Annotated in this window: 55 protein-coding genes (1 of these 55 running past the window's edge); 33 read left to right on the forward strand and 22 right to left on the reverse strand. The window is 39.8% G+C overall.

The features are described from left to right. The first annotated feature begins 159 nt into the window (after positions 1–159). From PNIG_RS16560 to PNIG_RS16585, 6 genes are all read left to right on the forward strand, one after another. Positions 160–1,398 (forward strand): AAA family ATPase, encoded by a 1,239-nt coding sequence (locus PNIG_RS16560; RefSeq protein ID WP_011329644.1) that lies wholly within the window; start codon positions 160–162, stop codon positions 1,396–1,398. A 15-nt stretch (positions 1,399–1,413) separates the two neighbouring features. After that, a complete protein-coding gene (locus PNIG_RS16565) occupies positions 1,414–2,376 on the forward strand; it encodes a transcriptional regulator (RefSeq protein ID WP_011329645.1) in 963 nt (320 codons plus the stop codon). A gap of 425 nt (positions 2,377–2,801) precedes the next feature. Next, on the forward strand, positions 2,802–5,948 hold the full coding sequence (locus PNIG_RS16570; RefSeq protein WP_089369318.1) for a DEAD/DEAH box helicase: 3,147 nt from the start codon (positions 2,802–2,804) through the stop codon (positions 5,946–5,948). A gap of 328 nt (positions 5,949–6,276) precedes the next feature. Then, positions 6,277–7,245 (forward strand): IS30 family transposase, encoded by a 969-nt coding sequence (locus PNIG_RS16575; protein WP_089368737.1) that lies wholly within the window; start codon positions 6,277–6,279, stop codon positions 7,243–7,245. A gap of 640 nt (positions 7,246–7,885) precedes the next feature. Beyond that, positions 7,886–9,352, forward strand: coding sequence for a DNA recombination protein RmuC (locus PNIG_RS16580; protein WP_089368995.1), 1,467 nt, complete (start codon positions 7,886–7,888; stop codon positions 9,350–9,352). Positions 9,353–9,551: 199 nt separating this feature from the next. Then, positions 9,552–11,885 carry a S9 family peptidase gene (locus PNIG_RS16585; RefSeq protein ID WP_089368996.1) on the forward strand — a complete coding sequence of 778 codons (2,334 nt, stop codon included), beginning with the start codon at positions 9,552–9,554 and terminating at the stop codon, positions 11,883–11,885. Positions 11,886–12,009: 124 nt separating this feature from the next. Here PNIG_RS16585 and PNIG_RS16590 read toward each other — a convergent pair whose 3' ends face one another. Genes PNIG_RS16590 through PNIG_RS16615 form a run of 6 tightly spaced genes read right to left on the reverse strand, consistent with a single transcriptional unit; the run spans position 12,010 to position 17,110 of the window. Then, a complete protein-coding gene (locus PNIG_RS16590; RefSeq protein WP_089368997.1) occupies positions 12,010–12,537 on the reverse strand; it encodes a DUF411 domain-containing protein in 528 nt (175 codons plus the stop codon). 10 nt (positions 12,538–12,547) lie between these two features. Then, complete coding sequence (locus PNIG_RS16595) at positions 12,548–13,036, reverse strand: YybH family protein (RefSeq protein WP_089368998.1); 489 nt, start codon at positions 13,034–13,036, stop codon at positions 12,548–12,550. Between the two features lie 22 nt (positions 13,037–13,058). After that, positions 13,059–13,961, reverse strand: a complete 903-nt coding sequence (locus tag PNIG_RS16600; protein WP_089368999.1) for a copper resistance D family protein — start codon at positions 13,959–13,961, stop codon at positions 13,059–13,061. Positions 13,962–13,972: 11 nt separating this feature from the next. Beyond that, on the reverse strand, positions 13,973–14,377 hold the full coding sequence (locus tag PNIG_RS16605) for a copper resistance CopC family protein (RefSeq protein WP_089369000.1): 405 nt from the start codon (positions 14,375–14,377) through the stop codon (positions 13,973–13,975). A gap of 22 nt (positions 14,378–14,399) precedes the next feature. Continuing rightward, positions 14,400–15,275: a copper resistance protein B gene (locus PNIG_RS16610; protein ID WP_089369001.1), complete on the reverse strand. Its 876-nt coding sequence runs from the start codon at positions 15,273–15,275 to the stop codon at positions 14,400–14,402. Next, the gene (locus PNIG_RS16615) at positions 15,272–17,110 is read right to left on the reverse strand and encodes a copper resistance system multicopper oxidase (protein WP_089369002.1); all 1,839 of its coding nucleotides are present in this window, start codon (positions 17,108–17,110) and stop codon (positions 15,272–15,274) included. The genes PNIG_RS16610 and PNIG_RS16615 overlap by 4 nt, the downstream gene beginning before the upstream one ends. A gap of 174 nt (positions 17,111–17,284) precedes the next feature. On the opposite strand from PNIG_RS16615, the gene PNIG_RS16620 reads away from it, so the two are divergent. Continuing rightward, positions 17,285–17,971, forward strand: coding sequence for a heavy metal response regulator transcription factor (locus PNIG_RS16620; protein ID WP_011329655.1), 687 nt, complete (start codon positions 17,285–17,287; stop codon positions 17,969–17,971). Beyond that, positions 17,958–19,355, forward strand: coding sequence for a heavy metal sensor histidine kinase (locus PNIG_RS16625; RefSeq protein ID WP_089369003.1), 1,398 nt, complete (start codon positions 17,958–17,960; stop codon positions 19,353–19,355). Before PNIG_RS16620 ends, PNIG_RS16625 begins: the two co-directional genes overlap by 14 nt. Positions 19,356–19,541: 186 nt before the next feature. Here the strand turns inward: PNIG_RS16625 and PNIG_RS16635 are convergent, their stop codons facing one another. From PNIG_RS16635 to PNIG_RS20325, 4 genes are all read right to left on the reverse strand, one after another. After that, on the reverse strand, positions 19,542–20,453 hold the full coding sequence (locus tag PNIG_RS16635) for a LysR family transcriptional regulator (RefSeq protein ID WP_011329657.1): 912 nt from the start codon (positions 20,451–20,453) through the stop codon (positions 19,542–19,544). A 274-nt stretch (positions 20,454–20,727) separates the two neighbouring features. Next, positions 20,728–20,994, reverse strand: a complete 267-nt coding sequence (locus PNIG_RS20315) for a LysR substrate-binding domain-containing protein (protein WP_307724753.1) — start codon at positions 20,992–20,994, stop codon at positions 20,728–20,730. Positions 20,995–21,030: 36 nt separating this feature from the next. Then, positions 21,031–21,162: a hypothetical protein gene (locus tag PNIG_RS20320; RefSeq protein WP_307724752.1), complete on the reverse strand. Its 132-nt coding sequence runs from the start codon at positions 21,160–21,162 to the stop codon at positions 21,031–21,033. 8 nt (positions 21,163–21,170) lie between these two features. After that, positions 21,171–21,626, reverse strand: a complete 456-nt coding sequence (locus PNIG_RS20325; RefSeq protein WP_307724751.1) for a LysR family transcriptional regulator — start codon at positions 21,624–21,626, stop codon at positions 21,171–21,173. Between the two features lie 192 nt (positions 21,627–21,818). Between PNIG_RS20325 and PNIG_RS16645 the strand changes: the two genes are divergently transcribed. Then, positions 21,819–22,250 carry a PACE efflux transporter gene (locus PNIG_RS16645; protein WP_086996219.1) on the forward strand — a complete coding sequence of 144 codons (432 nt, stop codon included), beginning with the start codon at positions 21,819–21,821 and terminating at the stop codon, positions 22,248–22,250. Between the two features lie 348 nt (positions 22,251–22,598). Here the strand turns inward: PNIG_RS16645 and PNIG_RS19970 are convergent, their stop codons facing one another. Then, entirely contained in the window at positions 22,599–22,739 is a 141-nt protein-coding gene (locus PNIG_RS19970; RefSeq protein WP_157696011.1) for a hypothetical protein, read from the reverse strand. Between the two features lie 209 nt (positions 22,740–22,948). On the opposite strand from PNIG_RS19970, the gene PNIG_RS16650 reads away from it, so the two are divergent. The 6 genes from PNIG_RS16650 to tnpC all read left to right on the forward strand — a co-directional run bounded on the left by PNIG_RS16650 (position 22,949) and on the right by tnpC (position 27,920). Further along, complete coding sequence (locus PNIG_RS16650; protein WP_089369005.1) at positions 22,949–23,332, forward strand: antitoxin Xre-like helix-turn-helix domain-containing protein; 384 nt, start codon at positions 22,949–22,951, stop codon at positions 23,330–23,332. A gap of 384 nt (positions 23,333–23,716) precedes the next feature. After that, entirely contained in the window at positions 23,717–24,685 is a 969-nt protein-coding gene (locus tag PNIG_RS16655) for a calcium/sodium antiporter (protein ID WP_089369006.1), read from the forward strand. 112 nt (positions 24,686–24,797) lie between these two features. Continuing rightward, positions 24,798–25,613, forward strand: a complete 816-nt coding sequence (locus PNIG_RS16660; protein ID WP_089369007.1) for a mechanosensitive ion channel family protein — start codon at positions 24,798–24,800, stop codon at positions 25,611–25,613. A gap of 56 nt (positions 25,614–25,669) precedes the next feature. Beyond that, a complete protein-coding gene (locus PNIG_RS16665) occupies positions 25,670–26,011 on the forward strand; it encodes a hypothetical protein (protein WP_008467385.1) in 342 nt (113 codons plus the stop codon). Next, positions 26,008–26,358, forward strand: coding sequence for an IS66 family insertion sequence element accessory protein TnpB (gene tnpB / locus PNIG_RS16670; RefSeq protein ID WP_010554756.1), 351 nt, complete (start codon positions 26,008–26,010; stop codon positions 26,356–26,358). The genes PNIG_RS16665 and tnpB overlap by 4 nt, the downstream gene beginning before the upstream one ends. A gap of 80 nt (positions 26,359–26,438) precedes the next feature. Beyond that, complete coding sequence (tnpC, locus tag PNIG_RS16675; RefSeq protein WP_008467384.1) at positions 26,439–27,920, forward strand: IS66 family transposase; 1,482 nt, start codon at positions 26,439–26,441, stop codon at positions 27,918–27,920. A 630-nt stretch (positions 27,921–28,550) separates the two neighbouring features. Here the strand turns inward: tnpC and PNIG_RS16680 are convergent. Further along, a complete protein-coding gene (locus PNIG_RS16680; RefSeq protein WP_086998162.1) occupies positions 28,551–29,534 on the reverse strand; it encodes a GlxA family transcriptional regulator in 984 nt (327 codons plus the stop codon). A 150-nt stretch (positions 29,535–29,684) separates the two neighbouring features. Between PNIG_RS16680 and PNIG_RS16685 the strand changes: the two genes are divergently transcribed. Both PNIG_RS16685 and PNIG_RS16690 read left to right on the forward strand, forming a co-directional pair. Continuing rightward, positions 29,685–30,575, forward strand: a complete 891-nt coding sequence (locus PNIG_RS16685; protein ID WP_053409385.1) for an MBL fold metallo-hydrolase — start codon at positions 29,685–29,687, stop codon at positions 30,573–30,575. Between the two features lie 649 nt (positions 30,576–31,224). Continuing rightward, a complete protein-coding gene (locus PNIG_RS16690) occupies positions 31,225–32,070 on the forward strand; it encodes an abortive infection family protein (RefSeq protein WP_089369008.1) in 846 nt (281 codons plus the stop codon). 287 nt (positions 32,071–32,357) lie between these two features. Here PNIG_RS16690 and PNIG_RS16700 read toward each other — a convergent pair whose 3' ends face one another. Then, positions 32,358–33,875: a DUF3360 family protein gene (locus PNIG_RS16700; protein WP_011329666.1), complete on the reverse strand. Its 1,518-nt coding sequence runs from the start codon at positions 33,873–33,875 to the stop codon at positions 32,358–32,360. A gap of 602 nt (positions 33,876–34,477) precedes the next feature. Here PNIG_RS16700 and PNIG_RS16705 point away from each other — a divergent pair. Next, complete coding sequence (locus PNIG_RS16705) at positions 34,478–35,347, forward strand: MYG1 family protein (RefSeq protein ID WP_089369010.1); 870 nt, start codon at positions 34,478–34,480, stop codon at positions 35,345–35,347. A 114-nt stretch (positions 35,348–35,461) separates the two neighbouring features. On the opposite strand, the gene PNIG_RS16710 is transcribed toward PNIG_RS16705, so the two are convergent. Both PNIG_RS16710 and PNIG_RS16715 read right to left on the reverse strand, forming a co-directional pair. Next, positions 35,462–35,911 (reverse strand): GyrI-like domain-containing protein, encoded by a 450-nt coding sequence (locus PNIG_RS16710; RefSeq protein ID WP_011329668.1) that lies wholly within the window; start codon positions 35,909–35,911, stop codon positions 35,462–35,464. Between the two features lie 138 nt (positions 35,912–36,049). Next, positions 36,050–36,919, reverse strand: a complete 870-nt coding sequence (locus PNIG_RS16715) for a LysR family transcriptional regulator (RefSeq protein WP_086996247.1) — start codon at positions 36,917–36,919, stop codon at positions 36,050–36,052. Between the two features lie 104 nt (positions 36,920–37,023). On the opposite strand from PNIG_RS16715, the gene PNIG_RS16720 reads away from it, so the two are divergent. From PNIG_RS16720 to PNIG_RS16745, 6 genes are all read left to right on the forward strand, one after another. Then, positions 37,024–37,524 carry a lactoylglutathione lyase family protein gene (locus PNIG_RS16720; RefSeq protein WP_011329672.1) on the forward strand — a complete coding sequence of 167 codons (501 nt, stop codon included), beginning with the start codon at positions 37,024–37,026 and terminating at the stop codon, positions 37,522–37,524. A gap of 429 nt (positions 37,525–37,953) precedes the next feature. Beyond that, entirely contained in the window at positions 37,954–38,574 is a 621-nt protein-coding gene (locus PNIG_RS16725) for a fused MFS/spermidine synthase (RefSeq protein ID WP_089369011.1), read from the forward strand. A 13-nt stretch (positions 38,575–38,587) separates the two neighbouring features. Then, entirely contained in the window at positions 38,588–39,475 is an 888-nt protein-coding gene (locus PNIG_RS16730) for a spermidine synthase (protein ID WP_089369319.1), read from the forward strand. A 231-nt stretch (positions 39,476–39,706) separates the two neighbouring features. Beyond that, entirely contained in the window at positions 39,707–40,198 is a 492-nt protein-coding gene (locus tag PNIG_RS16735; protein ID WP_089369012.1) for a MarR family transcriptional regulator, read from the forward strand. Then, complete coding sequence (locus tag PNIG_RS16740; protein ID WP_089369013.1) at positions 40,188–41,255, forward strand: HlyD family secretion protein; 1,068 nt, start codon at positions 40,188–40,190, stop codon at positions 41,253–41,255. The genes PNIG_RS16735 and PNIG_RS16740 overlap by 11 nt, the downstream gene beginning before the upstream one ends. Positions 41,256–41,265: 10 nt before the next feature. Next, positions 41,266–42,315 carry a DUF2955 domain-containing protein gene (locus tag PNIG_RS16745; RefSeq protein WP_086997213.1) on the forward strand — a complete coding sequence of 350 codons (1,050 nt, stop codon included), beginning with the start codon at positions 41,266–41,268 and terminating at the stop codon, positions 42,313–42,315. A 225-nt stretch (positions 42,316–42,540) separates the two neighbouring features. Here PNIG_RS16745 and arfB read toward each other — a convergent pair whose 3' ends face one another. After that, on the reverse strand, positions 42,541–42,954 hold the full coding sequence (arfB, locus tag PNIG_RS16750; RefSeq protein ID WP_011329681.1) for an alternative ribosome rescue aminoacyl-tRNA hydrolase ArfB: 414 nt from the start codon (positions 42,952–42,954) through the stop codon (positions 42,541–42,543). 181 nt (positions 42,955–43,135) lie between these two features. On the opposite strand from arfB, the gene PNIG_RS16755 reads away from it, so the two are divergent. Then, complete coding sequence (locus tag PNIG_RS16755) at positions 43,136–47,191, forward strand: DEAD/DEAH box helicase (protein ID WP_089369014.1); 4,056 nt, start codon at positions 43,136–43,138, stop codon at positions 47,189–47,191. A 282-nt stretch (positions 47,192–47,473) separates the two neighbouring features. On the opposite strand, the gene PNIG_RS16760 is transcribed toward PNIG_RS16755, so the two are convergent. After that, positions 47,474–48,046, reverse strand: coding sequence for a uracil-DNA glycosylase family protein (locus PNIG_RS16760; RefSeq protein ID WP_226898081.1), 573 nt, complete (start codon positions 48,044–48,046; stop codon positions 47,474–47,476). A gap of 156 nt (positions 48,047–48,202) precedes the next feature. After that, positions 48,203–48,559 (reverse strand): VOC family protein, encoded by a 357-nt coding sequence (locus tag PNIG_RS16765; RefSeq protein ID WP_011329684.1) that lies wholly within the window; start codon positions 48,557–48,559, stop codon positions 48,203–48,205. Positions 48,560–48,763: 204 nt separating this feature from the next. On the opposite strand from PNIG_RS16765, the gene PNIG_RS16770 reads away from it, so the two are divergent. Genes PNIG_RS16770 through PNIG_RS16780 form a run of 3 tightly spaced genes read left to right on the forward strand, consistent with a single transcriptional unit; the run spans position 48,764 to position 51,047 of the window. Beyond that, a complete protein-coding gene (locus tag PNIG_RS16770; RefSeq protein ID WP_089369015.1) occupies positions 48,764–49,117 on the forward strand; it encodes a hypothetical protein in 354 nt (117 codons plus the stop codon). Continuing rightward, on the forward strand, positions 49,114–50,715 hold the full coding sequence (locus PNIG_RS16775) for a PepSY-associated TM helix domain-containing protein (RefSeq protein ID WP_089369016.1): 1,602 nt from the start codon (positions 49,114–49,116) through the stop codon (positions 50,713–50,715). Before PNIG_RS16770 ends, PNIG_RS16775 begins: the two co-directional genes overlap by 4 nt. After that, the gene (locus tag PNIG_RS16780; RefSeq protein WP_089369017.1) at positions 50,712–51,047 is read left to right on the forward strand and encodes a DUF3325 domain-containing protein; all 336 of its coding nucleotides are present in this window, start codon (positions 50,712–50,714) and stop codon (positions 51,045–51,047) included. Before PNIG_RS16775 ends, PNIG_RS16780 begins: the two co-directional genes overlap by 4 nt. 164 nt (positions 51,048–51,211) lie before the next feature. Here PNIG_RS16780 and PNIG_RS16785 read toward each other — a convergent pair whose 3' ends face one another. Beyond that, positions 51,212–51,736, reverse strand: a complete 525-nt coding sequence (locus tag PNIG_RS16785) for a lipocalin family protein (protein ID WP_089369018.1) — start codon at positions 51,734–51,736, stop codon at positions 51,212–51,214. A 119-nt stretch (positions 51,737–51,855) separates the two neighbouring features. Here PNIG_RS16785 and PNIG_RS16790 point away from each other — a divergent pair, with 119 nt between their 5' ends. The 4 genes from PNIG_RS16790 (at position 51,856) to PNIG_RS16805 (ending at position 54,727) form a co-directional block, all read left to right on the forward strand. Further along, a complete protein-coding gene (locus PNIG_RS16790; protein WP_011329688.1) occupies positions 51,856–52,311 on the forward strand; it encodes a YaiI/YqxD family protein in 456 nt (151 codons plus the stop codon). Between the two features lies 1 nt (position 52,312). Beyond that, the gene (locus PNIG_RS16795) at positions 52,313–52,876 is read left to right on the forward strand and encodes a DUF6942 family protein (RefSeq protein ID WP_011329689.1); all 564 of its coding nucleotides are present in this window, start codon (positions 52,313–52,315) and stop codon (positions 52,874–52,876) included. 39 nt (positions 52,877–52,915) lie between these two features. Next, complete coding sequence (locus PNIG_RS16800; protein WP_089369019.1) at positions 52,916–53,308, forward strand: ACT domain-containing protein; 393 nt, start codon at positions 52,916–52,918, stop codon at positions 53,306–53,308. A 444-nt stretch (positions 53,309–53,752) separates the two neighbouring features. Next, complete coding sequence (locus PNIG_RS16805) at positions 53,753–54,727, forward strand: transposase (protein WP_089369020.1); 975 nt, start codon at positions 53,753–53,755, stop codon at positions 54,725–54,727. 447 nt (positions 54,728–55,174) lie between these two features. Here PNIG_RS16805 and PNIG_RS16810 read toward each other — a convergent pair whose 3' ends face one another. Beyond that, positions 55,175–55,819: a LysE family translocator gene (locus PNIG_RS16810; protein WP_089369021.1), complete on the reverse strand. Its 645-nt coding sequence runs from the start codon at positions 55,817–55,819 to the stop codon at positions 55,175–55,177. A 104-nt stretch (positions 55,820–55,923) separates the two neighbouring features. Here PNIG_RS16810 and PNIG_RS16815 point away from each other — a divergent pair, with 104 nt between their 5' ends. Continuing rightward, positions 55,924–56,376, forward strand: coding sequence for an Lrp/AsnC family transcriptional regulator (locus PNIG_RS16815; protein WP_011329694.1), 453 nt, complete (start codon positions 55,924–55,926; stop codon positions 56,374–56,376). A 111-nt stretch (positions 56,377–56,487) separates the two neighbouring features. Here the strand turns inward: PNIG_RS16815 and PNIG_RS16820 are convergent, their stop codons facing one another. Continuing rightward, positions 56,488–57,147: a class I SAM-dependent methyltransferase gene (locus PNIG_RS16820; protein ID WP_086995509.1), complete on the reverse strand. Its 660-nt coding sequence runs from the start codon at positions 57,145–57,147 to the stop codon at positions 56,488–56,490. Between the two features lie 73 nt (positions 57,148–57,220). Further along, on the reverse strand, positions 57,221–57,671 hold the 3' end of the coding sequence (locus tag PNIG_RS16825; protein ID WP_089369022.1) for an SbcC/MukB-like Walker B domain-containing protein. The gene runs 3,203 nt beyond the window's last position; 451 of the gene's 3,654 nt are visible here — the last part of the coding sequence; its start codon lies beyond the right edge, outside the window — the gene reads right to left on this strand; it ends in the stop codon at positions 57,221–57,223.

Raw genomic sequence — 57,671 nt, forward strand, 5'->3', positions numbered from 1 at the left:
TACTTAACCATACTTAACCTCTCTATTTATACTAAGAGATATTAAGCATGTAAAAATATTATTAGATGTCTTGTTTATAAAACACATGTCACTATAAATAGTTGTTTACAGCAAATTGAATGGACATTATACTAACAGCCTAACTTTGAGGAATTAAGTATGTCTATCAATAATAATGCGCTAAGTACCTACCGGCTTTTGAAAGCAACAGCTGAAGTTGCCGAAAAGTCACTAGAAGGACGTATACAACATTATCGCGCTCATCTTAAATCTGAAGAAAAAGAATTAAGAACTTATACGCAAAAAGCAGCTGCCGATCTGCTTGGTTGTAACAATCGTACCTTAAAAAGACGCCACGACAATGGTGATTTTGATAATTTAAATATCAAACGTGGTGCAAATGGTCATTACGCTTACACTTTGGTAAATATTTTTGCTATGGCCGATATTATGGATATTCAGCCAGATCACCGTACTGGTGATGACAAACTGCAAGTTATTGTAATTAACTCCTTAAAAGGCGGTTGTGGTAAAACAACTAGTATGGTTAATATTGCAGCAGCATTGGCAACTACAAATATTAAACGCTATCGTATTGGTATTATTGATTTAGATCCTCAAGGTTCATCATCTAGCTTTTTTCCATCGGCAGAGCCCGATCCAATTACCGTTGGCGATTTAATGCGTGATTGTATTGATTTAGACGAAGGGGAAACCTGGCCTGAATTTGTATCAAACTCATTTTTACCTACGCATATTCCAAATATTCGTGTTTTACCATCTGGTATGGATGATTTTTATTTTGAACATGAAACAGCTACTTTACTCAAAGACACCTCAAATTACGAACAAACCCGTCATTATCATAAGTTACTTGAAAAAGTAATTGACCCAGTAAAAGACGAGTTTGATGTGTTATTAATCGACACAGCTCCAACACTTAACTTTATGTTTTATAATGCGTTAATGGCATCTACAGCGATGCTAATACCGGTTCATCCAGAAGCAGTAGACTTTGATGCAAATAATAAATATTTAAAACGTTTAGGTGAGATTTATCATACAGTTGCAGCCCTAGGCCATGAAGGATGGGACTTTATGCAGTTTTTAGTAACTAACTATGTAAAAGGTAACCACTCGCAACGCGATATCGTTAAAGATGTTCGTAGTGCCTTTGGTCGCCAAGTGATGAGTTACCCAATTAATCATAGCTCAGCAATTACAGCGAGTTCGTCTTCGTTTAACACTATTTTTGATCAAAAAGCATCAGATAGTTTAGCAAGTCGCGAATCGTTAATGCGTGCGCAAGAAAATATAAAAGATGTAGTTGATGAGCTTGAAATGCTGATCCGCTCTAATTGGCAATCTACACAATCAAAACTAAATACCCCTAAGTAAGGATGTTAAACAAAAATGGCTAAAAAACGTAAAAATGACACCCGCTTAGATCCTTTTGCAACAGCGGTTGGTAGTAGTAGTCTTGATGCTTTATTAGAGCAAGCAAATGCAGGCGATGTAATTCGTATGCCAGCGCCAAGTGATCCTAGCAGAGAAATTACCCTAGTTTGTAAAGTGATTTCCCATAGTGACATTGAGTCAACAACCCAGGTATATGGCAAAAACCGCCGTGTACAGTCGCTGTTAAATGAAAAGTCGGTATCCGATATTCTACCGGCAATAAAAGAAGATGGCCGTAATCAACACCCGGCACTTCTTTGGGATCAAGGCGATACAAGCTTAGTACTTGCGGGATCACGCCGCCGTAAAGCCTGCATTTTGGGTAATGCCGATTATTTAGTGTTGAGCTCTAGCGACTTTACTGATCAAGATGCAAAAATTTTAGCTGTTTCGTCTGATCAATACATAGCACCTAGCTTGTGGGAACTTGGACAAGCTTATCAAAACACTAAAAATGAATTAATTGAGCAAGGTAAAAAAGGCTCTTACCGTGAAATTGCAGTTATTGAAGGCGTATCGCATACCGCGGTTGCCGATGCAATAAAAGCATTCGAGCAAATCCCTGCAGATGTTGTTGCACTTTACCCTACAGCTAATCATGTTGGCCGTGAAGTGGCTAAAAAGCTGATTAGCGCAAAGGAGCGCGACCAAGCAGCCTTTAACTTGCTAGTTGCTGACATTGCTAACCATGAAGACATAAACGCAGCAGCAAGCGATGACAAGCGTGCAATGGCCATTACTAAGTATTTAACTACCGAGCCACAAATAGCCGTTAAACGTGAAGTTGTGCTTGAGAGTAACTTTGTTTCAGTACAGCGCAGTTTAAAAAATGGTGATGTTTCAGTAAAAATAAACAATAAAGTTATGACAGACAAACGCTTAGAACAACTTACTAAGCTATTAGCTGCATTTAACTAGTTAGTAAAATAATGATCTATAAGGGTGTTAGCTTAGTTAAATATTGATCTGTACACCCTTTAAGTTAGTAAAAAACTGATCCCATATAGCAAAATTTAAGCATAAAAGAGTTACTTGCCTATTTTAGATCAGCTTTTTACTAACTAAATTACCTTTTTATCTTAGATCCTACCTGTTTTGCGCTTTGTTAGTATAAAGCTGATCTGTAAACCCCCTCCTTGTGTTAGTAAGTTGTTTTTAACTTGTGAGTTAGCTGTGTGTTTTATTTTAAATAAATAATAATTAGCGCATTATTTAGCTATAAAGCAATTTTTTACTAAGCGCTCAGCTCCAACCAGTTTATTTAACGTTAATATTGCTTTAGCTCAGAGCATATAAGGCATATACTAAAAAAATTGTTTTTAAAATTTAATACTTTGAGTGACATGTCTGCTAACTTATCTAAAACTGATCTAATGGCTATTTTTGAAGAAATTAAAAATGAGCAGGCTACCCAGTTTCCTCTTTCTGAACGCTTCATTAAAAAATTGTTTAAGCCCGCCGTATTGGCTAAAGGTAAAGCGTATTATAAAAACGGCCAAATTAGCTGGTTAGAGCATAATAGCGATTTTTCAGTTGTGGATTCAACAGTACGTGGCGACAAAGGTATTTCGTTTAATCAACGTATTGAGATCAGTAAAGTACCTACTGGTTATTCGGTAGATACTCACTGTACCTGTAACGTTAAAACAAAATGCCGCCACTTAGCTGCTATTTTGCTCAAACTTAAAATAGAACACTCGGGTGAGTACGGCGAAGACTACTTTATTAATGATTGGTTTACTGAACTCGGAGCACTTAAAAACAGTACCGAACAACCGCCTTCACAAGTGCTTTTATTTGTATTAGATGTAGAAAACAATAAAGTGTTTTTAACGCCCAAAATAGCTAATTACGATGAAAATCAAAGCTATGCCTTAGGCCGTAACCTTACCGAGCAACAGCTAAACAGCTTTGTAACTCCTAGCGATTTATTAGAAAGCGACTTTAGATTATTTAGCTGGATACGTTCACAAAATGCAGTAGGTAATATTGAGCTTAAAGGGCAATGGGGTTTTAACGCACTGCAACAGCTTATAGCAACTGAAAGATTGTTTTTACAACGATCACGCGTATCAATTAAAGCGCAAACAGGTCAAGCGTTAAGCTTTAGTTGGCAGCAAGTAAAAGATCTAACCCAATTAAAAGTTAATTTAGAAAACAGCAAAAATTGGACACTAATTAAAACAACGCCACCTACTTATTTAGATCTCGATACTTATAAAGTAGGACGCATTCGCACCCCCTTAAGTGCAGATGAAATTGCTCATTTACAAACAATTCCAGCATTACACGACACTAATTTTGACCGTATTTATAAACAACTCGCCGATAACTTTGGCTCGGGTGTTATTCCGCATCCCACTAATGAAAAAAACAATACCTCAAAACTCTCTAGTAATGCGGTTTTAAAAGTAACAATGTCGGCGGAAGGATTAACGCTTTCGTTATTGTTTAAATATAAAAATAAAAATTATTTGGCAGGCACAGCGCCAGAAACCCTAGTAAATAGTGCTTTTGAAAACACCGTAAAAAACGAGCTAATAAACTTAGGTTTCGATTTTTGTAAAGGGGGTTTACAAAGTGAGTTTATTTTTAATAAACAATCGCCCATTCACTTACACTGGTTAGTTTATGAGGTGTTTCCTAGCTTTGTTCAACGAGGCTGGAAAGTATCGGTTAGTAAAGTAAATGCTGTTAACCCACAAAGCCAAGTAGCTTTGCATGTACACCGTACTGCGGGGCATCAAATGCAGTGCAAAATTATATTAAACGATGCTAAAGCTACATTATTATTTAATCAAACAGATGCTCATTATGAATCGTTAAATCGTCAAAGTGAGTTGTTTTATTACTACCCAATAGGTCGTGAGTTTGGCGCTATAAATAAAGCAGCGTTGCATTTGTTAAATGAGTTTAAACAACGATTTGAATTTATAAAAACCAGAGATGAATTTAATATTCCGCTTTCATACTTGCCTGAACTGGTAAGTCATACTGCTATAAATGTTGAACTACACGACGAGTCATTGTCACGTTATTTAGAAGAGCTAAATAGTAATGACCAGTCGCGCCCCACTACGCTTATACAAGGGTTAAATGACTCAGTTGTATTGCGCGAGTATCAGCAGCAAGGCGTTGCGTGGTTAAACTTTTTAAAACGCCATCAGCTTGGCGGAATTTTAGCAGACGACATGGGATTAGGTAAAACTCTGCAAGTTATTGCCTATCTAACAAGTAGTTATAATAATGCGCAAGCAGGCCCTACACTCATTGTGTGCCCTACAAGCCTAGTAAGCAATTGGGAAAAAGAAATAACCAAGTTTGCTAAAAACTTAAAAGTAACCACTATTTTTGGTGCCCAGCGTAATGAGTTATTACAAAATGTAGCGCAAGCACAATGTATATTAACTACTTATCCGCTACTTAAACGCGATATTGCGTATTATTCACCACTTTATTTTGAAAATATTATACTCGACGAAGCGCAATATATTAAAAACGATACCGCGCAGGTATCGCGTTTAGTGAAGCGCCTTAATGCCGACTTTAAGCTTTGCTTAAGTGGTACGCCAATAGAGAACAACTTATTCGAGCTTAAATCATTACTTGATTTTGCTATGCCGTCATTACTTGGCTCGCAAACGCATTTTAAAACTCACTTCCAAACGCCAATTGAGCGTGAGAGCAATGCAGAGCGAGCACAGCAACTTAAAGACTTAATTATGCCGTTTATATTACGCCGTACTAAAGCGCAAGTTGCACAAGAGTTACCGCTAAAAACAGAGTTAATTAAAGAGTTTGAATTTGAGCCAAAACAAAAAGAAATGTACCACAGTATTACTCAAGCATTAGAAGAAAAACTAACTGATCTGTTTTCTGAACAAGGCATGCAAAAAAGTAAACTCGCCTTTTTAGAAGCGCTGTTAAAATTAAGGCAAATTTGTTGTCACCCTAAATTAATAGAGCCAACAACTCAGGCTGGCAGTGCAAAACTAGAATGGCTAAGTAATCGCTTACCGCTAATGCTAAGCCTAGGTAGAAAAGTAATTATATTTAGTCAGTTTACTTCTGCGCTCGATCTTATTGCTGAACGCCTAAAAGAAATAAATATAAACTTTAGTTTACTTACCGGACAAACGCGCCAGCGCGATAAAGTGATTGATGAGTTTACCAGTGGTGCAACATCGGTGTTTTTAATTAGTTTAAAAGCCGGTGGTACGGGGCTTAATTTAACGCAAGCCGACACAGTAATTCATTACGATCCTTGGTGGAACCCAGCAGTAGAAAAACAAGCGACAGATCGTGCTTATCGTATTGGCCAAACTAATCCTGTGTTTGTGTATAAACTTATTATGGCAAATTCAATTGAAGAAAAAGTATTTAAAATGCAACAAGATAAACAAGCTCTTGTAGATGCTTTATTTACCGAAAAATCAATGAGTTTTACCCAGTTTGACGAGCAACAAATGCTCTCTTTAATTAAAGATTAAAAATGTTTGTAAATATTCAGATCTTTTTTGAACTTAATTAAATATGCAGCGTCTACTATTATGCTAGCGGTTAAATTGCAGTTTAACCAAGCATTATATTGATTTCCCATTTAGTTACTTAAATAAGTAATGATTTAGCCAGCCCACTTTAGGGCTGGCTTTTTTTATGCCTTTTTTACACCGCTGCTTTACACAAAACTTAAGTTTAATTTTTTTATACTTTTTTTGAACCCTAGATTCAAATTGTAAGTGCATAACTTGTTTTGGCTAGATTAAGTGGTCAGTTGCTCATAAACTAACTGCTTTTTCTCCGGCAAGAGATTTTACAATGAGACATTACAAACAACTGACCTATGCGCAAAGATGCCAGATCGCCGTTCTAAAGAAAAGCGGTTTTACGCAACAAAGTATTGCTGAGCTAACTAATTTATCGCAATCTACGATTTCAAGAGAGCTTTCTAGAAATACAGGTAAGCGAGGTTACAGACACAAACAAGCTCATGAGCGGGCTTTGTTTCGCCGAAGAAGTGTAAGAAAACCGCTTAAGATGACACCTGAAATGATAGCTTTAATTACCCAGAAGCTTAATGAGAAGTGGAGTCCTGAACAAATAACGGGATGGTTACGCAAAGAAAGTGAACTGTCTGTCAGCCATGAATGCATTTATCTGTATATCTGGGAAGATAAAAAAGCAGGTGGTGAGTTATACCTACATCTGCGCCGACACGGTAAGAAATATCACAAGCGCAGTCATGGTAAAACAAACCGAGGGCAAATAAAAAATCGCGTTAGCATTGAAGAGCGCCCACAAATAGTTGATGAGAAAGGTCGTATCGGAGATTGGGAAATAGATACCGTCATAGGTAAAGGTCATCGAGGCGCCCTTGTTACCATTGTAGAGCGGGTCACCCAATTCACTGTATCAACTCAGGTGGCAGGCAAAACAGCACAAGCCGTCACTACGGCGACGATAGAGCTATTAAGGCCATATAGGTCAGCGCTTCATAGCATCACGGCTGACAATGGAAAAGAGTTCGCTTATCACGAGCAAATCACAGAGGCTTTAAGTGTTCCTGTTTATTTTGCTCACCCTTATCACTCATGGGAGCGCGGATTGAATGAAAACACGAATGGATTACTACGTCAGTATTGGCCGAAGAGCACCGATTTTAAGGCGGTAACACCAGCGCAAGTTATACCAGTACTTGAGCAACTTAATAATCGTCCGAGGAAGACACTTGGATTTGAAACGCCTGCAAAATTGATGCAGGATCACTTGGCGGCTAAAGCCGCCTAAACGTTATGCACTTCAGATTTGAATCCGCGAACTTAATTAAATATGCAGCGTCTACTATTTTGCTAGCGGTTGAATTGCAGTTCAACCAAGTTTCATGTTGATCCCCCTATTTAGTTACTAAATTTAGTAATGATTAAGCCAACTCGTTTGAGTTGGCTTTTTTTTTGCAAAAAATTACTTAGTAGCCCTCTTAAACAATATATAAATAAATTTAAATTATTATTGAACTAAATACTCAACTTGCCGTCTACTATTATGCTTGTGATTACATTGCAGTTAATTCAAGTTTCATGTTGATTCCCCTATTTAGTTACTAAGTTTAGTAATGATTGAGCCAGCTCGTTTGAGTTGGCTTTTTTTTGCAAAAAATTTACTTAGTAGCCTTCTTAAACAACATATAAATAAATTTAAATTATTGTTGAACTAAATATTCAATTTGCCGTCTACTATTATGCTTGTGATGAATTGTTGTTAACGCAAGTTTCATGTTGATTTCCCTATTTGGTTACTAGTTTTAGTAATGTTAGGCCAACCTTTTATAGGTTGGCTTTTTTTATGCCTTTAATTTATATCCCGCCCCTACTGCTATCGATAGTTATTCGTTATGATGGCATGTCTCTAAATTTAATAAGTTTATTTTATGTTTTCTCAGTTATTAACTAGCATTGATTGGCTAAGTGTAGGCGTAGGCGTTACCGCAGGTGGCGTAATTTGTAGCCTAGTATCTGCATCGCTTAGTAAAAAATTAAAACAACAACTTAGTGAGCAGCAACAGCAGTTGTCGTTATTGCAAAGTCAGTTTGAGAGCAAAACCCTGCAATACACCCAGTTAGCGGATGACCACGAACTTTTAGAGCATACCCATCAAGAGCAACGCGACCAAGCGCAGCACTTTAAAACCCGCTTTACCGAACAAGAAAAACAAAGCCAGCAATATAATCAGTTTTGGCAAAAAGCCGAAGCCGAGCTAAGTGCACTGCGCAAACAATATAGCCAACGCGATGTAGAGCTAAATAATATACGCACTACGCTTGAGCAAAAACAACAACACTTTAGCGAACAACTTGCGCAAATAGAGCAAAGCAAAGAGATGCTTAAAAAAGAGTTCGAAAACTTAGCGAATCAAATTTTAGAAGAAAAGTCTCAAAAGTTTAAAGTGCTCAATCAAGAAAGCATTGAGCAACTATTAAAACCAGTGCAAGGCGAGCTAAAAGGCTTTCGCGACAAAATGGAGTCAATCCATGTTGAAGACTTAAAACAACGCGCCGCGCTTAAAACCGAGTTATTACATTTACAAGCAAAAAGCCAAGCCATAACCGAGCAAGCCGACAGGCTCAGTAACGCTCTACAAGGGCAAAAGAAAACCCAAGGCAATTGGGGCGAGTTAATGCTAGAAAACGTGCTCGACAGCGCAGGCTTACGCGCAGGCGTAGACTATAAACGCGAGGTGTCGTTTAACACCGAAGACGGCCGCTTACGCCCCGATGTAGTTGTGTATTTGCCCCAAGGTCGCCATTTAGTTATTGATGCTAAAACTTCGTTAAACGCCTACACACGCTATGTTAACGCCGATAACGAGCTAGAAGCACAGCAAGCTATTAAAGAGCACGTTGAGGCTGTTAAAGCGCGTATAAACGAGCTTGCGAGTAAATCGTACGACCGTCTACCTGGGCTTAACTCGCCTGAAGTAGTGGTGATGTTTGTACCAATAGAGTCAGCCTTTGTTGAAGCGCTTAAATACCAAAGTGATATTTACCAGCAAGCAATCGAAAAAAATATTCTAGTGGCGACCCCCACTACCTTACTCACTAGTTTAAATATAGTTAAACAGCTATGGCGCTTTGAAGAACAAACTAAATACTCAAAAGAATTGGCAGCTCGAGCCGAGCGTTTTTATAACAAGCTCAATGGCTTTTTAACCAGTATGGAAGGGGTTGGCAAACAGCTAGATCGTGCTAAAGAAAGCTACGACAAAGCGTTTTCGCAGCTTTACCGAGGTAAAGGTAACCTAATTAAACAGGCAAGCGAGTTTAAAGAGCTGGGCGTATCGGTACAAAAAGAGCTGCCAGCAGAGAGTGTTGAACGTGCAAATTTAGAATTAGATTAACTGCGTAGCAAAAGGGTTAGGTATTTAAAAACGGTAACCTTCATTACACAGCTAATGCCTACTTTTAATTAACATGGCGTATTAATTCCGTTTTTAAGCTTAATCCCTTAATAACGCGATAAACGCTCAGATCCTATTTTGCTTATTTGCTAAAGTAGCGGGGTCAGTATTTATTTAATAACCCCCCCTAGGAAACACGATGAAAATAATTAAAACCTCAGCACTGTTAGTTGCCATTCTGGCGGGTATAACCATACAAGGGTGTTCTATGACATCAAATACATCACCATCAACAACAGGTAATGCAGTTACACCTATTAGTAACCCGCTTACTCTTGAGCAAATTTATAAAGATAAATACTTTAAAGCACAGCGTAGTACTTACTTTAAATGGTTAGACGATGGCACTGGCTACACAGTACTTGAGCAACGTGAAGCCGATAAAAAAGTAGGCGTTAAAGCTGACGACGAGAAAGAGCACGGTGTAAAAGGCAACGACATTGTATTTTACAACGCCGATGGCACAGGGCGAAAAGTACTGGTTGCTTTTGAAAAGTTACTGCCAGAGGGCGCAGATGAAGCGTTTGCAATTGAGAGTTATCAATTTTCTAAAGATGGCCAGTGGCTCATGGTATTTACCAACAGTGAGCAAGTATGGCGTTCGCGCAGCCGAGGGGATTTTTGGTTACTTAACTTAAATACGAATAAACTCTCGCAGTTGGGCGGCGAAAATCCTGAGCCCAAAAAGCTTATGTTTGCTAAGTTCTCCCCCGACAGCTCAAAAGTAGCGTATGTGCGCGATAATAATATTTATATGCAAGCAGTTGGCAGCAATACCGTTAGCGCATTAACAACCGATGGCAGCGCTACCACAGTTAATGGTAATTTCGATTGGGTATACGAAGAAGAGTTTTCTATTCGTGATGGCTTTAGTTGGAGCCCAGATAATAAATCAATCGCGTATTGGCAGCTCGATACTAGCGGCGTTAAATACTTTACCTTGATCAACAACACCAAAGCGCTCTACCCTAGCCTTACTGAATTTCCATACCCTAAAGCAGGCGAAACTAACTCAGCAGTACGCGTAGGCGTAGTGAGCCTAAGTGACAAGCAAACCCGTTGGGCTAAGCTTGAGGGCAATAACCGCGATCGTTACATACCACGCATTAGCTGGGCAGGCGATGGTGAGTCGTTACTTATCCAAGACTTAAACCGCCCACAAAACCATAATAATTTATGGTTATTTAATTGGCAAAAGCAGCAGCTAACTAAAATACTGGCAGAAAAAGACGATGCGTTTATTGAATGGTTTTATAGTGCTAATTGGTCAAAAAGTGGTGAGTTTTTTATTTGGCACAGCGAACGCGACGGCTGGCGTCATTTATATCGCATATCGCGCGATGGCAAAAAAATTATCGACCTAACCCCTGGCGATTACGACATTGTTGATATGCTTGCAATCAACGAAGACAAAAACGTATTGTATTTTAGTGCATCACCAGATGATGCAGCTCAGCGCTATTTGTATCGCACAGCAATAGATGGCAGCAGTAAACCAGTACGAGTAACACCTGAGCAGTTTAACGGCTCCAACAGTTACTACGTGTCAAAGGATGCTTCTTGGGCCATGCACACCTATTCTAAATTTAATCAGCCGGCCGTTAAGCAAATTATTAAGGTGAGCGATCACAGTAATGTAAAAACCTTGGTCGAAAACAGCGAGCTGAAACAAAAATTAGCAGAGCAAAGTTTACCAAACCATGAGTTTTTTAAAGTAGCCGCGCATGATGGCACCGAGCTTGATGGTTATATTATGTTTCCTGCGGATATGGATCTAAATAAAAAGTACCCAATCGTATTTTATGTTTATGGCGAACCTTGGGGATCAACCGTACAAGATCGCTTTGAAGGTAATAGCTATTTATACAAATCGTTATTAACTCAAAAAGGCTTTATTGTTGCATCAGTTGATAACCGCGGTACACGCGCACCAAAAGGCCGAGATTGGCGCAAATCTATTTATAAAAAAATAGGCTCAATTACAGTGCAAGACCAAGTAGATGCACTTGATGCCATGGCTAAACGCTGGGATGTAATAGACACAGAGCGGGTTGGCGTATGGGGACACTCTGGCGGCGGCAGCTCTACACTTAATTTATTATTTCGTCACGGCGACAAATTTAAAGTAGGTATTGCTTCAGCACCTGTGCCCGATATACGTTTATACGACACCATTTATCAAGAGCGTTATTCGGGTAACCCAAACACCGATCCACAAAGCTATGATAATACCTCGCCAATTAGTTTTGCTAAAAACCTTAGCGGTAAATTATTACTGATCCACGGTACTGGCGACGATAACGTACACTATCAGGGGTCTGAGCGTTTAATTGACGAGCTTGTTAAGCATAATAAACAATTTGAGTTTTTTGCTTATCCTAATCGTTCACACAGCCTAAAAGAAGGCAAAGGAACGGCTTTGCATTACCACACTATGATGGCCGAATTTTTTGAAAAAAACTTACTAAAATAATTTTTGATTCATTATTAAAAAACAAAAGCCACAATTTAAATTTGTGGCTTTTTTGTGCAAACTGTAATGGGGGTTTACAGTTCTTTATAGGTACTAAACAGTCTCACCAACTATGCCACAATAGTTAAAACTGCTCGTCGTATTGACTAATGTGCTTGTACACACCTGTGGTGGTGTTTGTGGTAATAAATTCAATGTTGTATTTATGAAATGCATCGCCCATTTCCATACCTGGTGTGCCTAGTGGCATTGCGGGTACGGTCAAACCGATAATATGCGCTGGGTGTTTTTCCGATAAAAATTGTTTAATAAACTTAGCCGGTACGTGGCCTTCAAACACAAAACCGTTGGCCGACACAGCTGTATGGCATGAGCGCTGGTTAGGCTTTATTTGATATTGCGATTTTATTAATCCCATATCGTCTGCATCAATGGCTTTTGTATTAATGTCGCTTTGATTTATATGCTCAATCCAGCCTTTGCAACAGCCACAGTTTTTATCTTTATAAACAGTAAGCTTTAACTCCTGTTTTTTGGGACTATCGGCTGAGCTAGTTGCTTTATGTACTTGCGGTGATTGCTCAGAGCACGCCCCCATAAGAGGCAGTGCTAGTGCTAAAAGCACGCTTGAGGTGATTTTAATTATACGCATAATTAACGCCTTAATTTGACCAATGAATATGAGTTATTTTCCAGCCTGAATCGGTATTTTTTAAGGTGATTGACTCCATACCTGTGGCGCTTATTTCTTTACCTTTATAGTTGCCATGGCTTTTACTTCTTGATACCGAGTAAGCCATATCACCATTAATAAACACTTGGTGCTCTAATAGGTCGCTGTTAATTGCACTTAGGTATTTCATGTCAGCTAACATGTGGTGGTTAGCGTATTCATCGGCTGAGCGCTCAACGCCGCCACCTTCAAAAATAATCACATCATCGGCTAGTAATTGTCGAGCAGTTACTTTATCGCCTTGCTTAAGCGCAGTATGAAACGAGCTAACAACTTTTGCTGCAGCACTGCTTACATTAACAAATAAAGCTGATTTTTTTGCGTGCTCTTCATCACCATGCGCGTTTACAGTAAAAGAGCTTGTTGCAGTAAATAACAGCGCTGAGATCAATCCAAATTTAGGGTGTTTTATTAACATGTTTTTCTCTTTATAAGATAAATTATACGGGCGGCCCAACGAGCGTGGTAAATACACTGGTGGTTAGCAATACACACACGGCAATAAGCATTTCAACAGAAATAGAACGCTTTAAAGTAACAACATGATGTTGCTGTGTAATTTGCGGAACTAAACGTAGTTTATGCCAAGCACCCAGTAGTAACATAGCACTCACTAACAACAGTTTTAACATTATTAGCTGGCCATAATTTGAAGTAAATAATACAGAAAATGAATTTAAGTATTGCCATAATAAGGTTATACCAGATATGAGCAGTACCGCTATGATAATAATTGCTAGCTGTCCAAAGCGTTCCATTAAATGTTTTATCGTATTTAACGATAGCAGTTGGCAACTTTTATAAAGAGGCCATAGTGAGCCAATCCAACTAGCAATGGCAATTAAGTGCAGTGTTAATATACTTTTAATTAATAGGCCTTTTTCGGCGCTGTGGCCGGTTAAGGTAAAGCTATAGGTAAGGATAATAAGTGCTAATAGTGTAATAACAAAATTAGCCACGTTAGCTGAGTTTGAATGGGTGCGCCAAGTGCACACCGCAAACAAGGCAATTATAAATGCAGGCACTCTCATACTTACCTGCTCACCAATTACTGATTGCCAAATTATATCCAGCATGAAGGGGTCTATCATGCCAGCAAAACCAGATTCAGCCATGGCCCCCGCTTCAATTGGTATTTGTAATATTGCACCAATAAAGCCCACCATAACAAGGGTGATTTGCCAGCGCTTTAAATACCGATTAAAACAGCTTAATTGTGTATCTGGCGTTGTACTCTCATTATTAAGTAAGCGCATTAGCAAGCAGCCCGCAAGGGCTGCAATAGCTAAATAGCTTACTATTTTTAATAATAGTAACAGCACTGACCAATCACTTAATTGCATTATATGACTACCTAATGATTATGTTGTTTATGGCTAGCCGCCATGTTTTTCATTTTAGAATGTGTGTCGCTGGCGTGCAGCATAAAGTCAAAATTGCCTGACATTTTATGGCCATCGCCACCAAGCGCTATCCATTTAACTGTGTAATTACCTTGTTCAAGCTTGGGTAACGGCCAGCTAAAGTTGCTATTAGCTTTTGCACTGGGTTTAAAGTTAAAATCTACTTGCTTGTTTGCAGCATCACTTAAGAGTACTTTGGCAAGTTGTACTTCGTCGCTAAACGTTAACGTAAGTTGCTCTGGACTTTGCATTAGCATCGCACTATTTTGTGGTGTTGATTGCTTTAGCGAAATATGAGCTGATGCCGAAAAGCTTAAAGCTAAGCCTAAAATTGCCGCAATAGTTATAAATTTCATAATTACCTCTTATTTTTAAATATTAAAACCAAAATTTTATACCGGCAACAAACTCAGTATCGTTGCTGCTCTGCTCGTTTAGCTTGGCGTAATCTGCTGTGCTACCAAATTTATTAGTCCACTCTACACCTACATAAGGTGCAAATTGGCGAGTAAATTCATAACGAACCCTAACGCCAATAGCAGTACTAGATAGCCCACTGCCTAGCTCATTTTGTTCATCGTCTTTACCATAAAATGTTATTTCAGCACGAGGCTGTATAATGAGCCTTTGTGTTAAAAGCAGCTCATATTCAGCTTCTGCTGTAAATGCTGTATTGCCGCTCTCACCTACATACGCTGTCATATCAAGCTCAAACCAATAAGGTGCTAAGCCTTGAATACCAAACGCTAACCATTGACGGTTTTTGCCTTCTTTATAATAATCGTAGCGAATACCGACTTGCGTATCCCAATAAGCCGAAATTGCATGACCCCATAAAATATCAGTTTGATTTTCTTCAAGCTTGCCATAACTAACATCGCCCTCGGTTTTTATCACTAATCGATTAAAGGTGGTGCCGTACCAAGCTTGTAAATCGAAAACAGCAGCATCGGCTTGTTCGTTATACTCAAGACGATCACCTAAAATAGCGTAAAACTTATGCTCATCCGCAAGGGTTAAGCGCTCGCCATCTGCTAAAGCATATGGCCCTTGCGTTAAGGTTGTGCCATTAGCATAAGCGTGTGGATCGCGAGCATTTTTAGGGGCATCGCCGCCTTGCGGCTGCATTTTATCGCCCGCCATATCGCCAGACATGTCACCCATTTCAGTTTGAGCAAACACATGCAGGCTCAATAACGGTGCGCTAATTAATAGTGCACTAGTAAGTACTGTTGATAAGGTTAAATTTCTCATGATACAACCACCTCTCTAAACATACCTGCATCCATATGAAACAGTAAATGACAATGCCAAGCCCAACGACCAACATCATGTGGCGTAGTTAAAAAGCTAATTCTTTGGGCGGGCTGTACCATTATGGTGTGGCGGCGAACTAACACATCACCTTGATCGTTCTCCAAGTCGCTCCACATACCATGTAAATGCATAGGGTGTGTCATCATGGTATCGTTTTGTAAAATAACTCGTACCCGCTGATTATGCTTCATATGCACAGGGGTACTTTTACCAAACTCTAAGCCATCAAAAGACCAGCTGTAGCGTTCCATGTTGCCGGTTAAATGCAGCTCAATTTCGGCTTCGGGTGCTTGGTGGTCAACTATGCCATCAAGAGAGCGTAAATCTGCAAGTGTTAAAACTCGACGGCCGTTATTGCGCAGCCCAATACCAGGATCGTCTAAATTTGTGCGTGGCGTATCAACGCGCATATCAACTGAGGCGCCATATTCTGTTTTAGCGTGGCGAACTTTCTGACTTGGAACAGCCAGTGGGTTTTTACCCATATTATGCTTACTATGGTCCATTGCCATTGCACCGTGGTCCATTGTGCTATGATCCATTGCCCCCTGATCCATACTGGTTTTGTCCATGCTAGCGTGGCCCATAGCGCTGTGATCCATTCCAGGCATAGCAGAGTGATCCATATTGCCCATCATATCCCGCATTGCTAACCACTCAACTGGGTCAAGTGCAGGCACTGGCGCATCAATATTAGCAGCGACAGACAAAGTCCCTTTGGCATAACCTGAGCGGTCCATGCTTTGTGCAAAAATTGTGTATGCGTCATTTTTAGGCTCAACAACCACATCGTAGGTTTCACCTGGACCAAAGCGAAACTCATCTACGGTAACGGGTTCAACATTTTGTCCATCTGCTTGTACCACAGTTAATTTTAACTCTGGGATACGTACATCAAAAAAGGTGTTACTTGAGCCATTAATAAATCTTAAACGTACTTTTTCACCCGCTTTAAACAGCCCACGCCAATTAGCCATTGGCGCAGTACCATTCATTAAATAGGTCATTGCCGAAGCCGATAAATCAGCTAAATCGGTTGGACTCATTCGCATCTGGTTCCACATTTCACGTCGTTGAAGTGCATTAGCAACGCCGCTTGTTGCTATGTCATCAAAAAACTCAGGTACAGTGGGCTGATTAAAGTTAAACACATCCCCCTGAATTTTTAATTTACGGAATAACTCCATAGGATCATCATCAGTCCAATCAGAGAGTTGAATAATATGTTCATTATCTGCGCTGATAACATCTTGCTCACGAGGCTCAATAATTAACGCCCCATACATACCGGTCATTTCTTGAAAGCCACTGTGTGAGTGATACCAATAAGTACCGCTTTGTTGTAACTTAAATTTATAAACAAACGTTTCGCCAGGCATAATGCCTTTAAAGCTAATGCCCGGTACACCATCCATTTGATACGGTAAAATAATTCCGTGCCAGTGAATAGAGCTAGGTACCGCTAAATTGTTGGTAACGCGAATGGTCACATCGTCACCTTCTTTAAGGCGTAATGTTGGCGCGGGAATAGAGCCATTAATGGTGGTTGCCATACGCACTACACCGGTAAAGTTTACTGGGGACTCATCAATAACCAGGTCAATAACTTTACCGCTCAACTCAGGCACAGTACCTGTTAATGTTGAAGCCGCTAAAGATGATGCTGCATGTAAAACAGTTGGAAAAGCTGCCAGCACACCGCCTACAATTAATCCTTGAACAAAACGCCTACGTGGCTTTGAAATGTGCTGTAATGACTCTTTAAAACCCATTTTATTACACCTGAATAGCAAAATATGCATTGAGTATAATATTTAAACCTGACATCGACATGACGCGAACATTACAAAGTTGTAATCTTAATGTCATGTTGCTGTTGTAGCGCATATGGCATAGTGCTGTTTAAGTGATAACTAAAATTATAATAAAAGTAACAAAGGAATTATATGCGCATACTAATCGTTGAAGACGAGATTAAAACCGGTGATTACTTAAAACAGGGCTTAACCGAAGCCGGCTTTCAGGTTTGTTTGGCGCGCAATGGCCTTGACGGTCACCATTTAGCAATGACCGAATTATTTGATGTGATTATATTAGATATAATGTTGCCCGATGTATCTGGCTGGCGAATTTTAGAGTCGGTACGAGAAGCCAAAAACGACACGCCAGTATTATTTTTATCGGCTCGCGATAGTGTTGATGACAGAGTAAAAGGGCTTGAACTTGGCGCAGATGATTACTTAATAAAACCGTTTGCTTTTTCAGAAGTACTTGCCCGCGTACGTACGCTTATTCGCCGTGGTGGCGTGCAAAAAGTGGCCGACATACTCACAATTGCAGACTTAGAAATGGATATACCAAAGCGTAAAATACAGCGAGCAGGCAAGCGTATTTTGCTCAGTAATAAAGAGTTTAGCTTATTAGAGCTACTACTGCGCCGAGAAGGCGAAGTGCTATCTCGCTCACTTATAGCGTCGCAAGTATGGGATATGAACTTTGAAAGTGATACCAATGTAATAGATGTTGCGATTAGACGCCTGCGGGGCAAGGTTGACGATGAGTATAGTATTAAACTTATTCATACAGTGCGCGGTATGGGCTATAAATTAGAGGTCGAAAATGCCCAAAATTAACGCTCGACCAATGTCGTTGACCATGCGGGTGGTATTGTTTATTGCTGTTACTGTAATAGCCTGTTTAACCTTAGTAGCGTCATTAATTAACTCCTCCATTGAGCATCACTTTATTGAGCAAGACAGTGGCGAGTTAAAGGTTATTAGCCAGTCAGTTGCAGCTGTTTTAGCCCAGCAGCATAGCTCAAGTGAACCTTTAGGGCAGGCATTATCTAAAGCTGTGGCAGGACATCATGGTGTTTATTATCAAGTAAATAGCCAGCAAGGAGCCTTAATTTACCAAAGTTCAGGTCGCGATTTTACTAAGCAGATTATGAGTGCGCCATCGGCGCTTGGTTTTAATCGCGATAACATAGTGCATTGGCAAGCCAATGATCATACCTATCGCGCATTAGTTAGCGACTTTAACGTGCAGCAACAGCATTATAAAATTACCGCCGCCATTGATATGAGTTTTCATAAACATTTTTTGCGCCAATTTAAACAAAGCCTATGGGTGATTATGTTTGGCTCAGCTGTGCTCATTTTACTCGTTGCTTGGTTTGCGGTACATCAGGGGTTAAATCCACTGCGTGGCTTAAGCAAAAAAATATATGACATTCAAACCCATAAAATGGATGTTAGGTTAGATGAAAGTAAAGTGCCAATTGAGCTGGTGAATATGGTGCATTCATTTAATGCCATGCTGGATAGATTACAAGATGAGTTTATGCGTTTATCAAATTTTTCTACCGATATAGCCCACGAACTGCGTACCCCGCTTACTAATATTATTACTCAAACACAAGTTGGCTTAACAAAACAGCGCGACCTTGTGCAATACCAAGAACTGTTGTTTTCAAACCTTGAAGAACTAGAGCGACTAACAAAAATGGTGAGTGATATGCTGTGGTTGGCAAAAACTCAAAATGGACTGATAAAAGCACAACAACAAGTATTACAAAGTGATGAAGAAATAGACGCGTTACTAGAATACTTTGATGCGGTAGCAGAAGATGCCAATATTACCTTTATTAAACAAGGTAGTAATGTTGAGTTTTATTGTGAACAATTACACTTTAGGCAGTTGTTATCTAATTTATTATCAAATGCGATTAGGTATACCCCAGCAGGCGAATCGATAACTATTAGTAGTGAGCGCACTGGAAATGATCAAGTGTGTATTGCGGTTACCAACCCAGGCGAAAAAATAGCAGCAGAGCATTTACCCTATTTATTTGACCGATTTTATCGAGCCGATAAATCAAGGCAGCGACAAGGCAACGGCGCGGGTTTAGGACTTGCGATAGTAAAAGCGCTAGTTACAGCAAATGGGGGCAACATAGTGGTAACCTCAAACGCGAACACTCGCTTTAAGGTGTTTTTTAAACACGTTAAAAGTTAAGCTTAATCCTTTTATTAGCACAGTGCCTATAGCGTAAAATGCAGTGTTAATTTGTGGCTTTTGTGCAAACTGTAATGGGGGTTTACAGTTTGCATAAGCAAAAAACGAAAGTAACCTGCGGTTGGTTTTGTTTAACAAGCCACACAGTTGTAAATTAATCAGCCTAGGGAATCTGTTACTTTGTGTTTATTGTTCATTTTCTGTCTTTATTTTTTGCACTAAAAAGTCTACTGCCGCTTTTACTTTAGGTACTAAGTAGCGCTGTTTTTGATACAGCAAATACACAGCCATATTAGCATTTTGAGTTATAGCTAACTCATGTTCAAAGTGAAGTTGTTGCAACTTACCTGAGTCAATATAAGGGGCTAACGCCCACCGAGTCGACATTAAAATACCTTCACCGTTGCACGCTTTTTTTGCTAGCCACGATCCGCTATTAGAAATAGCCACAGCAGGGCCAGATACATCATGCCATTGGCCGTCCATATTACATAACCAAGGCGTTGGCCCCGTTGGCGCTTTAAAATAAAGGCCATTATGCTGCTTTAGTTCCATCGCATTGTTAGGTGTTCCGTGTTTTTTTAAATAACAAGGTGATGCCACCGGAATAAAACCATTGTCCATTAACCTTATTGCTAGTACTCGCTCATTGGGTGCGTAACCACCGCGAATAGCAATATCAACATCGTCGCGTCCGAGTGTCGATAGCTGATCAGTTAAACTAACATCCAGCACTATTTCAGGGTATAAGGCGCTAAATTCATCTAGCAAAGGTAATAATATTTGCTCACCAAACCCCACCATAGAGCTAATACGTAAACGCCCCATTGGCGTTGTTTGATAACTGCGTACGGTTTCATTACTTTGTTCTAGTTGACTCAAAATTTGCTGTATATCGTTATAATAAATTTGCCCTACTTCTGTTAATTTAACGAGTCGGGTTGAGCGTTTTAACAGCGTAGCGCCTAAGCTTTTTTCTAAATCTGCAACGCGCCTTGATAACGACGACGGCGGCACGTTAAAAGTACTGGCTGCTTTGGTAAAGCTGCCAGTTTCGACTACTTTACTAAAATACCTAATTGCACGTAGTTGATCCAACGAGCTGCTCCATTTGTTGTTTTTAACTCAACTTTAAAATTGCCCTTGGGAATAACAAGGCTTTGAAAAGGACGTTGCTCATAAAAAGCTGAAATAAAATTAATATTTTACTAAACGCAGGAGTAAGGAAAGCATTAATCCCTGGTTTTTTAAATGCAAAATTTAAGCAGAAAAACGCCCTTAAATTATCATAAAGCAGGCTCTAAAATTTATGTATTTATGATAGATTAATTTGTTTAAAAGTGACAATTATTCTATCAAAACAATGGGTAGCTTATCTGATTTTCCAGCTGTTTTTACTAAAATGATACTGTTGAAGAGTGTCAATTAAACTCGTTAGTACAGGCCCCGATTGATGGCTTCGAGAAATTAAGCATCCTACAGGCGTTAACCACCCATTGTACTCATGGGTAACAGGCAATGCGACAATATGGCCTTGGTTTATCTGCTCTTTTACTGATAGCTCAGGTACGTTTGCCCACCCCATGCCCGCATGAACTAACTCAACCAGTGTTTGGTGAGTGTTGGCATACCACAACATAGAGCTAATACCGTAACTAAACCATAACTCTTTATGTTAAGCACTGCGATGTACACATTGTCTATAACGTTTTAAATCAGAGCCTTGCACTTTAGCTAGTTTGGCTAATTCGTGGGTCGATGATGCTACGGTTAAAAAGCGTGCTTGCCCTAGCAAGAAAAAATCCATATCCACCTTTAACTCACCGTCGGCATAAACAATACCGGCTTGCGCCCTACCCGAACGAGTTGTTCTACATCAAAGGTTGAGGTGGTGATGATATCAAAGTGAGTTATTGGGTATTTATCGGCAAGCGGCATGAGAATATTTAAAAAGTCTGGGCTCATTACACTCTCATCAACAGCAATAACCATTTCATGCTCATGCTCTTTTGCTAGCGATTCTATTGTTTGATCAAAATACTTTTGTTGATGCAAAATAGACTTTGCAATTGGCAGCAAGGTTTTGCCGTTATCAGTTAATACCGGAGTGTTTTTATCACGATTGAACAGCTCTTGATTAATGGCTATTTCAAGGTTTGCAATGGCTTGGCTTACCCCCGATTGAGCACGCTTTAATTTACGAGCAGCAGCTGAAAAAGATCCGGTGTCGCATACAGTGATAAATACTTTCAATTGCTCGAAGCTATACATGGTGTGTCTGAGAGTTACAGGTATTTGGCTCAGATTATCACTATTCGTGATAGCTGTTAACTTTATCTGTTTTGATTGACTGTCATAATCGCCGCTTAATAATTTCGTTATCCTTTTTTATCACCTTAGTGTTAATTGCTTTGTGTTAATCACTTAATTTTAAAGTAAGACCTTTATTGGAGAAATATAACAATGAGAGCTGTAGAGCGTGTGTTTCACTCTGTGTCATTTGAAGTAATAGCAGTAACTTTATCGATTGCCGGTTTAGCTGCTTTTACTGAGCACGATATCGCTGCATTATCAGGAACTATGATAGTTATTGCGAGTGTCGCCATGGTTTGGAATTATGCTTTTAATTGGGTTTTTGATCTTTATGTTAAAGGAGATAAAACTAAGCGTACTTTTTCAATGCGGCTATTTCACGTTATCTTATTTGAAGCGGGTTTACTGGTGTTAACTATTCCAATTATGGCTTATTTATTATCGGTGAGCTTATGGAATGCTTTTTTAATGGATTTAGGCGTGACTATTTTTATTACTATTTATGCTTTTTTATTTAACTTGAGTTACGACCATATTAGAGCCGCAGTAATTCAGCGCCGAGCTTGTAATAACCAAGTTTAGCCTGTTGGCATAACTTTGCTGAGTTCACCTGTTTTACTTAATTTAACGTAAATTATTACTGCAAATTTAATCTTGCTCGTAATACAGCCTGTTTGTTATCACGCCCTGTACCAGGAATAATATGGTGTGCCTCATGATATTTCGTCGGTTTTGGTTCACCAACAGCAAAAAGAAATCGGGCTTAATTATTGGTGGTATTGGTTGTATGATGAGTTTCTTCAAGTAATGCTTTACGTGTCGAATGGCTGCTAGTAACGCGATACGACTCAAGAGCAGACTGAGCAATCGAAACAGATTCAATCCTCTTTTTTTCTATTTGTAAATGGTCATAATCTAAAGCTAGCTTTTTTAATTTTTCGGCGCTTGGATTTTTTTGATGCTTTCATCGTGATAACTTTTAGCTTTGAGTTCAAAGTTATAAATTGCCATATCTAGCGGAGTTGGATTTGCAGCCCTATCTGGTTTTGGGTATTCCCTTAATGTAGTCATTACTTAATATATTCCTTTATTAATGTGACCCCAAATTAGTGCATACTCATGACAAATGCAAGAAATTCGGCTTTAAAGCATCTGTTGCCGTTACTTATTATTATACTTTATAAGCCATACTACACGGTTAGGGTTATGAAAGATTTCAACCTTACAACTATCCTTTATTGAAATATTTTGGCGTATCGGCTCACAAAAGGAGATTACGTATGCACACAGATAGTGATTCAATATCATTCACCAGTACAGGCTTTAAAACAGCATGCAACATTTTATCATTGTGGGAATGCAGTTCTGAGCAAGCTCAACGTATACTTAAGCTCTCAAAAACTTCCTATCATAAATTTAACGCTGCTCCTGAGACTGTGAAGCTCAACAACGAGCAATTAGAACGTATAAGTTGTCTACTCAATATTCACCACGCATTACGTTGCATGTTTAGCAACCCCGAAAATGTCAGGAAGTTTATGAAAATGAAAAACCATAATGACTTTTTTGCAGGTCGTTCGCCACTAGAAGTGATTGAGCATGGAGAATTCCTAGAACTTAACGAAGTAGCGAAGCGTATTGATGCATTGCAAAATAACTTATGATTTAAATGCTTTCAAATCGCCGCCGAAAGCAAGCTAGTTGAGTAGAAATATTACGAAACTAATTTAACTTTATGCTAGATTTTTAGGGTTTTATATATTACTTTGAACTGAACTTAGGGGAGTAGTCTCTTGCGTATGCAGGGAAACAGTCAACAATCTCCGAGCACTCAATGCTCGTGGCTGTTTCAAGCTTAATTAGCTTTGACAAGACTTAAGGTAAATAATCATATCGGGCAGATGTGGTTTCTTACCTTTTGTAAAATTCTGCCCTACGAGAGCCAAAATGTTGCACGTCTTATCTAACTTTACAAACTACACTGAACACAATCGACTATTCATTAGTTCAAACACCAGATACTTTCTTGAGTCAGAGGGAGCAGCGCTATGCTATTAGCATCTCTCGCAATTATCACAGGCTTTGCACTATTAGTATGGAGTGCTGATCGCTTTGTTGAAGGCGCTGCTGCTACAGCCCGTCATGTTGGTCTATCATCAATTTTAATTGGCATGGTAGTTGTGGGGTTCGGTACATCTGCACCTGAAATGGTTGTTTCAGCCATGGCTGCAAGTGATGGGAACCCCGAACTAGCCTTGGGGAACGCACTCGGTTCAAATATTGTCAATATAAGTTTAATACTGGGTGTTACCGCTCTCATTGCCCCCATTGTAGTTCAATCAAATATAGTAAAAAAAGAACTACCAATATTGGTCTCTACAGTGCTCCTGTGTGGTTATTTACTGTATGACGGAGCATTAACTTTCGTTGATGCCTTGCTACTTTTAGGTAGCTTGCTGCTTTTTCTTATTTGGTCTGTGCATTCAGGTAGAAACAGTTCGGCAGATACATTAGAAAAAGAATTTGATGATGAATTAAAAAGCCATTCTATGCCAATTTCAAAAGCAATTTTCTGGCTATTTGTAGGCTTAACACTGCTAATTATTAGTTCACGCATATTGGTTTGGGGTGCTGTTGAAATAGCAACTTCTCTGGGGGTCAGCGATTTAATTATTGGTTTAACGATTGTGGCATTAGGAACCTCTCTGCCAGAGCTGGCAGCGTGTATTTTGGCGGCTAAAAAAGGTGAGCACGACATTGCTATCGGTAATGTTGTTGGTTCTAATATTTTCAATATTCTGGCTGTTATTGGTATAGCGGGTGTAATAGAGCCAATTAATCACATTTCCTCAGAGGTCTTTAAAAGAGATTGGGGAGTCATGCTTATACTTACCCTAATGTTATTGGTCATGGCTTATGGTTTTGGTCGCCAAGGGAAAATAAGCCGTCTAGAAGGTACGGTACTCTTTAGTGCTTATTTAGGCTATAACGCTTACCTGATTATGGGGATTATATAAAATACTTTAGTAGTGCCTTAGAAAATAATAAATACCCTATATACGGAGTCTGTAAGCACTTAATAAGGCTCCAATATATTCGATTTCGGAATCATCATTTTAAGGAAAAGCAATGCAAAGCATCATTACTTTTTTTTCTGAGCATCAATTGCAACTTATTGCGATAGCGAAGAATACAATACTTACTTTGTTCATTTTAATTGCCGCGAGTATCGGCTCAAAACTAATAAGGCGCGCAGTACGTAAAGGTGTCTATCGTTTAAGTAAGCAAGACGAAATAATCACTAAACTACTAACCACACTTTCTGGGTATATTATCTATCTTATTGCCCTCGTCATTATTCTTGACCTGTTTGGTGTCAATACAGCGAGCTTAGTTGCACTAGTGGGTGCTGCTGGTTTAGCGATTGGCTTAGCTTTAAAAGACACTTTAAGTAATGTTGCCGCAGGTGTAATGCTACTGTTCCTTAAACCGCTAAAAAAATCTGAGTTTGTAGAGGTATCAGGAAATTCAGGAAGCGTAACCGATTTAGGCTTATTTACGACAGAGCTAGAGACCGCAGATGGAATATTTATTTCTCTGCCCAATAGTACTGTTTGGGCGAGTGCAATAAAAAACTTCAGTCGAAATGCAAAACGAAGAATGGATATTACGATTGGTATTTCTTATGGTGATTCAATTGAAGACGGCTTAGCCGCATTAAGAGAATTAGCTGCGGAAGAATCTCGAATAATAACAACCCCAGAGCCACAATATCTTGTCCATACCCTAGCAGATAGCTCAGTAAACTTGCAGCTACGCGCGTGGGTCCCAACACCTGACTATTGGAATATTTACTGGAAAACACAGCGTAAAGTGAAAGAAAGAGTTGAAAGTAAAGGCATTACGATCCCATTCCCTCGTAAGCGTCTAGCGAACCACACCTAGCATCGATGTTCTGATTATCTAAAAATACCTGCTCAATGATAAATTCGGAGCAGGTGATGAAAACTTACAGAACAAGCGCACAGTGGCAGCAGCTTTTGCTGAAACGCAGTACGTTTAGTGGTACTAATATTGAATTCTGCCAACACCATAATGTCGCTATTACGACTTATTATAAACAACGTGCTTTACTGGCAAAAGACCAGCCTAATTCCACCTTGCCAGTGCACACGCAGTGCCTTACATCATCACGTTTTGTCCAGGTAAAACAAACTACTGAAGTCTGCGCGCAAACTCGTCAAAATACGCTGCAGTTTGATACGCTAACCGGCCAACTCACGTTTCCTATCGATTTAGCGACGGCCGATATCGTTGCCATTATTAAAGGGCTAACGGTATGAGGATGTTCGTTGATGTACCCACCGTCTATTTATGTGCCGATGCCGTTGATTTTCGAAAATCAATTAATGGTCTGGCGGCGTTGGTGGAAGCAGAGCTTGAACTACCCGTGCTCAGTGGTGCGCTATTTGTGTTTTGTAATAAAGGCCGTGACAAACTCAAACTGCTTTACTGGGATAACACCGGTTTTGCACTGTGGTATAAGCGATTAGATAAGCATAAGTTCAAATGGCCCAAACTCATGTCACCCACCATGACCTTAAGCGAGCAGCAATTACACTGGTTATTATCGGGTTATGATGTGATTGGACACAGTAAAATTGATGTCGCAGGTAAGCAAATGCTTTAATATTTGCGATCGATTGATGATCATCAAAGTGAGTTCAGTTAGCACTGCAAAGCCTTTGATGATGCCTTAAAATAGGCGTCATGAAAAATGAACTCGCCCTTAAACAGCGCATTGCTGAACTTGAAAAACTGTTAGCGCAGAAGGATGCCCAGATTGCGGCATTGGAAGAGCGCTGGAGCTTGGCCCAACAAAAACAATTCGGCAAAAGTGCTGAAGGCTTTGCCGGGCAAGGCGAGTTATTCAATGAAGTGGAAGAAATTGTTGAGGAAGTTGAGGCAGAGCAACAATCCATTAGCTATACCCGTAAAAAGCCGGTGCGTAAGCCACTGCCAAAAGACTTACCTCGTGAGCAAGTTATTCACGACATCATCGACAAAACCTGTGATTGCTGTGGCGGTGAGCTACATAGAATGGGTGAAGATAAGTCAGAAAAGCTTGAGTTCATACCCGCTAAAATCAAAGTGATTGAGCATATTAGGCCTAAATACGCCTGCCGTCACTGTGATAAATCCTCAACTCAGACACAGATTAAACAAGCCTCAATGCCTGCCATGCCCATCAACAAAGGCATTGCAACCAGCAGTTTGCTCAGTCAGCTTATCACCAGTAAATACCAATACGGGTTACCGCTGTATCGCCAGGAAGCGATGTTTAAGCAATACGGTATTGAACTCAGTCGACAGACCATGAGCAGCTGGATAGACAAATCAGCCACACTCTTCGCGCCATTAGTTGAACGGCTTAAAGCCGAGCTGTTAAGGCAACCCACGCTGTTTGCCGATGAAACGCCATTAAAGGTGGTGAAATCGGACAAAGTAAACAGTTACATGTGGGTGTATTGCTCGGGTCGAGATTCACCAGACCCGAATAATCCTATCCCTAATATCGTACTTTACGACTTCCACAATAGTCGCGCGGCCGCCTGCGTGGTCAATTATCTTGATGGATATCAAGGGTACTTGCACGTGGATGGCTATCAAGCCTATGCCAGAACAGAGGCAACCTTAATCGGCTGCTGGGCGCATGCTCGTCGTAAATTTATCGACGCGAAAAAGCTACAAGGTAAAAACAAAACCGGCAAAGTGGATGTGGTATTGAGCCTTATCCAAAAACTGTACGGCGTTGAGTCACGCATCAAAGATAAAAGTGTGGATGACAAATATACGGCAAGACAAGAGGTTAGCCTGCCTATTCTTAGCAAGCTAAAAATATGGCTTGAGCAGGATCAGCCAAATTTAGTGGGGAACAGCAAACTGATAGAGGCAGCTAATTACCTGGCAAATCAATGGCACAAGCTCATACGCTATGTTGATGATGGCCGACTTAGCATCGATAATAATAGAGCAGAACGCGCGGTAAAACCGTTTGTGATAGGCCGAAAGAATTGGTTATTTAGCCAAACGGCTAACGGTGCCCATGCTAGTGCCACCCTTTACAGCATTGTGGAAACCGCCAAGATAAATGGTCTAATCCCATTTAATTACATCTGTGCTTGCCTTGATGAACTGTGCCAGCCTGAGCCCGATATCGACAGCTTGTTACCCTGGAATTTTAAAACATAGGTGTAGTTCGCTAGACGCTCACATTCCCTCAACGAGATTTACATATTATTAGTTCAAATCAAAAAGAATAATAAGCAATTATGCACATCTGGTTGACTTGACCATAAATCAGCCAGATGGCGCAAAGAGCATAATTAGTCCAACTAATTAGGGAATTATCATTCGCCCCATATGTCGCTGTAAGCAAAGCGTGACAAGCACTGGATTGACATATCAGTCACTTACAGACAATCCGACACCATACAATGACATAAAATAAAACCATACAGTGACATAGCGGTTAACATTTATATGTATGGACTTCACTGCTTTAGTCTGTCGTTGGTGAATAGCTATCGTCAGAACGTAAACAAAGGTATAGGTAGAATTTCAGTATTTACGATTGTAGAGCTGAATTTCAGCCTATCCTAATACTTGGTTTTCACTCAAACCGAACTTCGTAAAAGTGCCATGAGCAGTCATTCATGATCAACTCGTTTCTGCCCCAAAACGTGTTGAGGCGAATGCCTCAAAAGAGCGAAAAGCAGACAAAAAAAGAGTCGATTCGTTCAAAAACAAATGTCCGCAACACTTTCATAGGTGAAATTTACATGAGCACGGAGAATTTCAATGTCCCTTACTTAAATCCAATTAATGGTTTAAAGGAAAGGGCATTTCTATCAAAGTATTAGCACCGAAAGTCCTTCGCCATGCTGTTGGAGAGACTGCATGTTTTTGTTTAAAATGTAACCTAAATGAAGTGGCGGTTTGAAATCCAACCCGTTCAGCGATTTGTTCAATCGACAATGCGGTGAGTTCTAACAATTCACGGCTGCGCTGCAAGCGCTCATTCACTAACCATTCGACAACAGTCATCCCGGTTGCCTTTTGAAACCGCCTAGTAAAGGTACGTCTACTCATCCCAACTACAGTAGCAAGTTCATCGATACTATGTGGTTTGGCGATGTTCTCACGCAGAAAATCGATCAGTGTGTTAATTTGAGCTTCCGAAGTCGAGCGAGCGATTGGGTGTTCTATAAATTGTGCCTGCCCTCCCTCACGATGGGGCGGAACCACCATTAAACGGGCAAATTTGTTGGCAATTTTCACCCCAAAAAACTTTCTGACGATATAGAGGCAACAATCTAAACTTGCCCCTGTACCAGCTGAGGTAATAAGCCGCTGGTCTTCGCTATAAAGCGCATTGGTGTCTAACTGGATTTGGGGAAATCTGGTTTTAAAATCCTGCTCAGCTAACCAATGAGTACAGGCTTTTTTCCCATCCAGAATACCTGCGTAGGCTAAAGCATAAGTGCCGTAACAAAGCCCTACCAGATAAGCCCCTCTGTTGTAGGCTTCTCGCAACGAATAAAGCATCTGAGCACTGGGTTTTTCATCCAGCTTATGCCAGCCGGGTACAATAACCACATCCATTGTTGCCAGCAGCTCCAGCCCTCCGTCAGGTTGAACAAACATACTCCGCTCGGCGTTGATGGCGCTGCTATCGGGTGCAATTAGAAACAATTCAAACAGCGATTCTTCAGGGAGGATAGACCCAAAAATCATATAGGGTACAGAAACATGAAATGGGCTGAAGGAAGGATAAAGCACCAAGCCAATTTTTAGTTTTGTCATAGCGTCCCCGCAACGTCTGAAAGTTTGAATTCTACTGATGTGGCCCAATACTTTCGAATATTGTCATTTAGGTCAGTTTTTGTCAATTGTATTGTTCTTTATCATAGCCACTGTGTTGAACACCTCACTTAGTTGATATGGAGAACAAAGATGAACTTAAGAACCTTAATGTCCAGTCTAATAGTTGGTAGCGTTTTGTTGACCGGGCCTGCATTAGCTCAGGCAACGCCGGATAAAAACACGCCAGCCCACAAGCAGACACAAATCCAGCTGGTGCGAAATGCGACACTCAAAATTAGCTATGCGGATACCACCTTTCTGCTCGACCCTATGTTGGCGAAAAAAGGAGCTTATCCGGGGTTTGAAGGCACCTACCGTAGTACGTTAAGAAACCCATTGCTGGAATTACCTATGTCTGTTGACGAAGTCATTTCCGGAGTGGACGCCATTATTGTCACGCACACGCACTTGGATCACTGGGATGAAGCCGCACAGCAATTACTGCCTAAAGATCTGCCAATATTTGTGCAGCATGAAGCAGATGCAGCATTAATCAAATCGCAGGGGTTTAAACAGGTTACTGTCATCCATGATCGCACTGAGTTTGAAGGTATTACATTGACTAAAACCGGTGGTCAACATGGTACGGACGACATGTACGCAGTTCCGCAATTGGCCGCTTTGCTTGGTGAAGCAATGGGCGTTGTATTTCAGGCTCCCGGTTACAAAACAACATACGTGGTTGGGGATACGATCTGGAACGGTGTTGTAGAACAAGCTTTAAACAAGCACCAGCCGGAAGTTGTGATCCTGAATACCGGCTATGCACAGCTTGAGGGATTTCCAAACTCTATTATCATGGGAAAAGAAGACGTGACTCGAACCAAAAACATTGCACCTCAAGCAACCATTATTGGCGTGCATATGGATGCAGTGAACCATGCAGCCTTGTCTCGTAAAGAACTGAGAGAATTTGTTAAAGCCAATAGCCTGACGCAAAGTGTCAAAGTCCCAAACGATGGCGAAATATTGAAGCTTTAACAAGCCACAGGATCAATTAATTAATAGCAGCTTGCCGACAGGCGGCTGCTATTGCTTCGGTGTGGTCGGACTGATTCGGACACTTCAATTTAGCCACACTAAGTCCTCTAGAACCTGTGACATCTTGAAACACAAAATTAAGAATCCAGCATTGTTAACTTTTTTCGCAAATCATTGTTGTCTCCAAAATTTTAAAGCCTTTGTTTATCTTCATTAACCTAAGCTTTCATTGAAAAGTTATAATACGACTGCTGCAACTTCTATTGTCTGCTTTTGGCACAGAGCCGTCCTTCGGCTCTAACTCATTTCTGTCCAGAGACGGGTTATGTATATAACTCGCCTTTGCCCCATTGTGGGTTAGAGGCGATAAGCCGCACAGATAAGAAACAAGCCAGTTGACCTACTTTTACTAATCGATAAATGACAATGACTGAAGGTTTGTAATGTGGTAACCATATCAATGCTCATTTTACAATTTCTCGTACTCGTTTATTCAGTATTACTCTGGTAGAGTAGTTATAAATCAATAGCTTTACTTAAGTAAGCCTAAGTAATAGGTTTGTTAAATCTGCCTGTGCGTTTTTGCCAAATATATGAGCAACGCATAAATACTAAGTTGCTAGCACTCTTCATCACATATCGAGGTAGTATGCGTAAAGAAATTCCTGCACCAATTATTGCTGTCTTATCTGATAATTTATGCGACATAGAGTCACATGCTGGATTAGATAATCTTTTTTTGTATGCTGATGCCCCAGGAGAACCACCCGAGGGTTCTAAGCCTGTTAAAACACAAGCATGGTTACGGCGCATAAACAAAGAATCAGATTTCCCTTTAAAAGTTCTAGGGAAACTTATTGAAACATACATGGAACTGCCTGATGAGTTAGAACAAAATAACTATCAGTGGGGTGTAAACGTTTCAGAGCAGAAGAAAGAATTTAAAGTTAAATTAAACGCCATATTAGAGCGCTGTAATTTAACTTACATCACTGGCGGCGTAATATCAGACGGCAGTTCAGCGCCGAGTAAATCATTATCTGAACTAATTAAAGGGCGCGATATTCCTTCAATTGAAGCTGAATTTAACCGAGCATTAGAGAATGTAAATTCAGAGCCTAGAGAGGCTGTTTCAGCTGCATGTAATATATTAGAGTCGATTTTTAAGGTGTATATTGCAGATGAAAAATTACCATTTCCACAAAAACAAGATCTTCAAGGTGTCTGGAAAGTAGTAAGGGATGATTTAGGCTTCGATACTAAACTTGTACAAGATGATGATCTAAAAAAGATAATATCAGGAATGCTATCAATCGTAGGCGGTATTGGCGCATTTAGAACTCATGCGAGCTCTGCACATGGTGAAGGACGAAAGGTATATAATTTGAAGCCACGCCACGCAAGGCTTGCTATTCATTCAGCGCATACTTTAGCACTTTTTGTACTTGAAACATGGGATGAGAAATCCTCAAACAAAGTGCTAACTAGAACCTAAACCTGACGGCTTAAACTATAGTGCTTTTAGCAAAAGATACGCAAAATTCTGCTTTAGCACGCCGCTGGTTAGGTTGGCGTTATCACATACCTGATTGTCATACTTTTCCTAATGGCAATCATTACTCAAAGAACTTTTACCCTAGCGAGCTTATGTCCAAAAACGAGTTTAACCGACCGTCTGCTTCTCGCTCTATGCTGCCACCTAAAAAATTAAGCTTTAAAACGCAGTAAGCGCATATAAAATGCGCTTACTGGGAGTAATTTACTTTAAGCTAACTTTTAAAGTTAGTGCCTAAAGCTTGATACTAGCGCGGGTATACCTGGCAGCATGCCTACCATGGCCATTACGCTGGTTAGTAGTACAAACATGACCAGTGGAATGATCCAGCGGCTCATGCGGGTGAGTTCTTTACTTCTTTCTTTACAGCCAATAAAGCCTAAGTTGTCTAGCAATATGGTGAGTGACCAACCAAATGCTGGGTTAACTAAGCTTGAAGCAAATACTACAATAGCAGCTGATTGGGTGGTTTTACCTACGCGGGTCATTTCCATGCCGGCTTCTAGTAGTGGAATAAATACCCCTACTATTAGCGCTACACATAGCACTGGTTGCCAAATTGCAAGGTCCATAGGGTAGCCCCATACGCCGGCAATAATACAAAATAGTGCGGTTAAAATAGCGCCTGCTGGTATTGGGCGTTTAGCAATGGCTGCTGGCACTATGTAAGTACCCCACGATGATGCAAAGTTAGCGCCGCCCAGTAGCGAGCCAAAGGTTTGCCTAACTGATGCGCTAAGCATGGTGTCGTCTATGTTCATTTGTACTTTTTCGGTACGTTTTGGGTAGCTTATTTTTTGAAATACCTGATGGCCTAAAAAGTCCGGCGACCACATAGCAACAGCAAGCACTGCAAATGGCAGTACTACTACAAAGCTTTCTAGGGTAGGTAGGCCTAACATCCAGCCAGTGTCTTCGCCCCACCAGTACATAGGGTCCATGTTTGGCAGCCCCGGTGCAGTATGAAACTCAAACGGTGCGCCTAATGCAAAGGCTATTGCGCCGCCTAAAATACAGCTAAGTGGTACGGCTAACCAACGCTTTTTAAAATGCTCTAACATGGCATATAAAATTATAGTGGAAAAAATAACAATAAAGGCAATGTGGGTCATATCGATGGCTTCGGCCCATGCAAACAGCTTTTTAACTTGCGAGGTTATGCCTATAAACCCTAGGTAGAGTAAAAGCCCGCCACATACGCCCTTACTGGTTAGTTTAGCCAGTAGGGTTCCGCCTTTACTTATTGCCAAAATTAAACCAAAGGCAGCTATGAGCAAGCCAAATGCCATAGGATGCCCCCCTGCTGCAACTACAATTGGAATTAACGGAATTAAAGGGCCATGAGTACCGGCTAAGTTAGCGGTAGGTAAAATAAAGCCTGAAAACAAAATAATAAAAAAGGCGACGATAAGTAATTCGTAACGCACGTTTTCTAAAACAAAAGCGTCGCTTAACCCCAGTGGGCTTGCAAACGTTGCGGCAATGGCGGCAACCATAACCACTTTACCTATGGTGGCAGCCATTGCAGGAATAGCGTCTTCAAATTCGAACCTGTAATCTCTAAAGGGTAAGTTTGGGCGCCAGCGTTTAGGCTGCATAATTTGCAGCTCGTGTTCTAGGTATTCGTCTCGGCTATTAAACTCAGAGCTAGGCTTGTGTAGATTTTTATAGCTATTGGTAGCGGTTTGAGTATCCGCTCCTGGTTTTGCATCAGATGAAATATCATCTTGCGGCGTGGTATTCATGGCTTCTCCTGCAACATAGTTGCTCACTCAAAATAAAAATACAGCTTTGTTTAAAGCAAATAAAAATTGAGGCGGCAGGATAAAGCAGCTAGCAACAGATTACGATTAGTCAAAGGTCTTGTATGAAACTATTTTGTAACATTTATATTCCTATGGCTGAATTTAGGATTTGGTGCTGTATTTTATTTAATTGTTTATAAACAATGGTTTAAGTTGTTTTATGAAAGTTAAAGTGCAGTGAGTTATTTTTTAGTATTTACAGCAATAATAAAAATTAAAATAACTTTATCTGCATTTATATTATGTTGTTTAAGAAAATAGGGCATTTAGCCATGCTTTAGCTGATAATTTAACTAAAGTTTGGTTATTGATACAAAAATAACGCAGCAAAATAATAACGTGTGGCTTTGCATCTCTCTATAATTAGTGGGCTATTGCATGCGAGCTTAATTGCTTTAACAAGGATAAAAAACAGTTTACTGTTTTTGTTAGCGCTCATCAGATAGAATCCGCCTTATGATTTTTACTTGTTAAGTATTTTCAAAACCGTAACGTTTAAATAGCGAGACCTTCTTATCCTTTTAGAAAATGATACAAAACCAATGAATGATATAACGATAGCAACCCACAACGGTACTTTTCATGCAGATGATGTTTTTAGTGTAGCTGCACTTAAGTATATTTATCCTTCTTTTAAACTTATACGCACCCGCGATATGAAGCTTATAAGCAAAGCCGATGTTGTGATTGATGTAGGTGGCGAGCATAACCCAGAGACAGGCCGTTTTGATCACCACCAACGTGGCGGTGCCGGTGCGCGTGAAAATGGTATTCCTTTTTCTTCATTTGGTTTAATTTGGCAAAAATATGGTCTTGAAATATGCCAAGGCAGCCAAGAAATAGCCAATGCAATTGACTCTGGTTTAGTATCTACTATTGATGCAATTGACTGCGGCCATGTTGAAGGCGTTGCTAAAGGCATTAGCCTTAGCCAAACTATTTCAATGTTTAACCCAACGTGGCAAGAAGAAAGTAACTTTGATGCCTGTTTTGATGAAGCGGTTGAGTTTGCATCGCGCATTTTAACTCGCTTTATAGCTGCGGCTAACGGTGGCATTAATGCAAAAGCAATTGTTGCTAAAGCGATTGAAAATGCAGCTGATCCACGTGTAATTGTGTTAGAGCAATACACACCGTGGAAAAAAACCGTGCATGCGCTTTCTGATAAAGCATTATATATGGTTTATCCTTCGCACTCTGGCCAGTGGATTGTGCAAACTGTACCGGTTGAGCCAGGATCGTTTGAAGACCGCAAGTCACTCCCAAAACCGTGGGCTGGTTTATCTGATAAAGAATTTCAGGACGAAACTGGGCTTGAAGATGCTGTTTTTTGTCATAACGGTTTATTTATTGCTGGCGCAAAGTCGTTTGCAAGTGCGATGAAAATGGCAGCAATGGCGCTAGAAGCTTAGTAATATAGGGCTTTAAAAGTGCTAGTCGCTAAAATTAATATTTACGCGCATAAAAAAACGCTAGCAAGTTAAGCTAGCGTTTTTAATTATGCCTAAAGCCTAAAGCCTAAAGCTTTATTCTTTAACCGCTATGGCTATTTCTACTTCATCAGCACTTTTGTAATATTCGTAGTCGCTGCTGTAGGTACGAGTAAAACGACAGTCGTCTGAGCTAAAGTATTGCCAAATTTCGCCCCACAGGTCGATTACCGCATCGGGCATTTCACCTGTCCCGTTAAATACTAAATAACTCCCTGCCTCGGTAGTTACTTTTACTGACTTTTGATCTCCAATCGATAAGTCGTCGCAACAGGCTATTACATCAAATTCACCGGTTACATCGCTTTCATAGTTAGTGTAAACACCATACGTTTTTGTATTTTTTGTTAGCTGTTGTCCATGCTTTTCACCAAATTTTTGCCAAAGCTCCGTTATTTTTGCAGTGCCAGAGTTCATTTCATCGGCGTTACACGTTCTTACCTTTAAACCAGTTAAAGTTATACTTGGGAGTTGCTTTACTTGCATTATGACCTTCCTTACTTCAATCACTTAGCTTTAACGTAACTATAACGTAACAGAAAAACTATTATGGACTGTAACTATTTATAAGTCCTTTAAATTATTTAATTTGAACTCTGGTTAAGGGATTTATTATTACAGCAATTATAAACTCTCTTTTATTGTGTAAATTACTGTATGCATACGTTTTGCTAATGGCCTGTTGCGATGGTGGCACACGTAAATATTTTCACTTATAGGGTTTGCCAAATAATGAGTTTGTATAAGTTTAGGCTTATTAAACGCACTTATTGCATGCGCAGGTAACACAGTAAAGCCCAGGCCTAAGCTTACCGGCTCCAGTATTAAACTAATTTGATTAGAAAAACCGGTGTGTTTTATTTGCTCTAAATGTTCAAACTGCGGGTAGTTTTCGCTCAACAAAAGTTGCGCGTGGTGTTTAGCGTCGGGGTGAGCAATAAAGCCAAGTTCACATAAAGCTTGCCATGTTGGGGTTTTAATATGTGCAGGGGTAACTAATAGTAACGGCTCTGTACCTATTTTATGGCTGGTTACTTCGCTAAGTGTGGGTGCTTGGGTTAAAAAACCAATGTCGGCATTATGGTTAGCTACAGCCTGCTCAACACTTATATTTGGCGCAAAGCGGTAGTCAATATTCAGCCCTTGGTGCTTTGTTTGCAAAGCTAATAACTGGCTATAAAACTGCAATCCACAACTACCAGGCGACTGTATTTTTACTTTACCGCTGTAAGGCGAGTCGTCTTTTAATTGCTGCTCTAAAAACTGCCACTCTTTAAGTAATAAACTGCCTTGTTGATATAGATTTTGCCCATGCACAGTAAGCGAAAACTGTTTGCCGTGTCTTTCTAGCAAAGCACAGTTAACGTGCTGCTCTAATTTTTTAATGTGTTGGCTTACACCCGACTGGGTCATGTGGAGGCGATCGGCTGTTTGCGTAAAGTGGTTTACCTCAACCAAAGTACAAAACGTATTTAACCATATGGGATTTATCATTACAAAATGTACTCAAAATGATGATTAATGATTATTTTACTTAATTTAACTGGCTTCGTAAACTAAACGCATTAACCAGTAACAAGATAAGCAGGAACATTATTATGAGTCATACCTATCCACGTAGTTTTTCGCATATTGGTATTTCGGTACCAAACGTTGAAAAAGCAGTAGAGTTTTATACTCAAGTTATGGGTTGGTACACTATTATGGAGCCAACCGAAATACTCGAAGACAAAAGCCCAATAGGCGAAATGTGTACTGAAGTGTTTGGTGAAAAATGGGAAAAATTTAAAATAGCGCACTTATCTACAGGCGATCGTATTGGTGTAGAAATTTTTGAATTTAAAAACCAAGAAAACCCAAAAGATAACTTTGAATATTGGAAAACCGGTATTTTTCATTTTTGTGTGCAAGACCCAGATGTTGAAGGCCTAGCAGAGCGTATTGTAGCCGCCGGTGGTAAAAAACGTATGGCCGAGCCACGTTATTACTACCCAGGTGAAAAACCATACCGCATGATCTACATGGAAGACCCGTTTGGTAATATCCTAGAAATATACAGCCACAGCTACGAACTTATTTATAGTGCCGGTGCATACTAAGTTAGTGTGTAGCTAGTATTTAAATATATAAAGGCTGCAGTAAGCTACTGCAGCTTTTTTATTGCCTAAAATTAAGTAGACACCCACACTTATTATCCGAATTTAGGGTATTTGAACAAAACTATTCTTAGTTGAATAGTCACTGGTTTTTAAGTGGGTATTCAGATAGTTAGGTGTCTAGATAATTATTTCAGATAGAGAGTTAAGTAGACACCTACACTTATTATCAATATTTGAGTAAAACTATTCTTGGTTAAATAATCACTGGTTTTTAAAGTGGGTGTCTACTTAATTGGGTTTTAGTTGGTTGCCTTAGCTGCTTCATTTGGGGCAGTACTGTAAACGCCCTTTACAGTATAAAAATAAAGCATAGCCAGTTATTGAGCATCACGTTAATATGGACAAAAATAACACGATAAGAATTATAAAATGTTAAACAAAACCAATGCACTTATTTACTTTTTGGCCTTTAGTAGTGGCTTTAGTATTATGGGAATTGAGCTATTAGGTGGGCGTATTTTAGCGCCGTTTTTTGGTAGTAGCGTACATATTTGGGGCAGTATAATTACGGTATTTATGCTGAGCCTATCGTTTGGTTATTTACTTGGCGGTAAATTGTCAATTAAGCGCCCTAGCCTAGCCAAGTACGGGAGTATTTTTTTATTGGCAAGCATTATGGTGTTGCCCATTGCGTTATTTGCTAACCCGATAATGGAATTTATTTTTACTCACATTGAAGACAGCCGCTATGGCTCGTTACTCGCCTCTACGGCATTATTTTTTGTTCCTACTATTATATTAGGCATGATCTCCCCTTACTCGGTTCGGCTTTTAGTTACCGACAGCGAACACAGCGGCCAAGTTGCTGGCGGGTTATATTTTGTAAGTACCTTGGGCAGCGCACTAGGCACTATTATTACCTCATTTTATATGGTGCTCGCGTTTGACGTAAACGCCATAATAATTGGTTTTGCCTTAACTTTAGCGGTATTAGGCTTACTAGCCATACTGGTAAATAAACTATTTTTAGCGGAGCGTCGTTATGCATAAAAGCAATTTTTACATGGTTTTATATGTGCTGATGTTATTAAGCTTGTTGTTTTCACACTTAAGTGTGGCTAAAACAATACATAGCGAGCGCTCGCTTTATCGTAATATATTAGTGGAAGAAACCGGTAATTTACGCTGTTTAAAGTTTGATGAAAAATCTAGCCAAAGTAGTCAAAGTTGCATGTATATTAACGAGCCAAAAAAGTTAGTTTTTAATTACACTAAATTGGTGTTTTCAAGCTTGTTGCTAATAGATGATCCTAAAAAAGTACTTATTATTGGTTTAGGCGGTGGCACTTTGTCTAACACCATTTCAGAGCTTTACCCTAAGGCAATAATCGAAAATATTGAAATAGATCCTGCGGTAATTAAAGTGGCCCGCGATTACTTTAATTTTAAAGAAAGTACTAAGGTAACGGCAAAAGTACAAGACGGTCGTATTTTTATAAAACGTGCGGCGCTTAAAAAACAGCAGTTTGATTGGATAATTTTAGATGCATTTAATGGCGACTACATTCCCGAGCATTTACTAACTAAAGAGTTTTTTGAAGAGTTAAAAAGTGTGCTTGCGAGTGACGGCGTTATTGCGGCAAATACGTTTTCATCGAGCAAACTGTACGAGCACGAGTCGGCCACTTATAACGCTGTTTTTGGCGACTTTATTAACGTTAGCCGAAAAAACTACAGTAATCGTATTATTTTAGCCGGCAATAAAAGTACCCTTACCCAAGCGCATATTAATAAACGCGTAAGTGAGTTAACCCCTCTGCTATTGCCTTACGGTGTAAATATTAAAGCTATTAGCCAAATGCTGCACTTTACAAAAAATAATCACGATTGGCCTGAAAATACAAAAGTCCTTACCGATCAATACTCCCCCGCTAACCTACTCAACTTTTAGCCTAGGGCGTGTTTGGTATTTATGTGTGGTTACCGCCTTTTTATGGGAGTAACCACACTACACAGGCTCTGCCTTACCTAAAACCAAATATAACGCTGCAAATTAAATCTTAAAAGATCAACAACCCCTAGTGTTTTAGCGGCTAAACCTTTACTAAACCCTAGCTAAATATTTACTTAGCATGCTAACTAATGGTAAAGTGCTTAGCATGCTAAGTAGTTAGAGGTTGAAATGTCTAAACCGGTTCCTTTTCATGAAACACTCGATTTAACCTTGTGTGGCAGTATGGGTCGAGTGCATAGATTATGCCGAGAAGTTGTTACAGTTGCCGTTGAGCCGCTAGGCTTAACTCAATCGCGTTGGATTGCTTTGGTGCATATAAATATGCTGAAAGAGGGAGTAACTCAACAAGCGTTGGCGCATAGTTTAGGCATAGAAATGCCGTCGCTTACGCGTACCCTTAAGCAACTCGAAGAGCTTTTTCTTATTACCCGTCAAGTTGATAAGCACGATAAGCGCAGTAAAAAAATTTATTTTACAGAGCAAGGCCGCAATATATTAAAGGCGGTAGAGGCACAGATCACTGATATTAAAAATCAGCTTTATAATGGACTAAACGATGAGCAGTTAGATGTAATGGCTCATGGTTTAATTAAAATGGAAGACAACGCAAAAAATTATATTAAATATCACAGTTCTAATAAGGTTAACAATGACACCTGATCAAAAATTTGCGCGCTATGTGAGGCTTTCACTCGTTGGATTCATTTTAGTGTTTTTATACTATGTTATAGCCGATATTTGGCTGCCAGTAACGCCACAAGCGCGTGTTTACCACCCAGTAGTACAAATCTCACCGCAAATAAGTGGCCGTGTTACTAAGGTGTTAGTTAGCAATAACCAACCGGTAAAGGCTGGTGATATATTGTTTGAGATAGATCAAAGTACTTACTTACTGGCTGTTGAACAAGCTAAACTAACCCTCGATGATGCCAAATTACAAAATAAACGCCTTGATACTAATGTTAAAGCGCTTGAGGCACAAATTAGTGCAGCTAAAGCAAAACAACATGAGCAAAGCTTATTAAAAAGTAGAGGCGAAAAGCTCTATAAGCAAAACTCTATATCGGAACAAGAGCTGGAGAGTATTCGGGCTAACTTTGCTGCAAGTAAATCAAACGTAGCGGCTTTTGAAGCGCAATTAGCCGAAGCTGTTTTAGCGCGTGGCACATCAGGGGAGGATAACTTAGCGCTGCGCCATGGAGCGAATCAGTTAGCGCAAGCTGAGCTTAACTTATCGTATACACAAGTACGTGCTTTAAGCGATGGTGTGGTTGCCAACTTGCAATTACTTGACGGTGCTTATGCTCTTAGTGGCCAACCTTTGTTAGCTATTGTGGCTAAAAAGGCTGATTTAGTAGCCGACTTTCGTGAAAAATCACTGCTTAATATGCACCCAGGTAGTTTAGCAAAAGTGGTTTTTGATAGCTGTCCCGGTGAAGTATACGACGCAAAAATTAGTACTTTTGAAGCGGGTGTAAGCGATGGCCAATTAAGTGCCAATGGCTTGCTAAGCACTACCGAAACCAGTAACCGTTGGGTACGCGACGCACAGCGCCAACGTATTCATTTGCAGTTATTAAAAAACGATCAAGCGCTAATTGCTAATATGCCTAGTGGCGCGCGTGCTACGGTGCAACTACTTCCTGAGTCAAAATTTGGACAATGGTTAGGCGCATCACAAATACGTTTTATTAGCTGGTTACATTACATTTATTAGTGGAGGCAAAATGAGTCAAAAAATTAGCCAGTCTCCACAACTTGACTCTAACGGCCTACGCCAAGCGCTGCGTATTGCCGGCGGGTGCACGTTAGGGTTTGCTATTAGTAAATTAATGAACTGGCCAAATGGGATTTTTTTTACTGTTTACCCCATGCTGCTATTAGGTTTAGTGCCAACGTTAAATAAATCTGTGGTTAGGCAGTTTTTTGCCAGTGCCGCATTTAGCGCGCTTGTTGTGCTTATATTGCAGGGGTTATTTTCGCACTTGCCGGTACTTATGGTACTGATTGTATTTGCCTGCTTTTGTATTTTATTTTACCAAATGAGTAGCGGAAGTGGCTTTTTGTTTGGTGCCTTAGGTGCGGTTAGTTTATCGATTCAATTACACTTTGCCAGCTATGTAACTGGTAGTAGCAGTATTTATCCGCTTATTTTAAGTAACGGTATAGCCATTATTTTAACTGTAGTAATTGCAGCAGTAATGCATGGTTTATTTCCCGATGTTACTGCGCGCCCTGGGCGTGCAGTGCCAACAAAAGATAAAGCAAGTATTCGCCACGAAGTGCTGTTGTGCTCGAGCGTGGCTACGTTATCGTTTATTGTTTTTCAGGCACTGGATTTACAAGACTCTATTTCGGCGCAGGCGGCATCTATTTTAATTTTATTTTCGTTATGCTGGAAAGCCGCAGGCATAGCCAGTTGGCAGCGTATAATTGGCACGCTTATAGGCTGTAATGCCGCACTTTTGTCGCAGCTATTTTTATACACCCATACCGACTTTTTACTGTTTCCTGTTATTGTGTTGTGGATTTTATCGTTTATATTTAGTCGTTTTCATATTTTAGGTGGGGGGCCGCCGGGCATTGGCTTTGGTGTTTTAACCACGTTTGGTATTTTATTTGGGCAGTCGTTAGCCCCGGGGCAAGACTTGATTTACAGTGCGCTGTATAGGTTTAGCTCTGTGACAGTGGCTGTTGTTATTAGCTTAAGTGCGGTATATGCGATGCATAGATTATTAAATAAATTTAATACTACACGCCATCATACCTACGATTAGCGTTAACATCGATGCTGATTTTGGGTTACAAGCGCTGAGTTTGCAGCCCACTTCCCTTTCTTCTTTAAAGCGCAGCGCCTCATCCCTTTTTTGTGAATAATTTACTTAATGGGCTATTACACAAAAAACAGACGCATATAAAATAGATATCAGAAAAAGAAGAAGTCTTATATCAAGAAAATATTCGGGCTTCGCCCGCGCGTCAGCAAGCTTAACGCCTTACTTTTAAAGCTTAATATTGCCGCGTAACGCTTTGGTTTGGCCGTGTTTGGTTTTTTTATCCATGCGTTTACGCTGCGAATTACGGCTCGGTTTAGTGGCTCTGCGGGCTTTATTTACTTTAGTTGCGCTAATAATTAGATCTTTTAAGCGTTTAAATGCATCTTCGCGATTAAGCTCTTGTGTGCGGTGGCTTTGCGCTTTTATTATTAATACGCCGTCTTTGGTTATGCGGCTGTCGTTTAGTGCAAGTAAACGTTCTTTATAAAAGTCGGGTAATTTAGAGCGGTTAATATCAAAACGAAGATGGATAGCGCTGGCTACTTTATTAACGTTTTGTCCACCGGCACCTTGCGAGCGAACTGCGGTTAATTCGACTTCCCATTCATCAATGGTCACGGTATTTGAAATAGTTAACATTAGACTCAGCTAGTTTTTATAAAAATCTAGTATACCATTTGTAATTAACTATACCCAAATCAAGGTAAGCAGCTATTAATTGGCGTAAATTTAACCCTTAACGGGTTAAGCAGCCCTTTAGGTTGTAACCTAAAGGCGCGGGAGTATATACTCAGTTATCTTGTGTTTATTATAGTGTTTTATGTCTTTATCTACTTTTGCCCCAGTAACCACGATTGATGATCAAAAAAAGCTTTGTGTTTTATTAAGTTTACTTTTAAGTTCTTCATCTTACAGCTATCAAAATTCGCCTCAGCTGTTTTCTAAACTGCTATTTAATCATTTTATAAACGGGTATTCGTTTTCACTCGCCGAAGTAAAAAAAATTACCCGCGAGTTAGAAGAACAATCACTGGTTTGGGAGCAACCGTTTAGGCAAAATCATAAACTTTCTATTGATGCCATCGTATATGCAATTGTAAGTTTGTTAGAGTACTGCCCTGGCTTAATTAAAAGCTTTTTAACGCAAATAACCACCATATACCGCTTTAACGACAGTGCTTTAATGTTTATGTTTGAGCTATTTAATAGCATTGAGAAAAGTGAAGGCTCGCCGTTAGCGTCATCTGCAGAGCCTGAAATTGATCATCACTTTATTAATTTACTAGCACAATCAAAATACAGTAAGCAGCTGTGGTTAGCTTTACCCGCGCAGTGGCAACAAATATGTTTAGAGCATTTTATTCGCGGTGAATTTTTTAATCTAACTGCTGAGCATTCATGGCCATCAATAGTACAAAGTACCGCGACCACTATTGAGCCAAGTAAGCGAATTTACCTAAACGAAAGCTTAGCTACGCTGCTGCAACAACCTGACTATAATGAATTACTCATTGATAAGTCGCACAGTAACTTAGTAATATTTAGTCAGGCTAATAGCCTTGCCATTGACGGCACTCATTTAGAATTAGCGCTGCAACAATTTAAAACGGGGTTAACGCTTTATCGTAAAACCTTTGTTAAGGGTAGCTATCCGTGTGAAATAAGCGGTTTACTGTATATGGTGTGTTTATATGCCAGTGGTACTGAAGCCGATTTAAAACAGCTAAAAACACATAAAAATTGGTATAACAAACAACTCGGCGAGCTCAGTAGCACAACGCAAGCCATTGAATTTTTGTTACTCGCACCCGAAAAAGTAATAAGTTTTGAGCAGCGCTTACTACACGATACGATTGCAAACCTACAGGCAAACCCAAATGCACTAGCGCCTCTTTTTTGCCTATTATTGGCTTTAATAAAGCACGGCAGCGAAGAGCAAATTAATGCCCTTAGAGATAACAGTAAACTGCTGAGCCAATTAATTCATTCAAGCCAACAGCATCAGCACTGGCTAGGTGAGCAGTGCACGCATTTAGCAAATTGGCTAACGCACGATACACCATTGCCAGATACCGGTTTATTACAGCATTTTAAACGCGTGCCACAATGGCAGCGTTGGTTAAATGAAGTAAGTAAAATAGATACTCCAACGCAAAATGAGCGCCTAGTTTGGCAGCTAGACCTTACCCATTTAGACCTGCCACTTATTCAAGCCAAAGTGCAAAAACACAACAGCAAAGGCGAATGGACTAAAGGCCGTAAAGTAAATATTTATGATCTTGACAATGCTCAATACCGACATTTACTTAGCCCAGCCGATCATAATTTAGTGCAAGTAATTAGTAATCATGCGGGCTTTGGTTACAGTGAAGTACAAGCAACCAGCGCGGTGTTGCAAGCGCTAATTAACTTCAAAGGGCTTGAAGACATTAAAGGTAATTTAGTTACGCTTAACAAAGGTGAGTTTATAATTGAAATTGGGCAAAATATTAACGACTGTTACCAATTAATTATACAGCCTAAAATTACCGACATAGACGGCGACTTTTTACTTACCCACAGCCACGCTAATAGTTACCAAGTATTTGTAGTAGACGACAAACAACACAAACTAAATAGCCTGCTTGCTCAGCAACCTAATAACTTAACAGAAGAAAAACTGCCACAACTTAATGCGGCATTAGAGGCCTTGTCGGAGGAGCATTATATTAGCAGTAGCCGCAGCGAGTTTTCTGCGGTTAATAACGTGCGCCAAGGGCTTGTTGATTTAGCCGCAGTAATTAAGTTAACCCCAATGGGTATAGACGTTAACTTTTATACTATGCCATTTGGTGTTGACGGCCCATGGGTTGAGCCCGCAATAGGCGCAATAACCTTAGCCTATAGCGATAACGAGCAAGCCGATAACAGCGTTGTAAAACGTGATTTAAAAGCAGAAAAACGCGCTTTAAAAAACCTACTTAGTAATTTAGCTGGCGTATTTGCCGATCAAGAGCATCCGCAGTATAACAGCGCGCATCAGCAGTTTTATTTACCAGAAGATATTAGCCAAGCCATAATACAATTAGAAGCCGCGCAAAAAGACAACGCACTAGTATTAAGTTGGGATGAAAACGCCCAAGGTATGAAGGTTGCCAATAGTAAGCACCTTTCTCTTAATTTAAATGATGATAACGATTGGCTCAGTGTTAGTGGTAAATTATCGCTCCCCGATGGTCAAATTATTGCTTTGCAAACACTCCTTAAAGCCCCGCGTCGTGGCAGTATTATAGAGTTTGACGAAAATAACTCGTTATTATTAGATCAGCGCCTAACTAACTTATTAAATCGCTTAGAGGGCATGCAAAGTAAAACTAAAAACGCCCCCGACGATCAACTTCGTATTGCTAATGCGCGCGCTCTTCCTTTGTATCACAGTGCTGCAGAATTGAGTGATGTTAGCTTTGGTGCAAACTGGCAACAGCGCTTAGCTAAATTTGAGCGCCCAAGTGAACCCGTATTACCCGCGCATTTAGTTAATATATTACGCGACTACCAAGTGGTTGGCGTAAAATGGTTAATGCAACTGGCTAACTGGGGGTTAAATGCCTGTTTAGCCGATGATATGGGCTTAGGTAAAACGCTACAAACACTCAACGTATTACAAATGCGCAGTGCTTTAGGTGCCAGCTTAGTTATAGCGCCAAAATCGGTATGTCATAACTGGCAGGTAGAGGCTGCGCGATTTACCCCTACCCTCAATATTAAAACTATTGATAATGCAGCCGCAACTGATGAGGTGCTAGCCGGTGCTACCGCTAATGACCTAGTAATTGTTAGTTATGGCTTATTACCTTTAATAGGGGATCAATTAGCTGCGTACGAATTTGCCAATATTGTACTAGACGAAGCACAAGCCATTAAAAATCCATTAAGCCTTCGTGCTAAAGCTGCTTTTGCACTTAATGGCCAGTTTAAAGTTGCGCTTTCGGGCACACCTATCGAAAATCATTTAGGTGAACTGTGGAGCCTATTTAACTTTTTAATGCCGGGTTTTTTACATTCATTAGCTGAGTTTAAAAAGCGCTTTGGTAATGCCGATAAAAACCAGCAGCAGGCTGATACGCTAAAAACATTAATTGCGCCGTTTATTTTACGCCGTAATAAAAAAACGGTACTGACCGAGTTACCCGATAAAACCGAAATAAACCTTACTTTTGCGCTCAGCGATAAAGAGCAAGCTCTTTACGAAGCCACTCGCTTAAACGCGCTTGAGCAAGCCAGCCAAGAAGACAGCCAATACATTACTATATTGGCGTCATTAACTAAATTGCGCCGCGCGTGTATTGCTCCGCAGTTATTAATTGAAAACAGTAAGTTACCGTCAAGTAAACTCGACACCGCCGAAGCAATAATTGAAGAATTACTTGAAAATGATCACCAAGCACTTATTTTTAGCCAGTTTGTTGATGTACTTAAATTAGTTGAACAGCGACTAAAAAAACGCGGTATAGCATATTGTTACCTTGATGGCAGCATGAGCAGCAACAAACGCAAGCAACAGGTTGATAAGTTTCAGGCAGGTGAGGCGCCTTTATTTTTAATTAGTTTAAAAGCTGGCGGCACCGGGCTTAATTTAACTGCCGCCGACTATGTGCTGCACTTAGATCCTTGGTGGAACCCCGCGGTTGAGCAGCAAGCCTCCGACAGAGCGCACCGCTTAGGGCAAACACGCCCTGTAACCGTGTATCGTTTAATTGCGCAAAACACCATAGAAGAAAAAATACTGCAACTGCATGAGCACAAACAAGCCCTTGCCGACAAAGTACTCAGCGGCAGCAGCAACACCGGGCAATTATCAAAAGATCAGTTATTGTCTTTGTTGCAAAATCAGTAAAAATAAAGCGTTTAGTACTAAGTGCGATTTAAAGTCGCACTTACAATAAAATTTAAGCACAGCCATAGGTTTACTCGAAGTTGCTAAGCTTGCTGGCGCGATATTTTCAACGAAAATATAATTATTTAAATGTTTGCATTAGATACGCGTAATATGAGTAGACAAAAGCAAACGTACTTGGTTTTACTCGTAGGCAAGCTATGCTTGCTGGCGCAATATTTTCAACGAAAATATAATTATTTAAATGTTTGCATTAGGTGTGCGCGGCAACAAGCTACTTGCCTACAATAATACCTCTGCTACGCGTTTTTTTAACTCTGGCAGTACCTCCTGTTCAAACCAAGGATTCTTTTTAAGCCAAATATTATTACGCGGGCTGGGGTGTGGTAGTACTAAATGGCTTGGCCAATAGTCACGCCACGATTTTACTAACTCAGTAAGCGGTAGCTTTTTAGTGTCGGGTAAATGATAAGCCTGAGCATACTTACCTAGCACAATAGTGAGCTGTAAATTAGGCAAGGCGGCTAAAAGCTGCGCGCGCCAAGCTGGGGCACATTCTTTACGTGGTGGTAAATCGCCCGACTTGCCTTTACCCGGATAGCAAAACCCCATAGGTAAAATTGCAATGTTATTGGCATCATAAAACTGATCGTTAGTAAGCCCTAACCACTGCCTTAGGCGTTCACCGCTTTGATCGTTAAACGGTATACCGCTTTGGTGTACTTTTATACCGGGCGCTTGGCCTGCAATTAATATTCGGGCGTTAGGGTTAAATTGTATTACGGGGCGCGCTCCTAACGGTAATTGCGGCTCGCAGATCACGCATTTACTAACTTGAGCTACTAATTCATTCAATTCTATCTTTTTTGACTGTTTTTCACTCAAATTTAGGCCTCTATTCGTTATTTGTGGTATTGAGTTGGTAAAAAATCGGTTTATTTTAGCGTGCCTAACTACTAGTTAGTATAATAGTGATCTATTACTGGTTATGCACTTAACCTATTATATAACCTAGTGTTTTTCAGCCCATACTGCAAACTCATTACCGCTTGGCTCGGTAAAATGAAACCTACAACCGCCAGGAAATTCAAAAATAGGTTTAATTACTTTACCGCCGTATAAGGTTACTTTTCTTTGTGTTGCATGAATATCGCTGCTGTAAAAAACCAATAGCGCCCCACCCTCTTCAGTACTCGATTTTAACGGCGATTGGTAAAACCCACCATTAAGCTCTTGCCCGCTAAAAGCCGTGTAGTCTGGGCCGTAGTCGGTAAATTGCCAATTAAAAACTTGGCTAAAAAACGCTTTAGTTGCGGTTAAATTAGCGGCTGGAAACTCTACATAGTTTAGCTTTTCGTGATTATTCATCATTATTCTACTTACTATTTTTAAAGGGTAAATTAACCATAAACCTAAGTTAACTACCAAGCAAGGCGCTTAAGCGTATTTGGGATCAATATTATACTAAGTTAAAGTTAATTTACACATGCAAATAGGAATCACTATCTTTTGTATTCATAAACTATATAATAGCACTTTTATTTTTCGCCATATTTAAGGGATTGACTCATTATGCAGGCTTCATCACTTAGTTTAGGGTCAACTAAGCTGCTTTTATTAAAGCCGCTTTTGATATTTCAGCACATAAGCCATTTTAGTTATGCTTTTAAAGTGTGTTTACGCTTTTTAATTGCCATTGTCGGTGGCTACTTTTTTACCGCGGTGAGCTGTTCGCTACTGAGCGCTATTTTGCCACTAAATAAAGCGGATGCAGTTTTGATGAGCGTGTCGTTAAGTATTTTAATTTATACGCTGGTATTTATTTACGCTTTTTATGTTAAGTCATTAAAAACAGTATGGATCAGTATTTTACTAGCTACTGCAGCACAATTAATTTTATTAGCACTAATAAAGGGTTGGGTATGAAGGATAGTTTTTTTCGTTCAATGACCTGGTTACATACCTGGGTTGGGCTATTAGTGTGTTGGTTACTTTATTTGATCTTTTTTTCTGGTACGTTGAGCTTTTTTAGAGACGAAATGAGTTTATGGAATCAGCCCGAAATTCATAATATTCAAGCACAATCTGATCGTATAAGTGCCCAAAAACAGCAAATAATTACAGGTTTTGATTACTTAAACGCTCAAGCAAGCAATGCCCCAAATTGGCGTATAACACTTCCTGAACAACGCGTACCTTACTTAACCTACGGCTTTGCAAAACCTAAAGAGCCGGGCCAGCGTAGAAGTAAATTTGAAGACACGCAATTAGATCCAAATACTATGCAGCCGCTTGCATCTTTTAGAGAAACCAAAGGCGGTAACTTTTTTTATCGCCTGCATTTTGATTTACATTACATAGATGTTATTACAGCGCGCTGGATTGTGTGTTTTGCAAGTTTATTTATGCTGATTGCCATTGTGTCGGGGGTGGTGATCCACAAGCGTATTTTTAAAGATATGTTTACCTTTAGGCGCAATAAAGGCAGCCGTACATGGCTCGACGCTCATAATATAAGCTCAGTATTAGCCCTGCCCTTTCATTTAATGATTACCTACACTGGGTTAATTACCTTAATCTTTATGCTGTTTCCTTACCCGGCAGAAACTAGTTACGACAAAGGTATGCGAGACTTTTTTAATGATGTTACCCCGCGTAATAATGTAACTGACAAAGCGCAGGGTGCAGCGCCTATGGTAAAAGTAAATAGCATTTTAGATCAACTTTATACTAAGTGGCCAAATGCTGATATTCGCCGTGTACAGGTAAGTAATCCTAATATGGCAGCATCAACTATCACTGTACTAGTTAGCCCACAAAAAGCATTTCGTGACCAAACGCCGCGGTTAATATTTAGTGGCGCCACAGGGGAGTTAGTAGCCCAAACCGATGAAGAACTAAGTGCAGGCAAAGCGCTTTATGAATCGTTAAACTCAATGCATACCGGGCGCTTAGCCGAACCATTACTTCGTTGGCTCTACTTTTTAGGAGGTATTGCGGGTTTTGTAATGATTGCCTCTGGCTGCATTATGTGGGCAAAACGTTTACGTGAGCGAATGAAAAAAAATGCTCACCCATCGTTTGGCTTAAAATTAGTAGAAGGATTAAACCTAACTACTTTAATGGGGCTTCCATTAGCTACCTGTGCGTTTTTTATTGCTAATAGAGTACTTAGCCTACAAGTTGCCGGGCGTGCTGATAAAGAAGTGTTGGCGTTCTTTTTAACCTGGCTTGTGGTGGCTATTGTAGCGCTTATAAAGCGTGATAGAGTGCAATGGCGAGTTATGGCGGCAATAAATGGTTTAGCCTGTTTAGCAGTGCCTGTAATTAATGCGCTAACAACTAACGGTAATATAGTTAGTTATTTAATAAATAAACAGTGGGCGTTATTCACCTTTGATGCGCTGTTTATACTCTCAGGCATATTGTTTTTTATACAAACCGAAAAATTACGTACTGCCAAGCCAACTACAAAAGCGATAAAAAAAAATACTAGTTCTGACTTAAAAGGACAAAAAGCATGATGGAGTTATTACAATTTAGCCTCTGTTTGCTGGCTTTTAACGCGTTTGCGTTGGCTAAATTTAATCATTTTAAAGATGTTTTTAAAAAACGGCCGACTAATTTGCAAAGAAAATACCTCCTAGTTACCGCTTGGATCAGTATTTTACTAAGTCTGCTCCTTTGTGTGAATGATCAAAGCGGGTATGGTGCGTTGCTTTTTTGTGGTTATATGTCGCTAAGTACTTTAATTATAATGGTTTTTTATAATTTTATAACTCAGCTTGTTAAAGTTTTTAGTGTGTTAAATTTGGTTGTAACAGCCTTAACTACTCTACTTTTAGTATTAAACTAGGCTAAGTTAGTAAAATACTGATCTGCTAATGTAGTTTTAAATAAGTAGTAAATAACTAAAATGGGAAGCTCATTGCTTGCCATTTTAGTTATTGCGAGCATTAAGTTTAAATAGTTATTACAATTGCTCTAGCGGTAAATATTTACTGTAAACCCCCTTTACATTTATTTTTGCTTAACCCAAATAATTTGCTCAGTTGCAAAGCCTAAGTCTTTAACTGTTTTTAAAAAGTGCTCTTTTAACTCATCGCCTACCTGTGGCGTACGTGATAAAAACCATAAGTAATCTTTGTTATAACTCGTTATAAATGCATATTGGTAATCAGCTTGCTCAAGTTCAAAAATAACGTAAGCCCCATAAAATGGACCAAAAAACGATACTTTAAAATGTCCTATGTCAGAATCCCCCACAAATTTTGCAAGGCCTTGAGCATTCTTCCATTGTTGTTCTTTAGTAATATAGCCCTTATTAATTACCTTTACAGTGCCATCGTCATTAATAGTATAGTTAGCAGTAACCTGCTCCATACCCTCTTCGAACGAATGATTTAGCCGTGCTATTTCGTACCATTTACCTTGATATTTTTGTAAGTCAAAGTTTTTAACCGCAGTGATCCCTTCTGGCGGACTAGTACATGCACTGAGTGAAAATAGTGTAATGGTGAGTAAAAAATATTTTATTTTGTTCATTTAAGCTCCTTTTTGAGTGGTTATTAATATTACGTAATAGCTATAATAAAGTTTGCTAGCCGATTAAAAAAAATTGCTATAGGATCAATTAAATACTAGAGCAATTTAAAGATTTAATCATGAAAATTTGGGTAGATGCAGACGCGTGTCCAGTGGTTATCAAAGAAATACTTTTTAGGGCCGCTGAGCGCACACAAACCGAAACCATATTAGTGGCTAATCATGCCATGCGTATCCCGCCATCAAAATATATTAGCCGCTTACAAGTGTCTTCGGGTTTTGATGTTGCTGATGACGAAATAGTAAAACGTATTGCTAAAGGTGACTTAGTGATCACCGGCGATATTCCACTGGCCAGTGAAGTAATAGACAACGGCGGGCAAGCACTCAACCCGCGTGGCGAGCTTTATACTACTGAGAATATTCGCTCAATACTTAATGTACGCGACTTTATGGATACCATGCGCTCGAGCGGCGTAGAAATGAGTGGCGGGCCGCCGCCGCTTAGCCAAACCGATCGCCAAAACTTTGCTAATAATCTCGATCGTATTTTAGCGCAAAATAAGGCAGGCTAATTTGAGCAAGCAGTTAATTGGTTTAGGTGACGAGCAATTTAACGTGGCGGTGTATGTAGCAAAGGCCCCGCCAATGCCCTACTTCGAAACGCTCAACAGCCTAGAGCCCGTTATTAATGAGCAAATAAATACTATAAACCAACATTGCGGTAATGGTTGGCGTAAAGTATTTAACGTATACGCTAAAGTATTGTTTGCCCTGCCTAGTGAGCATTACTCATTTGCAAAACAAGCACCTACTTGGCAGCAATATCGCGATGAATTTTTACTTCAAAAAAACAGTAAAACCGCCCTACTGTTTAGCGCGCCTAATCTTACTATTACTTCTGCAGATAAAGCTTCTAGCAATAAAAACCAACTGCACATAATTGCCGGGCGCACCCACGCTAAAAATTTACTCCAACACGGTAAATTACAAACGCAGTTTGATTGGCTCGATGACGAGTTTGCAATAGACGCTATTAATAATATTATTGTGTGCCCGTATTTTGATTACAGGCAACTAAGTAATATAAAAATAGCGAGGCTTAGCGAGCTTGTCGCGCAACTTAAAAGTAGTTTATGAGCGCTACAAACAATTCAAAAAATAGTACAAGGAACAGTTATGGCCGGAATTTTAGCTATAAACGAATTATTAAAATCAATGCAGCCTGTGCTTAATCAAGGCGAATATATATTTTGCTGTTTGGCAGGCTCACTTGCCGATTATGTTCATTTAAACCCACTTGCTACTTACGCTGAAGAAGAAGGGCTAACCCTTATTTTGAAAGCTGAAACTGCCGATAAAGCAGGAATTACTTACGAGGGAAAATATAGTTTAATTACTCTTAACGTACATTCCAGCCTTGAGGCTGTAGGCTTAACAGCGGCAGTATCTGCCAAACTGACAGAGCATGGCATTAGCGCTAATGTGGTAGCTGCGTTTTATCACGACCATATTTTTGTACAAGCAGATAAAGCCCACGCAGCGTTAAATGCGCTGAAAGAGATTGGTTAGACTAGCTTGGCTTTAAATGTTAAATGAGAGCTATTTTAAGGTGATATACAATGATCTGAGTGATGGTGGCATTCGTTCTTCGGGTGGCGCTTCGCTTAACTGACCTGCGTTTTGTAACTTTCTTATGTTAAAGCTTTTAAAAGCGACGCTAACAAATTCTTTAAGATGACACCCACCCTAATATTTGCAATATCAGCATGATTAACTAAGCTCTGGCTAGAATTCTTTAAATAGACACCCACCCTAATATTTGTAATATCAGTGTAATTAACTATGCTCTTTTTAGAAAACTCTTTAAGATGACACCCATTTTAATATTTGTAATATCAGCATGATTAACTAAGCTCTGGCTAGAATTCTTTAAACAAACACCCATCTTAATATTTGTAATATCAGTGTAATTAACTATGCTCTTTTTAGTGCAATAATTAAGCAGGGTGTCACATGGCTATCGCAAGAAAGCGTCAGGTAAGTTTGGTCGATACAAAATACTACCACTGTATTTCGCGCTGTGTACGCCGTGCATTTTTATGCGGCGTAGACAACTTTACTAATCAATCGTATGAACATCGCAGAGGGTGGGTTGAAAGCAAATTACTTGCCCTCGCTAACGTATTTTGTATCGATGTGTGCGCATATGCAGTAATGAGTAATCACACCCACTTAGTACTCTATGTTGATGATAAAAAAGCCAAGCGACTAACCGATAAAGCCATTATTCAGCGGTGGCACAGGCTTTGTAAAGGCACTGTTCTCACTAACAAATATCTGCAAGGTGAAGAGCTAAGTAAAATTGAATGGCTCTTTCTAAATGAAACAATCAGTGAATACCGAGAACGCTTAGCTAATATCAGTTGGTTTATGCGCTTATTAAATGAAGACATTGCGCGCAGAGCTAATAAAGAAGATAACTGTACCGGACGGTTTTGGGAGGGACGTTTTAAATCACAAGCCCTCTTAGATGAAGCCGCATTAATCGCCTGTATGGCATATGTTGATTTAAACCCAATAAGAGCAAAGGCAGCAGCAACACCAGAAACATCAGAGCATACCAGCGTAAAAATACGCATTGAAAGTGCCACTGCAGGTAAGCAACCGAAGCAACTCCTGCGCTTTTCAGGTAAATCAAAAAAGCACATGGCAAAAGGATTACCCTTTGCGCTTAAATCTTACCTTGAACTAGTAGAATTAACTGGACGTTGTATACGCGAAGGCAAGAAAGGCCATATTGAGAGTATCACTTTACCCCTGTTACAAAGAGTAAACATTACCCCCGAAAACTGGCTAAAACTCACCACACAATTTAGTCGCGTATTTCATGGTGCAGTAGGTCGCCCAGCGTCGCACGAAGGATACTGCGAACACCTAAACAGAAAGCGGCGCGCCAACGTTAGTAACTGCGAAAAGCTACTGGCTTAAAATTTCACTTCAAAAACTCTCCGTAATTCCCTTCACTGTGAAAGCACAGTATTTCGCATGTTTAAAAATGAGTGAAAAGTAGATAAATACAGCGTTATTTGAATAAGCAGAGGGATTTTAAAAATTAAGGATGCTTTTAAGCCTAGCAATGTTTGTTTAGATAAACACCAAAGGTATTAATAATTAGGGTGGGTGTCATTTTAATTTTCCAAAGAGATTAATAATTAGAGTGGGTGTCAATTTAATTTTTTGGCTTTGAGTGTTAAGTGAGAACTATTTTAAGTTGATATAACAATGATCTGAAGTAATGGTGATATTCGCCCGTCGGGTGGCGCTTCGCTTAACCGACCTACGTTTTAAATATATTTGAGGTCAAGACAATATTAGTAATAAAAAAGCCTAAGCGGTGTTTAAAGTACTGCTTAGGCTTTATTTTTTATGCGTGTATTACTGTAAGTGTACTAGTAGCTTTTGTGCGCTATCAAACAGCATTAAAGAGCCTAAAATAAATAATATAATGGCAGAAAGTCGACCAAATTTAATCGCAAGTGCCGGGTTATTGCTTAATATTTTTCGGGCGCTAACACCAATAAACCAATATACAAAGCCACAGCCAATTAAATGAATTACGCTTAATACTAACAGCTGCTCGGTGTTCGAAAATGAAAAGGTCGGAAATACAAATTGTGGCAATAATGCTAAAAATAGCAGCATTACTTTAGGATTTAACCCGCTAATAATAAAGCCTTTTTTCATCCACTTTAATGGTGTTTCGCCTAATTCACTAGCAGCGCCATTATATACTGCGGGTACTGGCGGGTTTTTATAAAGCGAAACCGCGATCCAAACAACATACAGTGCGCCAAATAAGGTTAAAAATTTCATTAACATCACATGTGAAGCTAAAATAGCACCCAAACCTACCACTACAATCAGCGCGGCAATAAGGTGGCCTAACAAGAGCCCTGAAACTGCCGGAATAATTTTATCTCCCGCAATTCCTGCGCTTATGGTATACGCCCAATCAGCACCAGGGGTAAGTACAAACAATATTGACACCAGCCAAAAAGAAAAAATAACATTAATATCCATCAACAATGACCTAAAATAATTGGGAGCTTATTTTATTGCTTTCTTATGGGGAAAAAATACTATATTTTACCTTATTAAACGCCATTATTAGGAAATAATTGAATATGGATAGCATAGATCGGAAAATTCTTGCTGAGCTGCAAGTTGATGGCCGACTCACTCTTTCAGAACTTGCAGATCGCGTGGGGCTTAGTGTTTCGCCATGTCACCGCCGAGTTAAAGAATTAGAAAAAACCAAAGCTATTGTGGGCTATAGGACGGAGATCTCTCCAGAAAAAGTAGGGCTTAATTTTTCTGCGTTGGTTTTTATTACTATTAAAGAAGGTGATAAAGCATCGTTGGCTAAACTTGAATTAGCAGTTGAAGATATTCCACAAATAACTAATGCGCAGCGTTTGTTTGGTACACCTGATTATTTAATACATGTGGTGACTAGGGATTTAGGCGCGTTTCAAAAATTATACGATGATAAACTGTCGGCGCTGCCAGGCGTGCAACGTTTAACCTCAACCATTGTGATGAAAGATATTGTTCGAGCCCGAAACCTGCATTTTTAATTATATACCCCATTAAAAAAGCCCTGCGCTAGGCGGGGCTGTTTAATATTTAAAGCTTAGCTACTAGGTGGTGTAGTTACTAAGTTACTAAGTTACTAAGTTAAGCAGTTACTAAATTACATAGCCGCTAAAACCTAGCGCTTTAAAGTACAATTTAGGAATAGTGCTAAATCCACACTCATGCAGTAGCTCGCTAAAACGCATGCGATCTAACGGATAAAATTCATTTTCTAGGCTATGACGAATATGAGTTTGTCCAGCCTCACCTAAGCCTAGTTTTGCACAAGTTAAAAGCTGGGCATCACGCTCAAATAAGGTTTCTGGGCGCATTAAATCAGCAATATACAGCGCAGCATCTTTGTTCAGACTTGCTTTAATGTTTTTAAGAACTTGCTTTTTATCGCCATTATCTTCTACAAACTGTAGCACTAATAAGCATAAGGCTGCATCGGCTTTAGTTTTAAGTTTTTCTAAAGGTCCGCAATGTACAGTTACTCTATCGCTTATTCCTTGCTCAGCAAACTTATCGCTAGCAACACTAAGCATGTCGTTTGAGGTATCTTGTGCGGTAAACTTCCATGTTGGATTAATGCTAGCTAATTCAATTACCTCTTTGCCAGTCCCCGCCCCTACCACTAAAATATGTGCGTTATCTTTTAATGTGGCTTGCAGTTGCGCATTAGTTAGTTGATGCAATAACTCGTAGCCTGGTACTAGTCGCGTAATGCGGCTATCGTATTGTGTTGCTTGATCATCTGTAAATGTTGGCATTATTACTTCCTTTATAGACCCCAAGTTTTTTGGGGATCATAAATACAATGGGTGTTATCAATATAAATTAACCTCACACAATTTCTACGCTAGAATAACCGCCCGGCTTTTTAGCCACATGGACTTGTGTTGCTACGCGCTCACTCATTTCGCTTACATGCGATATAACACCTACTTTTCGCCCTTGTGCTTGTAATGAATCAAGTGCATCCATTGCAACACTGAGCGTTTCGCTGTCTAACGTACCAAACCCTTCGTCAATAAACAAAGAATTGATTCGTACTTTGTTTGACGACAATGAAGCAAGCCCTAAAGCCAGCGCCAAAGAGACTAAAAATGATTCACCACCAGAGAGCGTATTTACAGAGCGTTGCTCATCGGCCATGTCGCGGTCAATAATAGCAATATCTAAAGAGTGCTCAATAGCGGTTAATTCATAGCGTTTATTAAGGGTTTTTAAATGACTATTTGCATAGTGCAGCAGTATTTTTAAAGTTTGCGTTTGCGCTAAATTACGCATGGTT

The organism is Pseudoalteromonas nigrifaciens, from assembly GCF_002221505.1.
Lineage (GTDB): Bacteria > Pseudomonadota > Gammaproteobacteria > Enterobacterales > Alteromonadaceae > Pseudoalteromonas > Pseudoalteromonas nigrifaciens.

Excerpts from the sequence above, each read along its gene's own strand:
- PNIG_RS16560 (WP_011329644.1), top strand. The coding sequence starts at position 160 with ATGTCTATCAATAATAATGCGCTAAGTACCTACCGGCTTTTGAAAGCA.
- PNIG_RS16565 (WP_011329645.1), top strand. The coding sequence starts at position 1,414 with ATGGCTAAAAAACGTAAAAATGACACCCGCTTAGATCCTTTTGCAACA.
- PNIG_RS16570 (WP_089369318.1), top strand. The coding sequence starts at position 2,802 with ATGTCTGCTAACTTATCTAAAACTGATCTAATGGCTATTTTTGAAGAA.
- PNIG_RS16575 (WP_089368737.1), top strand. The coding sequence starts at position 6,277 with ATGAGACATTACAAACAACTGACCTATGCGCAAAGATGCCAGATCGCC.
- PNIG_RS16580 (WP_089368995.1), top strand. The coding sequence starts at position 7,886 with ATGTTTTCTCAGTTATTAACTAGCATTGATTGGCTAAGTGTAGGCGTA.
- PNIG_RS16585 (WP_089368996.1), top strand. The coding sequence starts at position 9,552 with ATGAAAATAATTAAAACCTCAGCACTGTTAGTTGCCATTCTGGCGGGT.
- PNIG_RS16590 (WP_089368997.1), bottom strand. The coding sequence starts at position 12,537 with ATGCGTATAATTAAAATCACCTCAAGCGTGCTTTTAGCACTAGCACTG.
- PNIG_RS16595 (WP_089368998.1), bottom strand. The coding sequence starts at position 13,036 with ATGTTAATAAAACACCCTAAATTTGGATTGATCTCAGCGCTGTTATTT.
- PNIG_RS16600 (WP_089368999.1), bottom strand. The coding sequence starts at position 13,961 with ATGCAATTAAGTGATTGGTCAGTGCTGTTACTATTATTAAAAATAGTA.
- PNIG_RS16605 (WP_089369000.1), bottom strand. The coding sequence starts at position 14,377 with ATGAAATTTATAACTATTGCGGCAATTTTAGGCTTAGCTTTAAGCTTT.
- PNIG_RS16610 (WP_089369001.1), bottom strand. The coding sequence starts at position 15,275 with ATGAGAAATTTAACCTTATCAACAGTACTTACTAGTGCACTATTAATT.
- PNIG_RS16615 (WP_089369002.1), bottom strand. The coding sequence starts at position 17,110 with ATGGGTTTTAAAGAGTCATTACAGCACATTTCAAAGCCACGTAGGCGT.
- PNIG_RS16620 (WP_011329655.1), top strand. The coding sequence starts at position 17,285 with ATGCGCATACTAATCGTTGAAGACGAGATTAAAACCGGTGATTACTTA.
- PNIG_RS16625 (WP_089369003.1), top strand. The coding sequence starts at position 17,958 with ATGCCCAAAATTAACGCTCGACCAATGTCGTTGACCATGCGGGTGGTA.
- PNIG_RS20315 (WP_307724753.1), bottom strand. The coding sequence starts at position 20,994 with ATGTTGTGGTATGCCAACACTCACCAAACACTGGTTGAGTTAGTTCAT.
- PNIG_RS20320 (WP_307724752.1), bottom strand. The coding sequence starts at position 21,162 with ATGGATTTTTTCTTGCTAGGGCAAGCACGCTTTTTAACCGTAGCATCA.
- PNIG_RS20325 (WP_307724751.1), bottom strand. The coding sequence starts at position 21,626 with ATGTATAGCTTCGAGCAATTGAAAGTATTTATCACTGTATGCGACACC.
- PNIG_RS16645 (WP_086996219.1), top strand. The coding sequence starts at position 21,819 with ATGAGAGCTGTAGAGCGTGTGTTTCACTCTGTGTCATTTGAAGTAATA.
- PNIG_RS19970 (WP_157696011.1), bottom strand. The coding sequence starts at position 22,739 with ATGACTACATTAAGGGAATACCCAAAACCAGATAGGGCTGCAAATCCA.
- PNIG_RS16650 (WP_089369005.1), top strand. The coding sequence starts at position 22,949 with ATGCACACAGATAGTGATTCAATATCATTCACCAGTACAGGCTTTAAA.
- PNIG_RS16655 (WP_089369006.1), top strand. The coding sequence starts at position 23,717 with ATGCTATTAGCATCTCTCGCAATTATCACAGGCTTTGCACTATTAGTA.
- PNIG_RS16660 (WP_089369007.1), top strand. The coding sequence starts at position 24,798 with ATGCAAAGCATCATTACTTTTTTTTCTGAGCATCAATTGCAACTTATT.
- PNIG_RS16665 (WP_008467385.1), top strand. The coding sequence starts at position 25,670 with ATGAAAACTTACAGAACAAGCGCACAGTGGCAGCAGCTTTTGCTGAAA.
- tnpB (WP_010554756.1), top strand. The coding sequence starts at position 26,008 with ATGAGGATGTTCGTTGATGTACCCACCGTCTATTTATGTGCCGATGCC.
- tnpC (WP_008467384.1), top strand. The coding sequence starts at position 26,439 with ATGAAAAATGAACTCGCCCTTAAACAGCGCATTGCTGAACTTGAAAAA.
- PNIG_RS16680 (WP_086998162.1), bottom strand. The coding sequence starts at position 29,534 with ATGACAAAACTAAAAATTGGCTTGGTGCTTTATCCTTCCTTCAGCCCA.
- PNIG_RS16685 (WP_053409385.1), top strand. The coding sequence starts at position 29,685 with ATGAACTTAAGAACCTTAATGTCCAGTCTAATAGTTGGTAGCGTTTTG.
- PNIG_RS16690 (WP_089369008.1), top strand. The coding sequence starts at position 31,225 with ATGCGTAAAGAAATTCCTGCACCAATTATTGCTGTCTTATCTGATAAT.
- PNIG_RS16700 (WP_011329666.1), bottom strand. The coding sequence starts at position 33,875 with ATGAATACCACGCCGCAAGATGATATTTCATCTGATGCAAAACCAGGA.
- PNIG_RS16705 (WP_089369010.1), top strand. The coding sequence starts at position 34,478 with ATGAATGATATAACGATAGCAACCCACAACGGTACTTTTCATGCAGAT.
- PNIG_RS16710 (WP_011329668.1), bottom strand. The coding sequence starts at position 35,911 with ATGCAAGTAAAGCAACTCCCAAGTATAACTTTAACTGGTTTAAAGGTA.
- PNIG_RS16715 (WP_086996247.1), bottom strand. The coding sequence starts at position 36,919 with ATGATAAATCCCATATGGTTAAATACGTTTTGTACTTTGGTTGAGGTA.
- PNIG_RS16720 (WP_011329672.1), top strand. The coding sequence starts at position 37,024 with ATGAGTCATACCTATCCACGTAGTTTTTCGCATATTGGTATTTCGGTA.
- PNIG_RS16725 (WP_089369011.1), top strand. The coding sequence starts at position 37,954 with ATGTTAAACAAAACCAATGCACTTATTTACTTTTTGGCCTTTAGTAGT.
- PNIG_RS16730 (WP_089369319.1), top strand. The coding sequence starts at position 38,588 with ATGGTTTTATATGTGCTGATGTTATTAAGCTTGTTGTTTTCACACTTA.
- PNIG_RS16735 (WP_089369012.1), top strand. The coding sequence starts at position 39,707 with ATGTCTAAACCGGTTCCTTTTCATGAAACACTCGATTTAACCTTGTGT.
- PNIG_RS16740 (WP_089369013.1), top strand. The coding sequence starts at position 40,188 with ATGACACCTGATCAAAAATTTGCGCGCTATGTGAGGCTTTCACTCGTT.
- PNIG_RS16745 (WP_086997213.1), top strand. The coding sequence starts at position 41,266 with ATGAGTCAAAAAATTAGCCAGTCTCCACAACTTGACTCTAACGGCCTA.
- arfB (WP_011329681.1), bottom strand. The coding sequence starts at position 42,954 with ATGTTAACTATTTCAAATACCGTGACCATTGATGAATGGGAAGTCGAA.
- PNIG_RS16755 (WP_089369014.1), top strand. The coding sequence starts at position 43,136 with ATGTCTTTATCTACTTTTGCCCCAGTAACCACGATTGATGATCAAAAA.
- PNIG_RS16765 (WP_011329684.1), bottom strand. The coding sequence starts at position 48,559 with ATGAATAATCACGAAAAGCTAAACTATGTAGAGTTTCCAGCCGCTAAT.
- PNIG_RS16770 (WP_089369015.1), top strand. The coding sequence starts at position 48,764 with ATGCAGGCTTCATCACTTAGTTTAGGGTCAACTAAGCTGCTTTTATTA.
- PNIG_RS16775 (WP_089369016.1), top strand. The coding sequence starts at position 49,114 with ATGAAGGATAGTTTTTTTCGTTCAATGACCTGGTTACATACCTGGGTT.
- PNIG_RS16780 (WP_089369017.1), top strand. The coding sequence starts at position 50,712 with ATGATGGAGTTATTACAATTTAGCCTCTGTTTGCTGGCTTTTAACGCG.
- PNIG_RS16785 (WP_089369018.1), bottom strand. The coding sequence starts at position 51,736 with ATGAACAAAATAAAATATTTTTTACTCACCATTACACTATTTTCACTC.
- PNIG_RS16790 (WP_011329688.1), top strand. The coding sequence starts at position 51,856 with ATGAAAATTTGGGTAGATGCAGACGCGTGTCCAGTGGTTATCAAAGAA.
- PNIG_RS16800 (WP_089369019.1), top strand. The coding sequence starts at position 52,916 with ATGGCCGGAATTTTAGCTATAAACGAATTATTAAAATCAATGCAGCCT.
- PNIG_RS16805 (WP_089369020.1), top strand. The coding sequence starts at position 53,753 with ATGGCTATCGCAAGAAAGCGTCAGGTAAGTTTGGTCGATACAAAATAC.
- PNIG_RS16810 (WP_089369021.1), bottom strand. The coding sequence starts at position 55,819 with ATGGATATTAATGTTATTTTTTCTTTTTGGCTGGTGTCAATATTGTTT.
- PNIG_RS16815 (WP_011329694.1), top strand. The coding sequence starts at position 55,924 with ATGGATAGCATAGATCGGAAAATTCTTGCTGAGCTGCAAGTTGATGGC.
- PNIG_RS16820 (WP_086995509.1), bottom strand. The coding sequence starts at position 57,147 with ATGCCAACATTTACAGATGATCAAGCAACACAATACGATAGCCGCATT.